Origin of the sequence: Colwellia marinimaniae (genome assembly GCF_002207865.1) — a bacterium.
In the GTDB taxonomy this organism is placed as follows: Bacteria; Pseudomonadota; Gammaproteobacteria; order Enterobacterales; family Alteromonadaceae; genus Colwellia; species Colwellia marinimaniae.
This window is the reverse complement of sequence record NZ_BDQM01000024.1, coordinates 1-55,900: the sequence shown is the minus strand read 5'-3', so window position 1 is coordinate 55,900 and position 55,900 is coordinate 1. Positions and strand designations below refer to the sequence as shown.

Below are 55,900 nucleotides of genomic sequence, written 5' to 3'. Positions count from 1 at the left end.
CTTGGCGGCATGATTGAACAAGGCAAACTCAAGGCTGAGGATTGGCCGATTCTTACTAAAGTTGATGAGTAATTAGTTGGTAGTCAGCTTGCTTCATTAGCGCAAGGCTAGCTTAGACTGAAGCGAAATGAGCGCATCGTGTTACTAAACTTTATTAAATACCGGTGGACTACAAGGTCTTGGCGGCATGATTGAACAAGGCAAACTCAAGGCTGAGGATTGGCCGATTCTTACTAAAGTTGATGAGTAATTAGTTGGTAGTCAGCTTGCTTCATTAGCGCAAGGCTAGCTTAGACTGAAGCGAAATGAGCGCATCGTGTTACTAAACTTTATTAAATACCGGTGGGCTACAAGGTCTTGGCGGCAGGATTGAACAAGGCAAACTCAAGGCCGAGGATTGCCCGACCTTGCCACAAATATGCGATGCAGAGCTAAAACCTTAACGGATAACGCCCTTGCTGATCAGGACGCCCGAGAAAAACTAACGCCGACTTTAACTGAGCAGGGAACTTAGCGCCAGGCTCTAAATATCCCTGACCAGATGCTTTTTTCTGGGCTAAAGATAAACGCGCAGTAAAGCTCAAACCTAGATTATTTTTAGCTGATATCTGTGCTATTAAATCACCTTGTTCACAATGCATATCCGCAGAAAGTTTACCTAACTTGATATTGTTATCTAAAGCGACCACCCCTGAACGTAACCAACTAACTTGCCCTTGTGCGTGCTGACAAGTTAAATTGCCCTCAATATTTAAGTTTAACTCAGCAAATTTTAGTTCGACATTGCCTTGTGCGATGACAGGGATTGGTAAAGGTAATTGTTTAGCAATCTCATTGGCCGATATAAAAAGCTCTACATCCTTGAATATCAATGTTTTGCTGGAAACTGTTAAGGTGAACTTACCCTCAGCCCCAGCAAGCATAGTATCACCAAAAACAACCTTTAATTTTGGTGATAAACTCAACAATGACCAAAAGCTAAGCTGAGTTTTAACCTGCTGAATTTGTGTATTACTGACCATAACCCCAGCAATTTCACCTTGCCAAATTGAGCCAGAGACAGTACCAATTTTAATATGTTTGGGTAGTTCGATAGTATTGATTATTAATGCTAGCGGCATGGTGGCCACTAGAAAGACTACGTAACTGCTCAAAAAAATTGCCGTAAAAGCAAACCACTTCTTCATCTGATTTCTCTATCTTCTATTATGCGGTTATTCGGTAACTGCTGACTATGAACTAAGTAACATTAACTAGGCTATTTTAATCATCAGTCATTATCACTTACTAATGACTTGCCCAAAAGCTAGTTATGTTAGTGTTGATCGGTTAGATCATATCCGAGTAAGATGTAATCGACGTACTTTCACTTCGCCGTCACTATCACCATGGGTTAAATCAATCGCTTTAACTTGCAAACCTTCATTATTTACTAAGTGCTCTAACCAAAACAGTAGTTGGGTAAAGGGGGTACTGTCTATCCATACTTGTAAGTCATCACCCTGAGGTTGCATACGGGTAATGGTTAATTTGTAGGTCTTGGCACTACGGTTTGCCACACTCGCTATGCTACCACTCAATTTTGCTGTGCCACCTGAGCGTTTAGCCTGTTGGTACAAAGCAGTATTTTCTTCTACCCAAGATAATAATTGTTGCTGTCTGACTAACTTACTACGCGCTTCAGTTAAGCTATTATTTAAAGGTTGCCAAATGGCGCTATAAAAAATAAAAACGATAAAAACAAGGGCCATTGCTGCGACAAGACTCTGCTCTCGACTGTTTAGTTGTTGCCACCATGCTTTCATTATGATGTTTCCTTATTGTTTTTATTACTACGCTTTTTGGCGGCAGATTTACGATTTCTTTTGCCTTTATTACTGCTTTTAGTCGATATACTAAAGGAGCCGGTAACTAGATCACCTTGGTTATTTTGTGAACCTTGCTTAACGGTTAAGTTAGCGGCAGCTAACGCAACACTGAACTGCTCGAAGGCTTGATAATCTTTAGCTGTTGCTTGAATACGTAACTCTTGGCGCTTACCATCAAACTTTAACGTCTCAGGTTTTAGCGCCGGTACTTTGGCAAAAGCGGGTTGTAACTTAGCCAACATAGCCAAAAACCCTTGCCTATCACTAACACCACCCAACAAGGCTAATTCTCGATTCAATTGCGATTTTATCGTGGCAACCCGTACTCTTTTGGTGTTCGGAAAAGCCTTTTTATAATGGGCAATAATACGTTGCTGAACATTATCGCGCTCAGCATTGAACTGCCACAACTGTGCACCCTTGTAGGATAAGTTCAACGAAAGCGCAAATAAGGCAACACCTGCGACCCATAACCACTGTCGTCCGGCATTACTGCGCGACTCTTTAACTTTGTACTGCCCTTGCAGTAAATTAAAACGACTTAATTTACTGTGATAATTTTTTGCCATCAGTGCCAGCGGTAATTCTTCAGGCATAGCGGTCAGCGCTAACTGCTCACTATTAGCCAAGGGCGAAAAAGCGTGAATGGCAATCCTTGCTTGCTGATCATCGCCCTCTTTATCTTCAGCTGCTTGCTCATTAGCAAACGCCTGACATTGCCATTGCCAAGCACTGGCATCTAAGACAAAACCCTGCCAAAGGCCTTGGCGCACAATCACTTGCTGCTGGCTACCATCGCCCAAGGTAATGGCGCTCCACCCGTCGGCCATCATAGGCATAGCCAAGACATCGGGTAAAATAAACTTGGTGCTAAGATCGGCATCAGTTAACCATGTCAGCCATTGCTGCATTTGACTATGGGCAACAATAGCGGTGAAACAATTATTCCCCTGGTCATCACTGGCTAAATCGGCATAAGCAAAAAATAGCTGTTCAACCTCTTCGGCTAAATTATCTTCTAACATATAGGGTACGGCTAAACGGATTGCACGGGCAGATTTTGCCGGTACTTTTACCGATTTCAACAGCACATCGCAGCCTGGTACCAACACCTTAACCAATCGATGTTCTGCTTTACTGGTTAGCTCACTTAGCTGCTGAGCACCCTTTAGTTCGCCACTGGCAATAATTTCCTGGTTATTACTGCTTGTTTCGGCAACAACTAACCAATGAATGGTATCGTGTGCTTGACTTCCCAGACGGATAAATAATGTTTCTGTCACTAGTTACGTCCTATAGTACGACTAATTACTTGAATTTGTTTAGATTCATTAACTTTCATTATTGAGCTCATGGCAAAATAGCTATTGTTAAAACGGGCACTGGCTTTTAATTTAAAATATTGACTATCAACGACAAACTGCGCTTTTTGCCACTTTGCCAGATTAATTTTACTTAACTCTGGCAGTTGATAGAAATCATCTAAATTATCATAACCTGAGCTGTCCCGTGCGTTGAGTATTTCTTGTGCATCATCTAGACTCGAATCAAGTAAAGCTTGTAATAACTCAGGTTTTTCTGCATCTAGGGTATTGATATTTATTAGATGTTGACTATTTTGTGGCAGCACACACACATAAGGTGTTAACGCTAAGATAATGGCTGGGCTAAAGTGCTCAATTAATCTTAATTCATTGACGCTGGCTAAATAACTATTGGCGGCAAGATAAGGAAACTCACGAGCAGCATAATCGTTATCCTCGGCACCACCTGCTCCTGTTATCAAATCATTGTCATCAAGCCAATCGGTTAAGGCATTAACCATGGCTTCAGCTTCAAAGTTGCCCACTCCGTCAATATTTAAGTTGACGAGAAGCCCTGCTAGTACTGTTGCTGCTGGTAACTGTTTGTCACTGGCTGATTTACTTGCTTGGCTACCCGCAGTTTTTGATGAGCCCGAAGAGTTGCCTGAAGCACTATTAGCAGACTCATCCTTTGTTTTTGCTTGCGGGTGTAATGCGTTAAGGTTTAAACAGCTTTGTAAATCGGTTATTTCACCACTAATTTCACCAAAATCAACCGGATAAGTAGTCGTCTCTGTTGCCCAAATTTGTTCCAGATGGGTGACCTTAGGCTCATCTTTAAAGGCTTTTATTAACACTCGTTTGGTAAATGCCTCAGCGCCTAAGGCATACCAATAGGCTTGCTGGTTAAAACTGATGTTCATACTACGCTGCATTTGTGTATGCAATCGGGTGGTCATTTGCGCGGCAATAATTGAGCATAAAGCCACAATTAGCATCACGGTAATAAGAGCCACACCTCGTTGACTTGCTCTCGCCAAACTGAATACTGACGGTTTATTAGCCATAAACTAGCTCTTACTCTTTTCTTCTGTAGCGAGGTCGCCGGCAACTAAAAACTGGCGACGGATGAAACCATAATCCTCAGTTTCAATTTCAATAGCAATCGCTTGTGGCAATTTTTGCCCAGACCATTTTTCCTGCCATTTACTGCCATCATAAAATTCAAACGCTAAACTTGTCACTAAGGTTATTAGCGGTCTAACTCTTGGCTCTTGGCCGACCACAGCGTCAACAAAGTTATAATGTAAACGCTGCAAGGTGCCATCCTCGAGTCGATAAGCAACACTTTGCATATCACTACGCGGTAATAATAACCCTGGATTAGTCCAACCATTACGGACAAAGGCGATAGCTTGATCATCCGCTAAAAAGCTATCGTCTGCTGTTTGTAAAAAATTATTCGTTGGCGCTTCACCATTAACTCGCATACTGCGCTTTGCTATTTGGGTAAAATCTCGTTCAATCAACAAAAAGGCACGCTGTAATTCATTTTGTCTTTCCGTGCGAATCTTTGAATTTTCATCACCACGTAACACGGTATCAAAAATGGTAAAACTGGCTAAACTGACCACGGAAAATATCGAAATGGCGATCAGTACTTCAAGCAGGGTAAAACCTTGCTGTTTATCGCTAAAAAAAACTTTATCCATAGTAGTACCTACTTTCATCAGGGTTTCTCCTGAGCGAGGTAGGTCATCAAGCTAGCCGTAACTAACTCATCATCTTCATTTAAACGTACTTCCATAACAATAGCGCGTAATTCTTTATTGGTGGTATTAATCACTTTTTGCTGCCAATGCCAGGTTCGACCCGCCATCTCGACTTTGCCTTTACGGTTATTTCTTGGCGGCCACGTTTTATCTAAACTCACTGCAACTAGCTGATTTGAAGCGACCCATTGAGCAAACATTTGCTCTTCTAAATGACTAATATGACGATAGTTATTATCGGCAACACCGAGCAGTGCTACACCAGAAATAGCAAAAACAGCCATGGCCAACATTACTTCAAGTAAGGTAAAACCGCCTTGTTTGACTTTTCTAATGAGAGTGATTTTATTGCTCATCGAGCACTGGCCCTTCAATGGTTAATGGCACACTATATATACCGGTAACACGATAAGCTAAATCTTCAGCGCCTACAATATAGGCTAACTCTTCATTTAAGCGAAAAGTAACGCTGAATGGGCTAATATCACCACCAGAGAGAATATACACTTGTGGAATTATTTTTTCCTCTTGTTCTTCTTTCGACAGTAAGGTGAAATCGTCTTCATCTTTTTCTCTAAAAGTATCGGCGTCAAACAGCAAGGGTTCGTCGATGGGCAGATCATCAAGCTCTAAGCTCAACTCTATACCTTCCGGCAAGGTGACATTGGCTAGCCAGTCTTGCTCAGGGATCTCAGTCCATCGAGTGCCGTCATAACCAAGAAACTGATAACTATCTTTTTTAACGACCAAACCTAATTCAATGTTATTGAGCATGCCGTAATCTGCCGCCACTGCAAAAATAGCGGCAAAACGCGCACTTTCATGTTTTAACTTATCTGCCGGATTATTGCCAGAAAAGTTAAATTGCACCAAGCTGGCCATAAGACCAATCAACACAATAACGACCATCACCTCAATTAAGGTAAAGCCACGGTGTTTCTCTGCTGAGTATGATGAATTTGAATGTTTAAATTTCATAATAAAATAGTAGGCTTGGCCGTGTCTTCCTTCATCGTGCTGTTAAAGTGAATTTCTGGCTAAAAGGCGCTTAATCAAGGCGCGAAATATGACGTTTAGTTTACTAAACGAGTATTTTTGCAACGATGAGTAAGCGTTTATTAGACGAAATTACTGAAAGTCGCCTAGGTTCCAGTTGCCGATGTCATCTTCTGTGCCGGCTTCACCGTCTGGCCCCACTGAAAACACATCCATTCGACCCTGTTCACCTGGATTCAATAACACATAGTCATTACCCCAAGGATCTTTTGGTAAACGTTTAATATAGCCACCTTCAGGAAAACGACGTGGCTCTGGCTCAATATCGGTTTGCTCAACCAAGGCTTCCAAACCTTGCTCTGTGGTTGGATAATCATAGTTATCCAACTTATATAAACTCAATGACGTTTCTAAAGCAGTAACATCTGATATGGCTTTTTGCAAATTAGCTTTATCTTGGCTACCCATTAAACTAGGTACCACCACACTGGCCATAATACCTATAATTACAATAACCACCATCACTTCTAATAAGCTAAAACCTTGTGCTTTTTTCATATTCATATTGCTTTCCTAACGTCTGATAAATTAATTACATTGCCCTTAATAGGCTCATAGGCCAATTAATGCCCTAGCCACCCACTAGGCTATTCAGTTGTAAAATTGGTTCTAAAATTGCCATAACAATAAAGAGCACCACCCCTGCCATACCCACCATAAGTGCCGGTTCAAATGCTTTTAAAGAGATGCTGACCAAAGCATCGAACTCTCTATCTTGGTTATCCGCAGCACGACCTAACATATGTTCTAACTTGCCACTTTTTTCGCCACTAGCGATCATATGCAGCATCATAGGGGGGAACAATTTAGTTTGCTCCAATGCCACACGCAAACTTGAACCTTCACGCACTTTATCGGTGGCGGCTGTCACTTGCTTTTTAATATATAAATTATCGAGCACTTGTCCAGAAATACGCATACTTTCCAGTAAAGGCACGGCACTGGCCGTTAAAATACTTAAAGTTCTGGCAAAACGAGCGGTATTTATACCTCTAACTACCTTGCCAACGGCTGGTACCCGTAATAAATTCCGGTGAAACGCCATTTCAAAATTTGGTTTTTTCAACAGCTGTGAAAACAGCAACATCAGGGCCGCAAACAAGATCAGCAATACTAAGCCATAGTCACGCAGAAAATCACTACTGGCAATTAAAAACTGGGTAGTACCGGGTAAACTCTCACCCATGTGTTCAAACTGACCGACAATTTTTGGCACCACGGCGGTTAATAAAATAGCGATAACACCGACAGCAACAACGGTCATAATAATAGGATAAACCAGTGCTTGGATTAGTTGCGAGCGCATCTGTTGGCGCTTTTCGGTATAATCAGCCAAACGGTTAAGTACTTTATCAAGATGGCCAGATTTTTCACCCGCGGCAACCATAGCCCGATACAGACGATTAAATACCTTGGGATATTCTGCCATACTTTCGGATAAACCATAACCTTCGGTCACTTTGGTACGAACACCCATGATCATACTTTTAATACGGTTCTTTTCACATTGCTCACCCACAGCCATTAAAGCTTCTTCTAACGGCAAACCAGACTCTACCAATGTCGCTAGTTGACGAGTAATAAGTGCTAACTCTGCCGCCGAGACTTTACCGCCGGTACTTTGACCGAAACTAGCCGCGAAACCTTTTTTCTCATTTCCCGCTTTGCTCTTGGCTAATGTCGCGGTGACGGCGATAGGCATTAGGCCTTGCTCACGTAACAAACCACGCACTTGTCTTGGCGTATCACCTTCGATAACGCCTTTTTTAGTTTTACCGCGACTATCTACCGCTTGGTATTCAAATGCTGCCATTACTTATAAAGCTTACTTATATTAGTTATATTGGTTATATGAATGCTATTCACGCTGTTAATTCACTATTGTGTATTTATTGATTACTTAGAGCACTGTTACGCTTTAATCTTCACGAGTGACACGTAAAACTTCTTCTAAGGTGGTTATCCCTAACATCACTTTATCAAAGCCATCTCGACGGATACTGGCATTGGCTTGACGCGCATATTTCTCAATGGCTTGCTCACCATGACCATTGTGAATGATTTCTCGTATTTTATCATCAACCGGTAATAGTTCATGAATACCCGTTCGGCCACGATAACCTTTAAAACTACACTCCTTACAGCCAACAGCGCGATATATTACCGCTGTATTATCGTCAGCTAAGGCTAATAAATGTCGCTCTTCTTCATCAGGTAAGTGACTTTCTTTACAATGTCGGCACAGCGTTCGCACTAGGCGTTGTGCCAAAACGCCCAATAAACTTGAAGACAGTAAAAATGGCTCTACACCCATATCTTCCATACGGGTGATAGCACCCGCCGCAGTATTAGTATGTAAGGTAGATAAAACTAAGTGACCAGTTAAACTGGCTTGCACGGCAATTTGTGCGGTTTCTAAGTCGCGAATTTCACCGACCATGACCACGTCAGGATCTTGACGTAATATAGCACGTAGTCCCCGAGCAAAGGTCATATCCACCTTAGTATTTACTTGCATTTGTCCAATGCCTTCAATGGAGTATTCAATCGGATCTTCGCAGGTTAAAATATTACGTTCTTTGGCATCAATCTGCATGAGACCTGCATAAAGTGTGGTACTTTTACCTGAGCCGGTAGGACCCGTAACTAATATGATGCCATGAGGTTTTTCAATAAGGGTTGAGAAAGTAGCTCGATTTTGGTCGGTCATACCCAAGTCTTTCAGATCCAGACGAGCAGCATTTTTATCGAGTAATCTTAACACCACTCGTTCGCCATGACCTGTTGGCATAGTTGATACCCGCACATCAACAGCCCGACCACCTATGCGCAGAGATATTCGACCATCTTGTGGAATTCGTTTTTCAGCAATATCGAGTTTGGCCATAACCTTAATACGTGAAACCAACAAGGAAGCTAGTTTGCGATTAGGTTTTAGCACTTCGCGTAAAATACCATCGACGCGAAAGCGAATTTGTAAGCTATTTTCAAAGGTTTCAATATGAATATCGGAAGCGCTTTCTTTGATGGCTTCACTGAGCATGGCATTGATTAGCTTAATAATTGGCGCATCATCTTCATTTTCAAGCAAATCTTCACTTTCAACAATCTCATCCGCCAGTGAATACAAGTCCACTTCATTGCCAATATCTTCCATCATTTGCTGCGCTTCGGAGGAATCTCTTTGGTAGGCTTCGGTTAGCAGCAATTCAAACGCTGGCAGCTGTAAATAGTCGAAATTGAATGGCGCTTTCAGTATGCGACGAACTTCGACAATAATATCAAAATTAACATCCGCTAAGCAGTGTAAAATATATCCGCCGGTGTCTGCATCGGTAGAAATTAACACACTATGGCGTTTAGCAAAGGCAAATGGCAACAACCAAGAACTATTAGCTGATGTTGGCTCCGCCTTATCACTGACGGTTTTTGCTACGTCACCAGCCATTAGTGCTTATCTTCTGTTACTGTCGGCGGCTTAGGTAATTCAATATTTTTTTCTTGAAGTTTTTCCTGATAGTCCTCAAATGATGGCGGTAACGTTAACTTATCCTGCCACTGCGGTAATATTGGCATATTGTCATTACTCATTAATGACAGACCCTCTTCGTGTTTACGAATTTGCTCGGCGCGAATAAAGTTATACTTTTGTTCACTGATTTCATTCATAAAACCCGCATCACGAATAATGGTCGCGCGTAAAAATACCATTAAATTACGTTTACGGGTGGTATTGGTGGTTGATTTAAATAAATGACCTATAAAGGGGATATCACCTAGAATTGGTACCTTTTGCACACTTTCTTGTACATCTTCATCAATCAAACCACCTAAAACAATAGTCGCGCCACTATCGGTCATAATCGTGGTTTTTATTTCTCTTTTGTTAATTGAGATATCGACCCCAGTAGAGCCACTAACCGAAGATACTTCTTGTTCAATAACCAGTTGTATGGCATTACCTTCATTAACCTGCGGTGTCACGCGCAGTTTGATACCCACTTCTAGACGCTCAACCGTTTGAAATGGATTCCCATTATTACTGCCCGTGGCAGAGCCGGTGATAATAGGTATTTCTTGACCAACAATAAAGTAAGCCTCCTCATTGTCTAAGGTGAGAATACTGGGTGTTGCCAATATATTTGAATTGGTATTACTGCTGATTGCTTGTATTATCGCGCCCCAATCATTTTTGGCAATACCAAACATCATACCGCTGACATTGCCAAGTACTTGCCCAAGTATGCTGTAATCACCATTAGTAGCAGGGTTAACAATGGTATCACCATTTTCTTTGATAATAGTAGACCCTGCCTCCCCTTCCGCGGCTTTTACGCCGGCGGCAATGGATGAAATACTGGCTGGACCATTGGTGAATTGGGTAAAACCACCCGCTTCGTTATACCACTGTACCCCTAAACTTACACCATCAGTTTCATAGACTTCAACAATAATAGCCTCAATTAAGACTTGCGCACGACGGATATCTAATTGGCGAATAACTGCCTCTAAGGAACGCAACATATCAGGCTGTGCGGTTATTACTAAACTATTAGTAGCTTCATGGGATTCAATACTAACAGTACGTTTAGTACTGCTACGCGATTTACTTGTGGTACTTTTGCTGTCTGAAGAAATTGAATCACTTACCCCTTTCAATACCTTAACTAAATCTTCGGCTTTAGAGTATTTCAGGTAATAAACCCGGGTATTACCATTATTTTCTAATTCGCTATCTAAGCGTTTAACCAAACGGATTACCCGCTCGCGTGCTTTTACTTCACCACTAACAATAACGCTATTTGATCTATCATCGGCAACAATCCTAGGAATGAGGAAACTTGGCTGACCTGATTTACCACCTTTAGGTTTATTCATGGCTTCGATGATACGCACCATTTCACCCGCTGAAGCGTATTTTAACTTGATAATTTCCACCGCTTGGTCGCCAGCTCTATCAACACGCTCAATAATCTTAACCAGTCGGTTAACCGTTGATGCCGTGCCTGTTAACATGATGACATTAGCCGGGTCGTAATTAACTACGTTACCACCACCAGCTTGGTCAGATAATTGTCGTAACAAGGGCACTAATTCACGGACGGTAACATTTTTAACTTCAACAACACGGGTGACCATTTCATCACCCAAGATATTACTGTCGCTGCCAATAACCGGGATAGCGGCAGTTTTAGCATCTTTATTACGGATGATTTTAACAATATTATTATCCTTAGCGACAGCTGCATAACCGTAGACTTCAAGGACATTTAAAAAGAACTGATAATATTGCTCTTCGGATAATAAATCATAACTACGGACATTAATTTTGCCACGTACGTTAGGATCGATAATCATGGTTTTCTTCAAATTCTTACCGACTATATTAACGAACTCGGTAATTTCAGTGCCTTTAAAATTAGGAGAGTATTGTGCGGCACTGGCTTGAGCAACGTAGCATAAAAAATTAAATGCCATCGCTGTCGTTAAAATTAATAAAAACTTTTTCATCATTATTAGTGTCTCTGCTTTCTTCACTTTAATAGAAAATCTTTATAGACAATCTTGCGAGAAGGTCTTTATAGATAATTTTATCGCTTTATTGTTACGTTAATTAATTCGTTGCAGCTATTTAATCTAAGCTAATCAATATTTCAGTCAAACTGCCTTGGCGATTCACCAGCAGTGAAATATCACGTGCTTGCCTCATTTCAGCCATGGCTTGCATGGCCTGTATTGGCGCAATTAAATCATAACCATTCATTTCAATGGCAACATCACCCGCTTTTAGACCGACAAGTTTGAAAAATTCAGGTTTTTTCCCGGGCCTAAGGGTATAGCCAATTATCTTACCGTTTTTACGCTTGGGTGAAATACGTAAATAGTCACCTATTTTTGCTGGGTCTTGAGAAAATTCAGCACGTAAGGTTTTCGCGGTCGCGGTTAATTTTTTATTGTTTCGTTGATCAATCACCTCTGAACGAGAAGATATAGGCGCTATTTTTCTTGGATTTCTTTTTGCGGCCGGCTTATTAGCTACTTTTTGTGCCGGTTGCCTATAATCAAAGCCATCAAGCATGAGGGTTTCTAGGCGGCCTGATAACTTAATTAGCACTCTGTCCCTTAATACTTGTTCAAGATTAGCACGGGTGCCCAAGATAATATCACCAATGCCGTAGGTTTCTTGCTTGCCTTGATATTCAATAATTGCTGCGGCTATTGATTTATCGTCACTAGCCACTGTACCCACTAAAATTAAATTTAATTTAGTTTCTGGCACGTTAGCCATTTCAATTTCGTCCTCGACCACGTCGTTGTCATTATATAAGCCGAAGAGATTTAGTGACTGTATTTTAGCAACATCAACGGCTTTATTGGCCTGACTGGCATTTAGGCTTTGAGTATTAGAGGTAAGTGACGTGTTTTGATTTGACTGTGCTTGCGGTACTATTGACCAAGTGATTTTTGCGCCCAGATAAGCAATGTAGGTCAATAGCAGCATCATAACTAATTGCGCAACACGTCGATGACCGAGTTGAGAGAATAGGGATGAAAGATCTGTCATGTTAGTGGGAAGTGCCATATCTACTTATTGTTATTGTTATTGTTATTGTTATTTATGAAAGAATCCTGCCACACATAGCAAAGACTAAATGTTATATTTTTGTTAGCTTTCTGTTAGATAAGCACGGATGATACTTGACCACAAGCTAAGCAACAAGCCATAGCCTGAGTTTTTAAGGGATTTTAGTAAATAAAATGGTAACAAAAAAGGCTATGACTAGAGAATCTACCGCTGGTATGTTAATTTTCAGACATATTTCCAGGTAAAAATTTCCACGGTGTAGGTTTATTATGTCAACAAGCAAAAACCCTCAAACTAGCTCAACTCGATTAGATAAATGGCTCTGGGCAGCAAGGTTCTATCGAACCCGAGCCATTGCCAAACAAATGATTGATGGTGGCAAAGTTTTTTACAACGGCCAACGCACTAAGTCAGGTAAAGCGGTATCAATCGGTGATATAATAAAAATCAGACAAGGATTTGAAGAAAAAATAATTACCGTAGTGGCCTTAGCTGAAAAACGAAGCAACGCGACTTTTGCTCAAACCTTATACCAAGAAAGTAAGCAAAGTATTGATAGCCGGGAAAAAAATGCCCTGGCGCGTCAACAAGGCATTTTATTAAGTCCCGCTAGCGATACTAAACCAGATAAAAAACAACGTAGAAAGCTACGTGAATTTAAAGAAAGGATCTAACCTCCATGAGCCAATTCAATGTATTAAATCGCTACTTATTTACCGATGCCCATGCCCGTGGTGAGCTTGTTCAGTTAAATAGCAGTTTTAAAAGTATTCTTAACAATCATGACTATCCTGCGGGTGTTGCTAAATTGTTGGGTGAACTACTCAGCGCTACCTGCCTATTAACTGCAACGTTGAAATTTGAAGGTGATATTACCGTACAATTGCAAGGTGATGGTCCTGTCGGCTATATGTCGGTTAGTGGTAACAATAAACAGCAGATGCGCGGCATTGTTAAACTAACGACAACAACCTCAGCAAATACTTTGCAAGAATTAATTGGTAAAGGCACCATGATTATTACCATACGCCCTGATGCAGGTAAAGCTTATCAAGGTGTCGTTGCCTTAGATAAAGACAATCTAGCCGATTGCTTAGCCCATTACTTTGACGTTTCAGAACAAATTCCTACTAAAATATGGCTATTTAGTGATAGTGAACAGCAATTAACTGCTGGTGCTTTGGTGCAATTATTACCCGATAGCGATAATAGTATTGAAAATAAAGAAAAACAGCTCATTGACTTTGAACACTTATGCCAGCTGACCAATACCATTAAAAGTGAAGAAATATATTCACTCGAAGCCGAAGCTTTGCTCTATCGTTTATACCACCAAGAGCAAGTTAATCTTTTCGAGCCACAAGCGGTTAGTTACTTATGTGGTTGCTCTGCTGATAAATGTTTGGCGGCAATAGCACAAATAGAGCCGAGTGAAATAAAAGCTATCTTAGCCGAGCAAGGTAAAATTTCCATGACTTGTGATTATTGCATCACCACTTATGATTTTGATGAACTAAGCTTAAAAAGTTTCATTTCGAAAGTTAACCCTTAAAAAAACGGCTTTTTTTCAATAAAATCTAACCATAATAGCCGGCCTTAATTATCATTTATTCCACATTGTGATAATTAAGTGCTAGCGTCAATATCGTCATACTCCTTTGTTTACCTAGCTTAAGAGCTATTTCGGTTAAATAATAACACCCTTCAAACTAACCATTCATATCATTTATAGTGAAAACGTTCACATTAAACTATTTTTTACTTTCGTTTTGATCGCTATTATCCTAAAATAGCCGGAATGAAGCCAGCGTGAAAACTTTCACGGTACACTTCATCACCTACTTACTTAAATATAAATTTGTCATACTTAGGAGTGAATTTGCTATGACCGCCCCGAAAAACTCAATTGACTTGTCACAATACGGCATCAACGATGTTAATGAAGTTGTCTATAACCCATCGTATGAGTTACTTTTTAGTGAAGAAACTAAAGCTGGCCTTGAAGGCTTTGATAAAGGCGTAGTGACTGAACTTGGTGCAGTTAATGTAGACACGGGTATATTTACCGGTCGTTCTCCTAAAGATAAATATATTGTTCGTGATGACGTAACACGCGATACAATATGGTGGTCTGATCAAGGTAAAAATGATAACAAACCTATGACTCCCGAAACTTGGGCTCACTTAAAAAATTTAGTGACCACACAATTAAGCGGCGAACGTTTATTTGTGGTTGATACCTATTGTGGTGCTGATGAAGCAACACGGTTAAAAGTACGTTTCATTACACAAGTAGCATGGCAAGCACATTTTGTTAAGAACATGTTCATTCGTCCTACTGACGCTGAATTAGAAAATTATGAACCTGACTTTGTCGTCATGAACGGTGCTAAAACCGTTAACGATAAATGGCAAGAACAAGGTTTGAACTCTGAAAACTTTGTTGCTTTTAACTTAACTGAAAAAGTTCAATTGATCGGTGGTACCTGGTACGGCGGCGAAATGAAAAAAGGTATGTTCTCAATGATGAACTACTACCTGCCGCTGCAAGGCGTTGCATCTATGCACTGTAGTGCCAACGTTGGTAAAGATGGCGACACCGCTATTTTCTTCGGTTTATCAGGTACGGGTAAAACTACTTTATCAACGGATCCTAAACGTCAACTTATCGGTGATGATGAACATGGTTGGGATGATAACGGTATATTTAACTTTGAAGGCGGATGTTATGCAAAAACCATCAACCTTAGTAAAGAAAATGAACCAGACATCTATAATGCCATCCGTCGTGATGCCTTATTAGAAAACGTTACGGTTGATGCCAATGGTAAAATTGATTTTGACGATAACTCAAAAACTGAGAATACTCGTGTTTCTTACCCAATTCACCACATCGACAATATCGTCAAACCCGTTTCTCGTGCCGGCCATGCTAAGAAAGTTATTTTCTTAACCGCTGATGCTTTTGGTGTTTTACCACCCGTGGCTAAATTAACGCCAGAGCAAACTGAATACTACTTCCTTTCAGGTTTTACCGCGAAATTAGCGGGTACTGAACGTGGTATCACCGAGCCAACACCTACTTTCTCCAGCTGTTTTGGTGCTGCTTTCTTAAGCCTACACCCAACTCAGTATGCTGAAGTATTACACAAGCGTATGTCAGCTGCAGGCGCTGAAGCTTACCTAGTGAATACCGGCTGGAATGGTACTGGCAAACGTATTTCTATCAAAGCGACTCGTGCCATCATTGATGCCATCTTAGATGGTTCTATCGATAATGCTGAAACAACGATTATTCCAATGTTTAATCTTGAAATCCCGATAAAACTGGCCGGTGTTGAAGGTGACATTCTTGATCCTCGTAATACTTATGAAGATGCAAGTATTTGGCATGATAAAGCAGCGGCCTTAGCACAACGTTTTGTCAATAACTTTGAGAAGTTCACTGATACTGACAACGGTAAAGCATTAGTTGCTGCTGGTCCGCAACTGCAAAATGAAGAGTTAAAAGCCGTTAGCTAAACAGCAAAAAATCACCAATAAAAAAAAAGCCACCAGTATTCACTTACTGGTGGCTTTTTTTTGCTCAATTGAGCCAGTGTCGCTCTCACCCGTCATTAGAATTTCAGCGGCAAAGACACTTTTGCTTGTAAGCCACCGGATGATTTGTTGGAGAGTTCAACTTTGCCACCATGGGTATCAACAATACGTTTAATAATAGCTAAGCCTAAACCGCTGCCTTCAGTACCACGAGCGGTATCACCCTGGGTAAAAGGTTGAAATAAGCGCTCAATATCGGCATCAGGAATACCGGCACCGTTATCACTGACAATAAAGAAGGCATAGTCATTCTCTACGCCAGTAAAGACATCAATTTCACCTGAGGTATAACGTAGGGCATTTTGTACTAAATTGGCAAGGGCGCGTCTAACAGCCACATGCCGTAAAGGAATTTTAGGACATTCACTGGGGTGAAAGGTTATCACCCTATCACTTGGCCTTTCAACATTGAGCACTTCATCAACCAAGACATTTAAATCGCCAAGCTCGGCCTTATCTTTAGAGTCGTGACGCAGGTAATCAATAAACTGATCGATAATATTATTCATATCCTCGATATCGATTTCTATGCCTTCTTTAAGAAAACCGTCTTGATCTTGCATCATTTCACTCGCCAGCCGAATACGTGTTAATGGCGTACGCAAATCATGGGAAATACCGGCCATTAATAAATTCCGATCATCTTCGAGCTGCTTAATGCCCTTAGACATATGATTAAAGGCTTGTGTTACCGCCATAATCTCAGAAGTACCTCGCTCCACCAACGGCTCAGGAAAATCTCCTCGACCAACATCTTCTGCGGCTATTTCTAACGATTTCAACGGTCGGTTAAGCTGTCTAACAAAAACCCAGCCGCCCATAACACTGAGTAAACCAATAACCACCATAAAGAAGATTAACGGATTAAAGTTACCTTTTTCCATACCGCTGAGGGGAATTTTCACCCAAAGATGAGGGGCTTGTGGGGCCCGAATCCAAAATAAATATTCATTACCATCAGAAATGCGCACTTCTGCCTCACCGCCAAGCAATAACGACATTTGCTCAGATCGATAAGGAAAATAGGCAGCACTGGCAAGACCATGCTTGATGGCATCTTCTTCTCGATAAACACCAATGCCTGTTTCGTTGTGAAATGCTTGGGCCATTTTAGGGCTTAACTTGGCATCATCAATATCAATGAAAACCACCCGCACCTGTTTAGCCAACAATTGATTGATTTGCTGCTGATGGGGGTCAAAAACATAAATAGCAAAGGAAATGTAAGAAACGATTTGATTGATAAAAAGTAAAAAACCTATCAATAAAACCGTTTGCCCAAATGCACTACGAGGCAATATTTTCATACGAATAAACTAAGTAGAGCTACCGTCAGGGACAAAAACATAACCTAAACCCCAAACTGTTTGCAGATATCTAGGTTTAGCGGGGTCAACTTCAAGCATACGGCGCAATCTTGATACTTGTACATCAATGCTGCGCTCTAGCGCCGAGTAGTCTCTACCACGGGCAAGATTCATTAGCTTATCACGTGACAATGGCTCTCTAGGATGGGTGACCAGTGCTTTTAATACCGCAAATTCACCACTGGTTAATGGCATACTAACATTATCTTTTTTCATTTCTCGGGTCGCCAAATTTAACTCGTAGCCACCAAAAGTAACAATATTCTCTTCTAATGAAGGAGCACCAGGTGCTTCTTGCTTGCGACGACGTAATACTGCTTTTATTCGAGCCAGTAACTCTCTTGGGTTAAAGGGTTTGGGCATGTAATCATCCGCACCTAGCTCTAAGCCAATAATTCTATCTACCTCGTCTCCTTTTGCGGTTAACATAACAATGGGAATATTATTTGAGTTTTGACGTAAACGGCGACAAATGGATAGACCATCTTCACCTGGTAACATCAAATCGAGCACTAATAAATGGAAATTCTCACGTTCGAGTAATCGATCCATTTGTTCAGAGTTGGCGGCACTACGTACAGTAAACCCTTGCTCAACTAAATAACGCTCTAACAATGAGCGTAAACGCATATCATCATCAACTACTAAAATTTTAGGTGTCTCTTGAGGCATATTTTTTTCACCTTACACGGCTTGTGGTTCATTATATTTATAGAGTTAACGCTACTATAAGTGATATTACTTGCAATAAGAAATTCGCAAAAGTAAAACTCCTTAAGTATTTGTTACAATTTATGTAATTCTTCAGGCCAAGGGGCTATTTCAGATAGTGAATACTTTGCTGGGTAACGCATTGAGTAAAGCTTTTTTGACGTTCCTCACGGGAAAGCGCAGACACAGATTTTTTTACTAAAAGCATTTTTTGCTCGCGCTCTACTTTTGGCAAATGGGCCAATTGCTGATGAAAACAACCAAACAGACCAAAATTTAAGGCCACATCCGATTTCATCGAGTCCTCAGCTAAGCAAGCAGCTAGTTTTTCTGCCAAAATATTTTTATCCATCTCGGTGATTAAATAATTAAGCTTATAATCGACCTTGTCACTTGCTCGCACTTGGTTACAACTAAAGAACATATCAGCAACGGCAACAATGGGCATCAATTGTTGATGTTGTTTACTAAAGCGCTTTGTTAGCCATTCATTATGTGCTTTATCACTCACATCAGCATTAGCGGAGGTGAGTGCCGCAGTAGTGTTGGTCGAAACAAGCCACCAAGCGTGGCTGGGCAAGGCGTAACAAGTACAAAAAATTATTAATAATTTCAACTCTATTTTCATATAATTAGACTCTATAAATATTATTCCATAAGATTTAATAACAATAAGCGGACTGTCTATTTCCGTTTAAACTCAGTATATACCGAAACCACTTTCAGGTGCAGGGTTGAGCTGGCATTAGCAACGCCTGTAGAGCGGTATTACTTGCACAGCATGGTTTTTTCACTGTCTATGCTCAAGATCAAAAACTGAGGGGAAATTGTCTCTGCATTATCTGTTAAGGTACTTGTATATCATCGGCATGCTTTACTAAGCTAGATCCAGCTTACGTCCTTGTCGAACTCAATAAGCTAGTATAAAGTACTACTATAATCACCCTAGTGGGCCTCTGAAAGACGCAGTTTTAAATAGCTTGGCTATAGAACTTATGTATAAATCATATAGGAAAGAGTATGCCCTATTCCCTGAAAACCTGTGCAAAAACAGTATTAATAAGCTTTTTACTAATACTTAGTGCTCTGCCTAGCAATGCTAATGCCAATGAACCAATGGAAGAATTTGAGCAGGCCATGGCAAAATACCAAGGCAAGATAGTCTATTTGGATTTTTGGGCTTCTTGGTGTGTGCCTTGTCGTAAGTCATTTCCCTGGATGAATGCCATGCAAAGCAAGTATCAAGAGCAAGGTTTTGTCGTGCTGAGTATTAACCTTGATGCACAAGCAGCACTAGCTGAGCAATTTTTACAACAAACGCCAGCAAATTTTGCCGTCATTTTTGATGCTAAGGGTATCTTAGCTAAAAAATTCCAACTAAAAGGCATGCCCAGCAGTTACTTATTTGACCGCCAAGGCAAACTCATTAGCGCACACAGCGGTTTTAATGGTAAAAAACAGCAAAAATATCAGCAAGAAATTGAAAAGGCTTTAACACAATAAGGTTACTTGGTTACTGTCATAGTACGGCCCACACGCTTTTTATCTAAGGTACGGGCGCGGACCTGTACTGGGCCCGTTACTTTTACTGGCTGTTGATAAGTTTGCCACAACTTGTTCTGCTCACGATATTCAATAGCTAAACCTTTAAGCGCGATATTGGCCGATAACACCCCAGCAGTAATTTTTGCACCCACAGTCGGCAGACGATAAAACACGCCAGCAAGATCTAATTTAGCTAATTCTTTGCCACCAATGGTTAGCGAGAAAGCTAACCATTGCTTATCGCGACTATGGCGAAGTTGCTCAGTAAAAATATTGCTGTCTTTACTGTATTGCCTACCTTCAGCATGATAAGGCACTTGCCAACTGGCTTGATGCCAAGCACGCTCCGCCAGCGCCAATAACCTAGGGTAGATCATGTATTCAGCCTGTTGATCGCTACGAACAATTTCGCTCCACAATTGTCCTTGAATACCACTGATGGTAAAGTTTTCTGGTAGCGGTCGATGACTTATTTCGCCCAAGTTATCCACTTGCGGTTTATCGTTAGCAATATAATTTTTAGCTAAGGTATCCAAGCGAAATTCAGCATGAATGGGTAAATTATCTGGCATAAAATTAAACAATGTGCGAGTGGTAACGCGCCTTGATGCCCAGTTATAACCGCGCTCTTTTGGGTCGATTTGATAAGGAAAGTCAAAATAAAGTACATCCGGTGTTGCTAACACAATATGCCAATTACGATGGGCTTGCTCACTGACTTGTTTATGTGCGCCCCAAGGTAGTGCATCCCAAATATAAGAATAAACATCAGCGGGCATCTTAGTGACATCGGTTTCTTTTAAGCCATCATTCCAACCACCCACAGCAATACCTTTACTAGCCACCATATGTGACACACGCTCGATGAAATACGCACCTAAATTTTTGCCATCAGCAAAGTCATTACTTTTATCGGCGATTAAAGCCTGACAAACTGGTGATTCCAGCCAAGCGCCAGCGGTTTCATCGGCGCCAATATGATAAAGCGCTAGTGGGTGTTCCGCTTGTTGATGCAAAGCTTTTAAGTCTTCTAACACCCTCTCAACAAAAGTGTACGTCGACTCCATGCAAATATTTAAGGTGTTATCGTTATAGTTTTGAATTGAGCTATATTGAGTTTTATCATCAAAGTCTGTTAGCAGATAACGTTTAGCGGCAACTTCATTGTCTTGACTCATATAATAATGATAACGTGCTTCCATTGCTTTGATAGCTGCTCTTGAGTGCCCAGGCATATCTAATGAAGGAATAACTTGGATATGATGCTTGCTCGCCATACGTAATATTTCTTGGTAATCGGCAACACTATAATAACCATCGCTGTCGCTGGCACCACCGCCTAATTGTGGCTGCAGACATTGCTGGTCTGCTAAGTCTAAGCAGCGCTTAGCACCAACTTGCGTTAGTTCAGGTAAACTGGGTAGCTCTAAGCGCCAGCCTTCATCTTCAGCCAAATGTAGATGGAGTTTATTCAGCTTATAGGCGGCCATTTGCTTTATAAGAGCAAAGATAAATTCTTTACTATGGAAATTTCTCGCCACATCAACATGTTGACCACGATAACTATAATGAGGCTGATCCTCTATCTTCATTAACGGCACTTGAGTCGACCCAAGAGTGACTAAGCTGGCTAAACTTTGTAAACCATAAAATGCCCCAGAGCTATCTTGCGCCTTAATGATGATAGCGCTGTCATTGATGATTAATTGATAATGGCCAGCACGCCAAGTAGAATTTTTCTGGTCATTTAATTCAATAAGGACAGCAACACCCGTTTTACTTTCGGCTATACCCAATAGTGCTAAGCGCTCAAAGGCGGCAACTAATGCTGAGTATTTAATGCCGCCACTCAGTTTAACCTGCAAACCTGAGCTAAGATTTAAGCGCGCTATTTTGTCGGTAATCTCGACAAATTGCGGTGTTGGGATTATGGCAAAGTCTAAGTGACTGTCGTCAATAGGTAACTGTGGTTCATTATTATAAAGCCATGCTGTCGATGCGTATTGGTTGCTGTCATCGGGTGCTGATTTTATTTGTTTAACTGTATCCGTAAAGGCTACCACCCAAGGTTGAATTTCTAAGCCCGTTTCTGCATCGATTTTTGTTGTCGTGCTAGCGATAATTGCGGGTGTTAAACCCGCCATAGCCAACCAATAGTTAGGCATTAACTCTGACTCGGTAATCAGGGTACTTTTAACCCATAACTTTACCTTGCGACTGAGGCCAGCTTTAAAGCCAGTAAAGCTCTTTTTCGGGGTGATTTGATGGATGTCACCATTGATATGCTGCAAATTAAAGTCTGCACTGCTGCTAGCGTATGCTGGATATACCTGAGAAAAGTTAACTTGCCAAGCTTGCGCATTACTAAAATAAACTTGCTCGGTGTGCACTAGGTTAAAATGAATTTCAGCGCTATAACAGTGCTTAACTTCTTCGCCGTTAAGCTCTGGGCAATCCGTTTCGACATTACTGAGAAATTGATACTTAACCACTAGCTTATTAGCGAGTTGCTCAAGTTGCTGTTGATCGCTTAATCGCGAGACTGAACTAACAGTTTGTTTTGCTGGCTGGTCAGTTTCACCACCACAGCCAGCTAATATTAAGCTAACAAAAAGCAGTGAAATTTTTAGAGCATAGTGAATCATATAGACTTTTCTCATAAATAAGGCATGGCATCAATATAAACCAGCCTGATGCAAGCAACAAATTCCGATGCTGTAATCACCCATAAGACGGTAATTACAGCCATAATAGCGGAGGCTAAGCCAACAGGATAATAGCCAATTGCTCTTTAAATGCTTAGCCAATAAAAAAGCCTATCTCAATAAACTGAGATAGGCTTTTTAGCGCACATTAGCATGATTGCAGAATTAGCTATTAAGTACTCGGCGTTTGATGGATATGCACATCACGTTGTGGAAATGGAATGCTGATACCCGCTTTATCAAACTCAAGCTTCACTTTTTCCATCATATCATAGTAAACACCCCAGTAATCTTCTACTTTTGTCCATGGGCGAACAAATAAATTTACTGAGCTTTCACCGTGTTCACCCACCCAAATATCAATGGCTGGATCTTTTAATACACGTTCATCTGCTTCTAACAAGGAACGTAATAACGCTTTCGCTTTGCCAATATCATCGTTATAACCAATGCCAAAAACCATATCAACACGGCGCGTACCATTAATATTAACATTCGTGACACAGCCATTAGATAGCAAACCATTAGGTATGATAATACGCTGATTATCAAAGGTTTTTAATATAGTATTGAAAATTTGAATTTCTTCTACCGTACCAACATAACCTTGCGCTTTAATGGTATCACCGTTTTTAAATGGACGAAATAATAAAATTAACACGCCACCTGCAAAGTTAGCCAAGCTACCTTGTAGCGCTAAACCGATAGCTAAACCTGCGGCACCTAACACGGCAATAAGCGAAGCGGTTTGAATACCAATCATGGAAGCAAAAATGATAATTTGAATGGCTTTTAATAAGGTATTTAAAATACTTAATAAAAAGCGATGTAAGGTGATTTCAACTTCGTTCTTCGATAAACCTAATTCAACGAGATTAAGCAACCTTTTGATAATGAAGTTACCTACTAGGTAAACAACAATCGCTAATAAAAACTGGACACCAAACTGTAAGCCCATATCTCCGAGCATTTGCACGTAATGTTCGATTTTTTCTATATTGATTTCCATGAAAATGATATCCTAAGCCATGTTAATTAACAGTTAATTACAATATTAACCTTTAATTCACAATAGTAAGCTTTCTACAAAATGGTGTAAATTATATTTCGCTTTATTTTCAGCCGGCAAGGGCAGAGTTAAACACACCTTAAATATTGATTATCAACAAGGAACGTCCTCAATTATGGCAAGCTTGCTATCTTTTTTTACTCACAAATTTTTCAAAATATTGTTAGCTTTATATCTAGGTTTGTTTTTGCTTATTTGGCTAATTTCTTCACCTTTAGCTAAATATTTAATCTCCCCCATTTTAGCAGAGCAGCAATTACACTTATCTGATGATGCTAGCATACGTTTTAATCCATTCTTAATGCGCCTAACACTAAGCGACATCAATTTAATCAGTAATAAAGATACTCAGCCAGAGACGGTTTTTTCACTAGCAAAACTCAAACTTCAAATTGAGCTATGGCAGTTAGCCTTTGATAAAATAGTGTTGAGTGAGTTTTCACTTACTAAAGGCTCATTAAAAGTTACTCAGCATGATGGCCATCTAGTTATTGCCGGCATAGAAATCCCCCATTCAACAGCAGCTGAACTTAATACTGAGCAGAGTACCGAACCAACGAACGACCAAGCAATAACAGAAGCAACAGCTGAGACAGCGACAGATTTTTCTTATCAACTAGTACTACCTCATTTTCTATTGAGCAAGTTTCAGATTGAAATAGAAATAAGCAACCAAGAACAAAAAAGCAAAAACCACCATATAGAAATTGAAGAACTATCATTAAGCCTAGTCAAAGCAACACAAACGCAGCAAGAAGGTAACTTAGCGTTAACGGCATTAATTGATAAAAGCTCTTTAGCTCTTTCAGCCAATGCCCAGTTAACATCAGGTAAAGGTGATATACATAGTCAGCTTAGTTTAACAAACTACCCGATTGAAAAATTAGCGCGTTATGTTGAGCAACTGACCGAACTTAAAGGCTCGTTATCTTTTAATAGTCAGCACACTATTACTCTGGCCGAACAAGGCACAAGTATTCGCGTGAAAAAGGCCAATTTAAATGTACAAAACCTAATAGTAGGCCTTGAGCAACAGCACTTAACCCTCAATAACTTAGTATTACATTTCAGCGAATTTGCTGTTGATTTACAAGACAACTTAATTACTCACTTAGCTGGAACAAGCAGCCTAATATTAACCGAGGCAGTCCTGAGCCAAAAGGAGAGTAAAGCGACCATTATCGCGTTTAAACAGCTTAGCCTAGCTGATATCAATTTTGTCTTAGATGACGAACCCAGTATTGATATTACCGATATAATACTGGATGAATTTTTATTCTCTAAAAAAGCCAACTTAACCGACGCCGTCGCTCGAAAAGCCATGGCTAAAATTAACCAGCGTTCCGCCGAAGATGGACTTGATATTGCGGCGGAAGAAATTGTTAAACTGCCGCCGGTAATGCAGTTAAAACAATTAACGCTAAATAACCTGCATATCCATGAAAAAAGTATAACCATCAATAGCATTATCTTTGACACCTTAACTGGCGATATTATTGTGAAAGAAAACAAAGAAATTGCCAATTTAATTGCTTTGGCTAATAAATCAGCCGAACAAAAAACTGCTGAGCCAGCGACTACAGAAAACGTCATAGTGTTAGCAGAACACACTGCCCCTAAAACAGAAAAAATAGCGCATGATGGCTTTACTTTTAGCTTCAAAGAGTTGCATTTTATCAATGAGAGTGCTTTGAACTTTACCGATTTCAGTGTTGAGCCCATCTACCAACGTACTTTATTTATCGACACCTTTGATATTGGCGCCTTGAGCAACGCTAAAGAAAAACAAGCAAAACCAACCCCCTATACCCTGGTTGGCCGAAGTAATAAATATGCCAATTTTAACTTATCAGGCTACTTGCAACCTTTTGCCACTGTGCCTAGCTACCATATAAAAGGCGATTTTAAAGAATTTTCATTACCGGCAATCTCTTCTTATCTGAAAGAGTCTACTGGTCTTGAAGTTAAAACTGGACGACTTAATACCGCCTTAGACATAACATTAATAGGTGATGAACTTGCTGGTAACGTAGTGGTTTTATTAGAGGGTTTAGAAACAGGTTTTGTGGACAGTGAAGAAGCTGGCAGCTTAATTGACCAAGGCGCATTGCCCTTAAATATGGCCATGGGTATGTTAAAAGATAGTGATGGTAATGTTGAGCTTGATGTACCGATAAGTGGCTCTACTGCAGACCCTAAATTTGGCTTAAGCAGTATTGTTACCTTAATCACCAAAAAAGCCATTATTTCTGCGACCCAAGATTACCTGCTGACCACTTTTGTTCCTTATGCCAATATAGTCTCTATCGCAATAACGGCCGGTGAATTTGCCTTAAAACTACGCTTTGATGACTTAGACTATCAAGTAAAACAAGTGGCACCAGGTAAACACCAAGCCGCCTACTTAAAAGACTTTATCGCTTTGATGCAAGATAAAACAGATACCCGAGTAACGATTTGCGCCATTAGTACACCTGCGGATATTGGTCTTAAGGCCGGGGTTAGCGTTAGCGACAAAGCCGCGATCAAACGTTTAATCAACCTAGGTGAACAGCGCGAACATGCCTTAAAAGACTACTTAATTGACCACGGTAACATCGAATCATCACGCATATTATTGTGTAAACCACAAATAGATAGCGATAAGGGGGCAATGCCACGTATTGCCATCTCGGTATAACCTACTAATGCTTAACGGATAATTGAGAAACACTTTTGAAAAAAATGACTCGCCAAGATAATTTTATTTATCTCACGTTTGCTTTAATATTATTATTACTGGGCACGTCATTAGCTCAACAGTTTTTTGACGATGCAGTGCCGCGTTTGGTGCAATCGACCATCATAGTGACTCTGTTAGTGGCTGTCTGGGGCGTAGACTCTAAAGATTTTGTCTTACGTAAAACCTTTATTTTCCCCTTGGCTATTTTGGTATTCTCGTTTTTTGGCGCCTGGCTCGATGATGCTGGCTTTGATCAATTGTATTTACTGTTACTACTGAGTTTCTTTGTTTCGAGCGCCTTGCGCACGGCAAAACAAGTGTTATTTACTGGTGATATTGATGGTAATAAGATTTTAGGTGCCATTTGTTTATATTTATTAATGGGCCTAATTTGGGCGGTACTATACACCCTAGTACAACTAAGCTTTCCCGGCTCTTTTACTAATATCAGCAGTGATAGTGCCTGGTTTACCTTGTTTCCTGATTTTATCTACTTCTCGTTTGTCACCATTACCACCTTAGGTTTTGGCGATATTGCGCCACTGTTACCTATTTCTCGATTTTTAGTCTATTTCGAAGCCATCGTTGGCCAGTTTTATTTGGCTATTTTAGTGGCAAGTCTAGTAGGCTCACATATGAGTAACTTTGGTAAGAACGATAACTCAGCTAAGCAGGCGAAACTCAGCAATACACCGACAAAAAAACACCCGCTAAATAATAATTAATTAAAGGCAGGGACAGGCAAGCATTAACTACTGCTCAGGCATTTAAACGCCGGGTTATTGACCTGCCATCTTGCTAGGTGCCATTGGTGCTATATTATTATTCTGCTGTTATCGGTTTATTTTTGGCGCAGTAGTTTTAGCAATAACCGCTAATTTTTCAAGGTCACGGGCAGCTTACCTTGCGCTTTTCCTTCGTTAAAAATCACCTGCAGACTAGCATTAAAACCAGGGCTTATCGCCTGTTGATGATTATCTTGATAGATCCTATCATCAAAATTCAACAAGACGACATCCGCTAAGTTACTATATTCATTTATCAAGAAAGGTGATCCCTTAGCAATAAGTATTACCGGAGTATTTAGCTTATTAGCCACCGTAAGTTGCTGCTTCAATAAGCTCCCATAGCTTAACTTTTGCTGTTGTTGCGCTGCGCTACCGTAACTAGGTGTTAAGTCATCCATCCCGCCTAAATCAACCAAACTTGCGGTTTTGATATCCACAGTAGCAATAACAATATCGGCATTATTTATTAAAAGCTCAGTCTCAACAGTAGCCTTGGTCGTGTCAGCAACAAAGTGACTTATTTTTATAGTGGCCAACTCTATTGAGCATAGTTTTGTCGCTAAGGCATTAGTTGCCGCATACGTTAGCGCGACTAATTCTTGCTGATTGGCCACGACAAAATGTAAGCGTTTAATGGCTGAGACATTAAGCGGTAGCAGCTGGTTATTTTTCAATAGGGTCACGGCGGCATCTGCCAGAGCTTGCTCGGTATTAATATGCTGTTCATTGGCAATAATAGCTTTAGCTGTTAGTACTTGCTGTGCTAGTGAGTCATTACTTATTGTTATATATTGTTTTTTATAATCATTAAGCCTAGCTATTGATTGCTCAAATTCAGCCAACTGATAATCACCCTGCTCAATACGCTGGTTTAATTCCTTGGCGACGGCTTTAATAAAGATATTAAAGGCAGCAACATCCTCTGGGGTTCGAACCTTAAACGGCATAACAGCAAGATCGGCGCCAGCGATAAAGGTTTCGACCACGGCTTCAACCTCGCTAAAAAAGTGGCTAATGCCGGCCATATCTAGAGCATCGGTAGCAATAATGCCCTCAAAAGCCATTTCACCCCTTAACAAGTGAGTTAAAATTTTACGGGACATGGTTGCTGGCCGAATGAGTTTTTCGCCACTTCTACTGACAAAAAAACTGTCATCCAGGGCCGGATATTGAATATGAGCCGTCATGATCATCGCTGGCTTAGCGTGTTTAATGGCCCAAACAAAAGGGGCCAGATCAATTTTATCTATGCTAGCTCTATCATGGTCAACGCGAGGTAAACCTAAGTGACTATCAACATGAGTATCGCCATGGCCGGGGAAGTGTTTTAACGTGGCCATCACACCTTGCGCTTGTATAGCGTTAACTGCGCTAGCGCCCAACTCAGCCACTTGCTGTGGCGACTCACCAAAAGAGCGAGTATTAATCACTGGGTTATCAACATTGGTATTTACATCAACCACGGGCGCATAGTTATTATTAATACCTAAGGCTTTTAGCTCTTTGGCGATAACACTATTTACTTGCGTAGCAAAGTGAACTCCGTGCTGGGGATAGCTAGCGCCAATGGCCATATTACCCGCAAAGCCGGTCATTTTAGCAAAACGGGCAACACGACCGCCCTCTTGATCCATAGAGATAATTAATGGCTGGCCTTGATCTGATTTTACTGCCGCTTGTTGGATGTCATAAGTTAACTTAACCACTTGTGCTATCTCTTGCACATTTTCAGAAAATAACACAATACCACCAACATTGGTGGTGCTAATCAATTGTGCCAGGGCTTGGGGAAGTTCGGTAACGGCTTGTCGACAATGTTTTGCTGTCGGCACACTAGGTTTGCCATTTATATCTGGGCAAAAGTAGCGTATATCTAGGGACATTTTTTCGGCTATTTGTCGCTCAAACTTGCTAAAAACTAATGTTTTAGATAACAAAGTGCTGCTGGACTTATTATTAGGAGTCATATTTTTTATTGTCGCCTGGCTTTGACCAGCGCTTAGCGCCATTAAAGCTATTATAAACGTACTTACCACAAAATAAGTGGCTGTTTTCTGCGGTAGCTTATTGGCGCGTTTAGCCATCAACATAATACCTATTCGCTAAAGGCAAGCACATATTTTACCAGTTTATTAATACCCACTGCCGCTTCACTAATCGAATCAGCTAACATATACGCGGGTGTCGTCACCACTTTATTCGCTTCGTCAACCACGACATTTTCAACAGCACATTCAATATGAGTTAAACCCTTAGCGCTAATTAACGCTGCCGTCGCATTATCTTTGCCAATAGTACCTTTTACGCCTTTAGGGTATACCAGGGGTAATAAAGCAGGCGCTATACACATATAACCGGCCGGTTTTGCTACCTTAGCAAAGGCTTTAGCCGCGATAAGCACTTGTTCATTAACACTATAATTATCATTATCTAAAGCAAAACTGCTTAAGTTTTTAGCGGCGCCAAAGCCGCCAACAAAAATGATAGCATCGAAATCTTGCTCACGTAATTCAATTAAATCATCAACATCGCCACGATTAATGCGCGCAGCTTCAACCAAGACATTACGGCTTTCATCTTTGCTCACTTCACCGTTAAGGTGATTAATAACATGATGCTGCGCTATATTTGGTGCAAAACAACTATAGCTTGCGCCCTGCTGTTCTATCGCCAATAAGGTTAATACTGCTTCATGAATTTCACTGCCGTCGTATACACCACAACCGCTTAAGATAACCGCTATATTTTTCATTATTTATCCTTTGTATTTAACTGTATTGACTAACGCTTTGTCTCTGTTGTAATTTGGTGTTGCTGAGTAAACAAGCGAGACGCATAAACCCATCCATGGGGCTTCACACAAGCATCCTTGCTTGTGAAACTCGCTTTTATCACTTCAGCAATACTTTCTTTTAAATCAGACGATTACCGTATAGAAGATAGTATTATAGAGCAGAGTTAATTTTTGTTGATTTACTTTTATTGTTAAACCATACAATTAACTGACAGCATAACACTACCAATACCGCGAATAACATTAACAAGGCAAACGGCTTAGCGCTGCCATCATAGAAAAACGCCAGAATAGGACCAGCTAAAGCGCCAATGCCCCAACGAAGGGTACCTATTACTGCGGTAACCGTACCCGAGTGTTCGGGAAATTTGGTAAGAATTAAAGCATCACTATTTACCGCGATCAAGGAGATACTGCCCATTAACGGAAAAATCGCCACCACGGTATACACTAAGGGTAATTGTAATACATTCACCAATGCTAAAGCTGTGGCAGCAAAGACTGCAAGGCTTAAACCACAACGCAACATAGTTCGAGAGCCTTTGTGCACGACAAAGCGGGTATTGGTAAAATGTGCAATCATTAAGGCGAAAATATTTAACGCGAATAACAAACTAAAGCTGTACTCAGAGACAGCAAAAACCTTTAAATACACATAAGGGATAGCGGTAATGTAAGCAAAGAAAGCCAGTGATATCATCATTGAAGTAATAATATCTAACCTTGCCTCAACATTGCCTAAAACAATTTTATAACGGTGAATAAAGCTCAATTGCACTTTTACTTTAATGGTTTTTTTTTCAGCTCCTACACTAGCAATACTGCCGGCATCAGGTAAATACTTCATCACTAACAACAAGACGATAAAGCTATAAGCCGCTAGTACATAAAAAATCAGCTGCCAGCTATGAGTTAGCAATAACACACTGCCAATACCGGGCGCTACCATAGGTGCTAACATCATGATCATACTGACATAAGAAAGCCCTTTAGCAGTGTCTTTACCGTAATATTCACGCACAGCACCCGGTACTACCACAGTTGCCGCGCTACTAATAAAGGCCTGCATAAACCTGACCGTTAAAAATTGCTCAATATTACTGACCATAGGCAGTAATAAACTGCAAATAACAAAACCGCCAATGCCGAGTATGACTAATTTTCGGCGCGAATATTTATCCGCCATAGGGCCAAATAAAATCAAGCCCAAGGCATAGCCAAGTAAATAAACACTCAAGCTATTTTGTATCATGCTCATTGGCGTATTTAAGTGCTCAGCCAAGGCTGGCATTGCCGGCAGGTACATATCAACAGCAAGCGGAGAAATCGCTAAAACAGCCGCCAATAGCGGCAATAATAACTTTAAAGAGACTTTAAGTTGTGTTGTCATAACCCTTACACCAACTTGGCTGTTTTGCTGTGCGGTTGTTTTTGCTGCGTTGCAAGTAATATTTTTTGCTGACTAGTGAATTCAAACACCAATGCACCTAATGTTTTAATCGCCGTTTCAACCTCCTCGCCCCATTGCACGCCAAAGCTGACTCGCATGTAGTTTTGATATTTTCCTGAGGGAGAAAATATTGCTCCTGGGGCAAAACTTACCCCTTGGTCTAAAGCCTGTTGAAAAAACTCACCGGTATTGACATGTGATTGACAACGCAGCCACAGCACACTGCCCCCTTGGGGTTTTGAAATACACACCTCTTTAGGAAAGTGTTCCGCAATTGACGCCCGCATGCGTTCACAGTTATACGCTAGGTTTTTTCTCAAGACACAAAGATGGCGATCATAATCGCCGCTGAGCAAGTATTCATTTAAGGTCAACTGCTGCAACATTGAGGTAGAACAGGATTGTGCCCGCTTAATGCGCTTAGCTTGTTCCTCAAACTTACCTGGCAACAACCAACCAATGCGATAACCTGGTGCGGCTGTTTTTGAAAATGACGAACAGGTCATCACTAGACCCTTTTCAGAGTAAAGCTGAGCCGGTTTCGGCTTTTTGTCGGTAAAATATATCTCGCTATAAACATCATCTTCAATCAAGGGGATATTATGCTGCTCTAATAGCATCACCATAGCTTGACGTTGCTCATCTGACTTCATTGAACCAAGCGGATTATTTATTGCCGTAGAAAATAAACAGGCGGCTATCTTATGTTGGCCAATGGCCTGTGATAACTCATCAAAACCAACACCGTCTTCGGTACAGGTATAGACTTCTAAGGCTTTCATGCCCAAGGTTTCAATCAATTCGATAATGCCAAAAAAACACGGCGATTCGATGGCAATAATATCACCGCGTTGGGCGACACATTGCAGCGCAATAGATAATGCTTCTTGGGCACCATTAGTGATAACAATATCATCTGGATGTATATCAACACCTTGATCTTGATACCTGAATGCCAGCTGCATACGTAACTTGGCATCACCGGTAACTGGGCCATAACTCACTGCTTTTTCTGATACTTTACTTAACACCGAGCGCATTAATCTGGCAAGGGTCTTGTCGGGTGGGTGTGCCTGAATAGGATTAGAGATGCCCAAGGCCACTGTATTAGGTAAATGCACAGCGGCATGAACTTGCTCGATCATGCTACGCCCTTTTACTTCTGCTGGCTTGCATTGTGACCATTTGGCTGGCCTGGGTTTTAATGTTCTTGCTTGTGCCGCTTGTAGATAATAACCCGACTGTGGCCTGGCACTTACCCGCCCTTGTCGCTCTAATTCAATATATGCTTGTTTCACTGTTGGAACACTGATTTCGAACTGGCGGCTTAATTTTCGTAGACTAGGCAATTTATCACCGGGTTGCAACGCACCAATTTTTTGCTGGTGCTTGATAAAATCAATCACTTGCTGATACAAATATGCCGAAGAACTTTTATCTAATAACTTCATCTATTTTCTCATAGTATACGCCTTGATTATAAGCATAAACTGTATAGGTTACATTTTCAGTTTTCTGTACATGTCATTAAATCAAATTATCATTACAATGTCACTTTTATCCAGTTATATCCCAGTTATAAGGTGTAAAAGTTAATGAGCAATAGTATTTTATATATAATTACGGTAATTATTTGGGGCTCAACTTGGATCGCTATTAATTATCAATTAGGTGAGGTAGCCGCTGAAGTATCTATTGTTTATCGCTTTGGTTTAGCCGCGTTAGTCATGTTTGCTTATTGTCGTTTTAAAAAATTACCACTGTCATTTTCGGCCAAACAGCATCTGCAACTATTAGCCTTTGGTTTGACCTTATTTGGTTGTAACTATTATTTGCTTTATAACGCGCAAACATATATTAATTCGGCCTTAACAAGTATTGCGTTTTCGACCCTGATGATAGTCAATATACTTAATGCTCGCCTTTGGTTTAAAACCCGTATTCCTAGCCAAGTTTATCTTGGGGCTGCCCTCGGTTTAGTCGGCATTATCACGCTATTTTGGCCACAAATAAGCAATGTCGAGTTTGCTGACAATACCTTATTGGGCCTAGGCTTGTGTTTCATTGGTGTTCTATTTGCTTCTACCGGCAACATGATTTCAATTAAAAATCAGCATAATAATATGCCGGTATTACCTGCCACTGCTTGGGGTATGTTATATGGCTGTTTATTTATGTTAGTGGTAGCACTTGTTCAAGGTCAAGAGTTTAACTTCTCTTATACCCTGCCCTATATTAGTTCATTATTATATTTATCAATATTTGGTTCAGTTATCGCTTTTGGTTGTTACTTAACGTTACTGGCGCGTATTGGCGCTCATAAAGCATCTTATACGACGATTATGTTTCCTGCCGTTGCCGTGGTTATTTCAAGCGTGGTCGAAGGTTTTACTTGGGATAATTATACTTTTATTGGCTTAGGCTTAATGTTAGCGGGTAATTTGGTGGTACTAGCCAACCCGGGAATATTAAAACGTTTCAGTTTTAGCCGTTTAAAAACCAGAGAAGTGTAGCAAAACACTTAAATTAATCCCGATAGGCATGTTAAAGCAAAGGACAAACTTGCTATAATATACCCGTCACCATTCAAAGTGCTCGATTTCAGTGGGAATTAAAATGGCTTTAGGCAAGGAAAATAATTGAAGCATAGTCATGCTATGGTTTCATTATTTAACGCGGTATAAAGTCAATTTAAACCCATCGAAGAAGCGTTTGAGCAACATCACTTCATCGTTGCTGTAACTCATAATGGAACAACCATTATTTCATCACAGCGCCTTGCATTGAAATTGCTCAAGCACTCTGAAACATGCATATTGAATGGTTACGGGTATAAATAGCCGCTACCAATCAAGATGCATGTTGCAAAGTGCTCTTTCAACGGTACCGGCATATAAGTCGCTTCAAATGATTAGATGAAACATGAGACGACTTTGTCTTAGATATTAGTCGGTAAAATTTGCCTTGTTCTCGGGTAAATTGATACCGCCAAACTAATTCAAACTTAGCCAATCAACTTTAAAAGTAATTTAGGTAACCTAATGCAACGACTAGCCCCAGCTTTACGTCAAGACAATGTACCTCTTGATTTAATTTCATTAATAAAAACTATTTTAGCTGCCACGAAAGAGATTTCGTTTCGTGTTAGCCAAGGCCACTTAGGTGATGTCATGGGCTCAACCTTGGATGAAAACATTCAAGGTGAAGTGCAGAAAAAATTAGATGTGATTGCTAATGATTTATTTAAAGATATCTTACTTGAATCTGGTTTTGTTAAAGCCATTTCATCAGAAGAAGAAGACCATTCAGTTGCTGGTGATGAAAACGGTAAATATATTGTTTCTTTTGATCCCCTTGATGGTAGCTCGAACATCGATATCAATTCATTAATTGGTACTATTTTCTCCATTCATGAAGCACCTACAGATATTGCTGCTGGTGATGATGATATGTTCAAACAAGCAGGTAATAGCCAAATTTGTGCTGGTTATGTGCTTTATGGCCCATCAACTATGTTAGTGATGACCACAGGTAGTGGTACACACTTTTATGTCTTAGATAGAACACATGGTGGTTACTTATTAGTAGAACGTAATGTGCAAGTACCTACCGATACGCAAGAGTTTGCCATTAACATGTCAAACCAACGTTTTTGGCAAGCACCAATGCAAAACTACATTAGTGATTTACTCGCTGGTGATACCGGTCCACGTGGTAAAAACTTTAATATGCGCTGGATTGCGGCCATGGTGGGTGATATTCATCGAGTATTATGTCGCGGTGGTATTTTCACTTACCCAGCTGATAGCAGAAAAGCAGAGCAACCATACAAGCTACGTTTAATGTATGAAGCCAATCCGATGGCATTTTTACTTGAACAAGCTGGCGGTTTAGCCATGACTAGTCAAGGCCGTATTATGGATATTGAACCCGATAGCATACATCAACGTGTTGAAGTTATTATGGGCTCTAAAAACGAAGTAGAAAAATGTTTAAGCTACTATAAATAACCTCAACTCGGCTTAAGGTAAGGAAGAGCCATGTAGCCGAGTTCGCGTTAATTAAAACTGCTCAGTAAAATACTGACTGAGAAAATAGAGCCAATAAAAAGGCTTATTGTTACCAACAATAAGCCTTTTTTATCTCTACACCTTTGTCTTGTACTGGCTCAATAACCCTTAGTAAGCTTGCTTTTTATAAAGGTTCACAGTCCTTAGTGACGCCACCATTAAACTAAACGTTGGCGTACCATTTCAAACAGACAAATACCTGTTGCCACTGATACATTCAAACTTGAAACACTCCCCGCCATAGGCAACTTAACTAATTGATCACAATTTTCACGAGTCAATCGGCGCATACCTTTACCTTCAGCGCCCATAACCAGTGCCATAGGACCAGAAAGTTTGACATCATATAAGCAGGTATCAGTTTCCCCTGCAGTGCCAACAATCCATACACCTTGCTGTTGCAGGTATTTCATCGTTCTTGATAAGTTAGTGACTTGCACTAAAGGCACACTCTCTACCGCTCCGACGGCAACTTTACGCACGGTTGGGGTTATTTGTGCGGCATTGTCTTTTGGTACTATGATGGCTTGTACGCCAGCAGCATCAGCATTACGTAAACAAGCACCTAGGTTATGCGGGTCGGTTACACCATCTAAGATAAGCAGAAATGGCGGAACACCTTTTTTCTTTGCGGCTTGTAAAATGTCATCTAGATCATTTTCGGTGTAGGTTTTGCCGGGTCTAACACGAGCAACTACGCCTTGGTGCTGTTCACCTTCACTTTTTTCATCCAGTACTTTACGACTGACCAATTGAGTACCAATTCCGTATTTACGAGTTAAATTTATGATGGGCATCATGCGATCATCTTCACGACCTTTTAATAGCCAAATTTCAATAAAACGCTCTGGTGCTACGTTTATTAAGGCATTAACTGCATGAATACCAAAAACTAACTCTTCACTTTTTGCCATGATCTTTCTCTGTCTTTAAATTAATAACCGAAGTTTAATAACCGAAGTAATAGGGTTTATTTCACTATGTTGTGGTATTGCTCTTGGTACTCTTGCGGGCATTTTTCCCTGGGCGTTTTTTACGGGCACTGCGCTTTTTTACTTTACTCTTCTCTTTCGGCTTATCTTTAGTCGAACCTTTAGACTTGCCTTTAGTTTTACTTTTTTTGGCTTTACTGGCGCGATCACCCGAGCTAGTTGCTGACTTGGCCTCAGTTGAGTTTGAAGTTGAGCGCCTAGCCCCCTTGTTTTTAGAGTTGCCTTTAGACTTACCTTTACCTTTAGACTTTCCTTGAGGTGATCCTTCACCCTCAACACCTTCAAGTCGTAAGTCTATCTTCTTTTCATCCAGATTAACTGCGGCAACTTGCACGCGAATTTCATCGCCAACACGGTATTTATTACCACTATTTTCACCCGTTAAACACATACGGACATCATCATAATGATAAAAATCACGACCAAGGGAGGTGATATGGACTAAACCTTCAATATGTAAATCTTGTAAGCGAACAAACATGCCGAAGTTAGTCACCGTGGAAATAACGCCGTTAAAAGTATCACCAACATGGTCTTGCATAAACTCACACTTGAGCCAATCAGCAACATCGCGAGTGGCTTCATCGGCGCGTCGCTCGGTCATAGAGCAATGTTCGCCCAGCTCAATCACTTCTGCTAAGGAGTATTGATAAAAGCCTTGATTGCCATCACTTTTGGCTGATTTTTCAAGAATGGCTTTAATGACTCGATGCACCACTAAATCAGGGTAGCGACGAATAGGTGAAGTGAAATGACTGTATGAAGGCAGCGCTAAACCAAAATGTCCTTCGTTATCACTTTGATAAACCGCTTGGCGCATTGAGCGTAATAACATGGTTTGAATAAGCTCTTGATCCGGACGACCTGCCACTTTCGCAAGGATATCACCGTAATCTCTTGGCTCCGGCTCTTCTTTGACCGGCATTGACAAGCCCAGCTCATTTAAGTAAGTAATAAAGTTACGGTACTTATCTTCATTGGGCTTTTCGTGAACGCGGAATAAACCAGGGATTTCATGTTTTTCAATAAATTTTGCTGTCGCTACGTTGGCCAAGATCATACATTCTTCAATGATTTTATGAGCATCATTGCGAATAAGTGCTTCAACACTTTGAATTTTTTTATCTTCATTAAAGATAAAAATAGACTCTTGCGTTTCAAAAGCGATGGCACCACGCTGAAGACGGGCATCGGTTAGCGCGTGATACATTTGCTCAAGGTTTTTCAAATCAGGTACTAAGCCTTGATATTCCTGACAAAGGTCTGCATCGCCGTCAAGAATAGCGGCGACTTGAGTGTAAGTAAAACGAGCATGAGAACGCATCACTGCCGGGTAAAACTTACTGCCTGAAAGCTTACCAGTCGCACTTACCGTCATCTCACAGACCATACATAAACGGTCGACATCCGGTTTTAGTGAACATAAGCCATTAGAGAGTTTCTCCGGTAACATAGGGATAACTTGGCTGGGGAAGTAAACCGAATTACCCCGGGATATTGCCTCCTCGTCTAGGTCTGTGCCATCTTTTACATAATAACTAACATCGGCAATAGCAACCCATAAGCGCCAACCACCGGATTTTTTCGGCTGACAATAGACCGCATCATCAAAATCACGGGCATCTTCACCATCGATAGTGACTAAGGGTAAGTCTCGTAAATCTTTGCGTGGCAGTTTAGCTGACTCTTCGACCTCATCTGCAATACCCGCAACTTCGGCTTGTACCGTATGAGAAAATTGGTGTGGTAGATCATGAGCACGTAAGGCGATTTCGATTTCCATGCCTGGTGCAAGGTGATCCCCTAACACTTCAATAACTTTACCAATAGCATGGGAACGTCTAGTTGGTCTTTGTACTAATTCCACCACCACCATTTGACCGTGACGAGCACCCATTTTTGCTTGTGGGTCAATTAACACTTCTTGTTTAATTTTACTGTCTTCAGGGACAACTGAACAGACATGATGGTCGATATATAAGCGTCCAACTATGGGCGCTTTTCTGGGTTCGATAACTTCAAGAATTTTAACTTCTTTACGGCCTTTTCTATCGGTACGGTCAACTAAAATAGCTTGGACAATATCACCATGAAAAACACGCTGCATTTCATAGGAGGAAATATAAAAGTCTTTGCCCTTTTTATCTGTGATTGATGAATCATCCGGAGAAAAGAAACCAAAACCGTCCCTATGGCCAATAACTTTGCCGGTTAACAGGCTATTTTTTTCCGGCAAGGCGTATTGTTTAAATTTATTAAAAATTAACTGACCACTATTTTCCATAGCGCGTAAACGACGTTTCAAACCAATAAGTTGGTATTCTTCATCATACTTTAGTGTTTTAAGCAGGCTATTGAAACTAGGTGGTGGCGAGCATTTTTCGATGATTGATAGCAATAATTCGCGTGAGGCAACTGGCTTATCGTATTTTTTAGCTTCGCGTTTAGCGTGTGGATCGTTATAGGTCACTATAAAGGGTCAGTATTTAAGGATAACTGCTTGCCAGTATACCATAAAGTTTAAATAAGCAGCTTAATACCAATCAGTATAAGAAAGTGAGCACTTCTTTATGCTGAATGGTATAGCACTAATGCTTAATTGGTATAGCTGGTTCTTTTCGCTTGTGCGACCACTTTATCCGGCATTTTACTGGCAAGTACAGCCAATAACTCACTGATTTTTTTATGGGTTGCTTTATCATCGGTTAAAGAATGATGTAATTGAGAATACAATGCCGGGTAGTCTAACGGGCTACCAAAGTCTTGTTGGTATAAACCCGCTAAACGCATTTGTGCGGCCAAGTTATTTAAACTTGCCGCAGTTTTTAAATAAACAATGGCACGTTCAATATCAACCTGCATAAATTTACCAATATGGTAATAGCGACCTAATTGTTCTAAGCCTTCCGCTAAGCCCTGATCAGCTGCGAGATGCATATAGTGTAAACCTAAGGGAATGTCTTTTTCGACACAGACACCATAGGCTAACATATCACCCCATAAAAATTGATATGAGGGCATTTTAGCTTTATTAGCGCGAGCTTCAATATCTTGCACTAACTGACATTCATCTAACACTACTTGACTTAAATGTTTGTTATCTTTTATTAAATCAAGCAATATATTATCCGTATAAATCTGCACTGCTTGCATATTTTTAGACACGGCCATAGCTGATGGCATAATGAATAGAGCATTGACTAAAAAGATAAACACCAAAAATAACAGACGCATAATAATCCTAACTAGGCTAAACCGGCTTACCACCCTATATCGGCCAGCAAGCGCTAAGTATGAAATTTATTGCACTAAGCTGGTATTGTAAAGCAACTTTAACGCCAAGTTCATCTTTTAAACGGCTAATAAATTGAATAAGTGCTCAAGTATGGCTAGTATTATTGAGCACAGAATAACAAAGACCCGCTAGCATCATAAATTTCCCCTATGACTTATGTTGAAATACTCCTTCTAAATAACGGCGCCTAAATATGCTAATTGAAAAAGAACTTGCTGAGTTAACTGTTGGCCATTATGTGGTAAAAATTATCCACCAAGCGAATAATTTCTCTTTAACTGCCGCCGGACATATAAAAAGCACAGCGGTCATTAACCACCTTAAAAGTAAAAAAGTTTATTGTGTGCTCATTGACGAGAGTAAAACAATAACACCGAGCGATACACAAGCTGAGTCTCTACTTGCCAAACCCTCGCAGAATAACGTAAAGGAGCTTAAACAGGCAAAAGAAATTTTTAACCAATCTAAAGCAATTCAACAAAAATTGTTCAATGACGCCCTCAGTGGTAGCAGCCTTGATTTATTACCGGTAATTGAAATTACCAATAAGTCTATCGATGCCATATTTAATAGCCCTGACTCCCTTGCTTGTATGTTAAATATTCGAGAAAAAAATGAATACCTCTTGGAGCATTCTGTCGCTGTTGCCGTTTATATCACCTTGTTTTCGCGTTATTTAGGCTTAGATAGAGATATTATTGAGCAATTATCTATCGGCGCATTTCTTCATGATATTGGCAAAATAAAAATACCCGATGAGATCTTAAATAAACCGGGTAAATTAACCGATGATGAATTTACCATCATGAAAACCCATGCCAATCACTCCATCGATATCATTACAGCAACGGCGGGGGTAAGTGCATTGAGTCTTGAAGTAGCCGCCCTGCATCATGAGAAAATAAATGGTAGCGGTTACCCCTTTCAAGTTTCGGGTGATGGCATTAGCCAATATGGCCGTATGATTGCCATTTGTGATATTTTTGATGCTTTAACGGCTACCCGTGTTTATAAAGAAGGTTTTACCCATGGTAAATCCTTTGCCATTTTACGAGAATTAGCCAAAAAAAATCAGTTAGATACGAATTTGGTTGATCAATTTATCAAGTGCATTGGCGTATTTCCAATCGGCTCTTTAGTGCAATTGAAATCAAATAAATTAGCCTTAGTGAAAGTTCGTAATGATAAAGATCCGACCAACCCACAGGTGCACTCTTTTTACAGCGTCAAACACCATCATTTTCTCAATAAGCAAGAAATTGACCTATCAATGAACGATGATTTCATTGTTAGGGGAGTCCGAGCGGAAGAGTTCGATCTGGATATGAAGCAAATCATCGAAATGTTACTGATGGAAGGCTAGGCCTTTCATTAAGTTGGTGAGCTTGTTGTGCTTATAAAAAACAATTCAGGACAAGAATCTCAATTGGCCAATAACTGACTATTGGCATTGAGAGCAATATCGTCTTGGGGGATCTTAACCCGCACAAGTGAGTAAGCAATGAGTGAAATTTATATAGATTAACATAGCAAAAGGTAATAAATGCTGGAGTGAATGTTTTTCTAGTGAAAAAAAACGGCCTTTGCCATTCGCTTAGGTGAGCAGAAATGATCATACCGACACTATCTAGGCATGGTGTCGGTATTAAACAGCTACAAAGTTTAGTTAGTCACTAAACTAGATAGAAAATGATGAACCACAACCACAAGTAGTCGTTGCATTGGGATTGTTTACCACAAAGCGACTGCCCTCTAAACTTTCAAGATAGTCAACTTCGCCATCAACAAGGTATTGTAAACTCATAGGGTCTACCACCATAACAACACCTTGTTTTTCAATAGTCATATCACCTTCATTCACTTTTTCATCAAAGGTGAAACCATATTGAAAACCTGAACAACCACCACCGGTAACATATACACGTAGTTTAAGAGCAGGATTATCTTCTTCTGTGATTAACGAAAGGACTTTAGTTGCCGCTGCATCGGTAAATTTAATGGGTAATTCAGGGTTTGACATGGTGCTCTACTTAGTACAATAAAGTACGAAAAAAATACGCTATAAAGCGATGGATTGAAACAAAGTTAATTATCTTAAACCTGACTAATTTAATCAAGTATTATTCGCGAATAACCGTCAAAGGTTATTTAAGCTGAACTCTGAATAATGGCTGATTTATATTTAAGTAAAATCAACAAGTTATATCCCCTGAAAAAATCGACCAGTAACTAAAATAACTATATAGCCAATCAATGGCTCAAATTATCCCATTATCAAGGCAAAACATTTATCAATAGCGGGCTATTTATCGACGTTTTAGCGCAGAGAATCGAATAAAGAGGATTGAGCAAGTGGCGCTTATGCAGAGTTTAGGTTATTTACTTACCAACCAGGGCAAAGATTTATCTTTTTTAGCATATTTTTGCCAACGAGATTTGCTTAATATTGCCGAGACCAAGACGTTTTCCGGAATAAAATTAACCGGTAAGGTAAATTTGCCACTAATAATCTGAAAATATTGAAAGCTGAATTTTACATCTTGTTTATTCAGCTGAGAAACTTCAGCCAGCTTAAGTTTTATTGCTTTTTCACCGTCGTAGCCTTCAAAAACCAAGTCAATATAGCCTTTACTATAGCGCCGCTTTAATTGCTGTTGCACTAAGGTCACCTGAAAGTGGTATTGATTGGGGATTTTACTGGCGGTTATTTTTACCTCCTCGACTAACAGACCTGCCGCCTGCTTTTCGGGTGCCATTATTTTTTCGTAAAAGGCCAACTGTTTTTTTACTTCAAACTGTTGCTTAGAGGCGATTTTAAGTGAATTTTGTACTTGTTCATTGGCAAGTTGCTCAACAGCTAACTCAACTTCTAAGGAGTGAATTCGCGCTATACTCTGTTCTTGCTGGTGATAAAGCTGTTCTAATCTAAGCTTTTGCTGTTCAAGGCTGGTCACTTGAAAATAATGGTAATAATTTCCCAAACGGTAGCCGATAAAAAGGCAAAGAATGATCACTGTGCCTAAAAACAAAGCCGATTTAAAGCTGCCTAAACGCTCAACGACGACGCTAAGATTTATTTTTGCTAACCATTTCATTTGTAAAGTATTATAATCCTGTAATGATAATATCAATCGCAGCAATACGAAAACATCTAGCTTTGCCAGAAATCTCTTGGCAAATTTGTTTGCTGGCCATAATTGGTGGCTGCGCTTCCGCTTTTTTAGTGGTGTTATTTACCCTCACTATCGAAGAGATCCAGCAGCTTTATCTAATAAAACGCGATAACTATAGCAGTTTAGATGAATTAAGTCGTTTTGATTTACCCATAATAGGCGCCATTATTATCCTGTTTTTTGGTTGGCTTACCGGTTATAAATATTTACGCACTGGCATCCCCTTTGTTCTGCATCGTTTAAAAGTGGCTCATGGTGTCATTCCCTTTAAAAACACCCTTAACCAATTTTGGGGTAGTGCGGTAGCATTAGCTTCTGGTTTTTCTGTTGGCCGTGAAGGACCCGCCGTACACCTTGGTGCGGCATGTAGTAGCTATATGGCTAATGCGTTAAAATTACCTTATAACAGTGTTCGTACCTTATGCGCTTGCGGTATAGCCGCGGGTATAGCGGCTACATTTAATACCCCGATAGCTGCAGTGATTTTTGTGATGGAAGTGATCATGCGTGAATACAAGGTCCATATTTTTGTGCCTGTCATGCTTGCTGCTATTGTCGGCTCCTTGATTACCCGCAGTGTCTTTGGCACCAGTCATGATTTTGAATACTTTCATCCTATAGCGCTTGACCAATACCATTATTTTTCTTTAGTACTGCTAGCCATAGTCTTAGGCATATTGGCGGCAGCATTTAATAAGTACCTTGTTTTAATCATCAAAAAAAGTGTTAAATACCACATAGTGCCACGCTTATTGCTTGCCGCTTTTATTACCGGTATTTTAGGCTATTTAGTCCCTGGCGCTATGGGCACAGGTACCAGTGCCATTGATATTTCCTTAACGAGCAACTTGTCACTAGGTTTGTTGTTTAGCTTACTTATCGCTAAATTATTAATGACCATGTTTGCCCTTGGCTTAGGTATACCTGGTGGTATTATTGGACCAACACTCGGCATAGGAGCTATAGCTGGTGCCTGCGCTGGTGCGTTAGTAATACAAGTTTTACCCGGCGAGTACCTTGGCAGTGATTTCATCCTTATGGGCATGGCAGGTTTTATGGCTGCCAGCTTAAATGCGCCACTTGCCGCCTTACTTACTGTGGTTGAGCTATCCAGTCAACTTGAGTTGGTTGTTCCCGCCATGATTGTTATTACTATCGCGAGTATAGTATCTAGACAACTTTGTAAAAATGAGTCTATTTTTACCATGCAATTAGATGCACAAAACTTATCCTATCGCAAACCGCCCATTGAAGAATCATTGCAAAATATTGGTGTCTTGGCGGTAATGAAAGATAATTTATTGATTTTAGAGCAGGCAAGTACTCGCACTATTATCGGAGAGCTACTCAGTAGTCATCAATCTCAACTCATTATTAACCAAGAATCGACGCAAGCCACAGAGATAAATAGCTATTATTGGGCGCAATTCGATGCAGAAATCGCTGATGATGACGGTGAGGACATTGAACATAATCTTGCTAAAAAGTTGATATTGCATAAGCTTATCCCATTAAATCATCAAGTAACCTTGGCCGAAGCTTATTTAGCTTTAGTAGAGCAACGCTCAGGGGCGGTATATATTTATGGGAAAGATATTAACGACTGTATTGGCTTGGTCACCTTTGAACAACTTAGAATTTATTTGGTAGAAGGAAAACTCCATTAATGGACACGTTTTTAATCAATAATATCCTCTGGCTTAAAGCCTTCCACGTTTTTTTTATGGTCGCTTGGTTTGCCGGTATCTTTTATTTACCACGCTTATTTGTCAATCATGCAGAAACTAAGTCAACTGACGTTGCTCAGCAACTAAAAGGCATGGAAAAACGCTTATTGTATTTTATTACCCCTTTTGCCATTTTTACCCTAGTGATGGGCTTAGCAATAATCTACGCTTACGGACATGACTGGTTTTTTGCCGCTAAATGGCTACATATCAAATTAAGCTTAGTAATATTACTCTTTGTTTATCATGGCTATTGTTTTAAATTAGTGAAAACCTTTGCCCAAGATAAAAATACCCGAACAGCACGCTTCTATCGAATTTTTAATGAGCTGCCCGTGCTTATATTATTGGCAGTAATTATTTTAGCTTATGTTAAACCTGGCTGATTTTCCCAGTCGAACCGTTCAATAAGCTAAGACTCATAAATCAGTAGGAAACTAGGAGCACAGTGCAATATTTTTCAGGTATTGCAGTTATAATCAAGATAGGATAGCCTACCCACATGTAAACAGGATGTTACTAGCACTTTAACTTTCTTAGCTTAGGGAACATTTAATGAAATATTTTTTATGCGCTTGTTTAGCGTTCACTGCATTGCTAGTAACAGCAAATGCCAGCAATCAATCGACCGTACCAATAGCCAAGCCCAAGATTGTTGGTGGTGAGCTTGCTAACCAAGGTGACTGGCCTTGGATGGCAGCCTTAGTCTCGACCTATAGTGAGGTAAGCACCTCTTTACAGGTTGCTGGTACTGGCTACGATAGTTCGCCTTTTTCCAATAGCCCTGCTGATCAAGCGAGTGCCACTATGGTTGATTGTGGTATTGGCGACAGTCAATGTAGTGCGGCGAGCAATAAAATATGTTTAATTGCCCGTGGTGACGTCGACTTTTCAGTAAAAGTGGATAATTGCCAAGCGGGCGGAGGCATAGGGGCAATTATCTTTAACAATACGGCCGGCGCTATTAATGGCACCTTAGGCGATAATTTTTCCGGTAGTATTCCTGTTATAGCTATTAGCCAAGACGATGGTGCTACGCTACTGAACCTACTTGGTAGTATTGCCAGCCTTAATGTTACTGCGCAACAGAAAATAGTACAAAGCTCTAGCTGTGGCGCTAGTTTTATTGGTGAGAAATGGCTACTTACCGCGGCGCACTGTGTTGAAGATGCCAATATTAACCTGCTAAAAGTCAATGTCGGTGAATACGACTTAAGCAATGGTGCTGAAAATGCCAAAGCTATTAAGCGTATATATATCCATCCAGAATATAATAAAGGTAGCGCTTTTAATAATGATATTGCTCTAATAGAGCTTATTGAAGCTATTGATAATCCAGCGGTAACGCTAGTTGATTTAGATTCCAGTAGGCAGCTAGCCTTAGACAACGCCGCAGTAACGGTTATCGGTTGGGGGAACCAAACGGCTTATGGGCCAAACGATGAACTACCCGCTAATGACCAGCCTGATAAATTACGTCAAGTTGAACTCAACTTGCTCAGTAATGAGCAATGTAAAGATAAACTAGCGCAAGCTTATACTGACTTGGAAGGTATTAACTATTTACCTGATCAAGTAGGTATTACCGACAGCATGATATGCGCAAATCATGTCGGTGGCGGTAAAGGCTCATGCCAGGGTGATAGTGGCGGGCCATTATTAGTTAACACCAATCAAGGCTGGCAACAAATTGGTATCGTTAGCTACGGTATCGGCTGTGCCAATGCCGAATTTCCAGGTGTTTACGCCCGTGTTGGTCAATTTACTGACTGGATTAACAATATCAGCAAAGGCATCGCCATTGAACCAACTTATGACTTTGCCATTACTCCACAACACACAGCACAAACAACCCAGCTAACCGTCAGCAATAATAGTGAGTTAACCGCTAATTTAACTTTCACCCTAGTAATTGACAAAATTGGCAGTACTGGCTTTAGTCTAACGCCTAATAGCTGTAATACTTTAGTAGCAAAACAAAAGTGCACCATTACCCTTGCCTTTGATGCTAAAACCCTTGGTCAGCATAAAATGCGGATTATCATTAATAGTAATGATGACAATATTCCCACCAGTCAAAGCTTTATCAGTGCTCAGGCAATTGCCGCTAATAATGTTATTAATACTCAGTTATCTAGTGGTTCAACTGAACTACTGTGGTTTAGTGGCGGCGATAAACCTTGGTTACTTGATAATAGCGAAGCAGCAATTAGCAGTGGTGAGATTAGCGATAATCAACAAAGCTCAGTAATGCTAACTTTTACTGGCGCTGGCAGTTTGTCATTTTATTGGTCGGTATCATCGGAAGAAAATACCGAGGATCCTTCATCACCTTATGATGCCTTGTACTTAATTATTGATGGTGAAAAAGTTGACTTTATTTCTGGAGAAGTCCCTTATGCCAAGGTAACTATCCCTAATTTAGCTGAGGGAAAACATCAAATAACCTGGCTCTATTTGAAAGATGGCGCGACGAGTAATGGTGAAGATAAAGCATATTTAAAAGAGGTCGTTTTTACCCCAGAGACAGCGCCAGCTGATACATCGGCAACTTCTCCTCCGCCAGTACAAACAGCAAGTAAATCAAGTGGTGGTAGCGTAACTTATCTCTTGCTGCTACTTACCTTGTTACCCTTTAAGCGTCGACGAAGTTAATCTTTAACTGTCGAGTATAAAAAGGCAGATTTATCTGCCTTTTTTAATGCCATCTTGCCCTAACAGAGCGTTAAAAATCTTGTTTATCATTCGCAAATTGGTGGTTTTATGCTATATTCTTGGCAAATTTTTTCCCTTTAAATGTAAGTAATCAAGATGATGAAATTTCAAGGTAAGCATATTCTATCGGTATCACAATTTGACCGTGAAGCTATCGCAAAAATTTTGCAAATTTCTGCGCAAATGACACCTTATGCGTCACGAAAAAAACGTTGTCATGTACTCGAAGGTGCCATATTAAGTAACTTGTTTTTTGAACCCAGCACTCGTACTCGGGTAAGTTTTGGTACCGCGTTTAATTTACTGGGCGGTTCTGTCCGTGAAACTGTTGGTCAAGAGAATACTTCATTAAGTAAAGGTGAATCATTATTTGATACCGCGCAAGTGATCAGCGGCTACTCAGATGTCATAGCCATGCGTCATCCACAAATGCACTCAGTAGATCAATTTGCGCTAGGTAGTACTGTCCCAGTTATTAATGGTGGTGATGGTGCCAATGAACACCCAACTCAGGCTTTACTGGATCTATTTACTATTCAGTCTGAAATGATGCACTTTAATAAAGGCTTAGATGATTTAAATATTGTCTTGATGGGTGACTTGAAACATGGCCGCACAGTACATTCGTTATCTAAATTACTCAGCCTCTATGACAATGTCAAAATTACTATGGTAGCACCCAAGGCCTTACAAATGCCTGATAGTATCATCTCAACGTTAAGTGATGCGGGTCATGAAGTGGTGTTAACCGAAACCATGGAAGGTAATTTATATTGTGACGTAATTTATCAAACCAGAATCCAGCAAGAACGCTTTGCCAGTAAAGATGAAGCTGAGTTATATCGTGGCCATTTCAGTTTGAATAAAAGTGTCTACCAGAAATATTGTCAAGAAAATACCGTTATCATGCATCCATTACCACGGGATTCACGTCCAGAAGCCAATGAACTTGATACCGACCTAAATGATTTAGATAACCTAGCCATTTTTAGGCAAGCGCAAAATGGTGTGTTAGTGCGTATGGCCTTATTTGCCTTAACCTTAGGTGTTGAAGATCAAATTACGAATTATGAAAAACCGGTAAACTGGTATACCAATAAAAATACTTAATAACCATGCTGGATTTAGCCTGCGCATGGGCTATTTCCGAGTATTAACCTTAGGTATTGAAGACCAAGTAAGCAATGATGAAAAACCGGTCAACTGGTATACCAATAAAAACACTTAATTACCATGCTGGATTTAGCCTGCGCATGGGCTATTTCCAGATATTAACCTTAGGTATTGAAGACCAAGTAAGCAATGATGAAAAACTGGTAAACTGGTATACCAATAAAAACCTTTAAGTGCCACGCACATCGATTAAACTTTTAGAAGAAGCAATTATGAATAAATCAGAACAGTTATTTGAACAAGCGCAAAAGGTAATCCCCGGTGGTGTTAACTCGCCAGTACGTGCCTTTAATGGTGTTGGCGGTAGCCCTTGCTTTATAAAACGTGCTCAAGGCGCTTATATTTATGATGCCGATGATAAAGCTTATATCGACTATGTTGGTTCTTGGGGGCCAATGATCTTAGGTCATAACCATCCAGCCATTCTTGAGGCCGTTATTACTACCGCAAAAAATGGCTTAAGTTTTGGCGCACCCACCGAACTTGAAATTACCATGGCGGAAAAGGTCCGTGAGTTAGTACCATCAATGGAATCTTTGCGTATGGTTAGCTCTGGCACTGAAGCCACCATGAGCGCTATCCGTTTAGCCCGTGGTTATACCGGTCGCGATAAAATCCTAAAATTTGAAGGCTGTTACCATGGTCACGCTGACTCATTGTTAGTAAAAGCAGGCTCAGGTGCTTTGACCATGGGTGTACCTAATTCACCAGGGATTCCGAAAGATTTTGCTAAACATACCCTAACGGTTAGCTATAACAATATCGAGCAAGTAAAAGAAATTTTCGCTAAATACGCTAATGAAATTGCTTGTATTATTGTCGAGCCTGTTGCCGGCAACATGAATTGTATTCCGCCAGTGGCTGGATTTCTTCAAGGTTTACGTGAGGTTTGTGATCAATACGCTAGCGTGTTAATTTTTGATGAAGTAATGACTGGCTTTCGTGTCGCACTAGGTGGTGCTCAAGCGCTTTATAATATCAAACCCGATCTAACCACTTTAGGTAAAATTATCGGTGGCGGTATGCCAGTCGGCGCTTTTGGTGGCAAGCGAGAAATTATGGATTATATCGCGCCAGTTGGTCCGGTATATCAAGCGGGTACTTTATCAGGTAACCCAATTGCTATGGCTGCTGGTTTAGCGGCACTAACTGAATTAGCTCAAGGTGATAAACATCAGCAATTAAGTGCTGCTACGGAAAAGCTAGCCATGGGCTTTAAAGCCGCGGCTGAGCGTAACGGCATTAACTTAAGTGTCAATTATGTTGGCGCTATGTTTGGCTTCTTCTTTACCGACGACAAAAACCCTATCACTAGCTTCGAACAAGCCACTCAATGTGATGGTGAGATGTTCAAACGTTTCTTCCACTTGATGCTAGCTGAAGGGGTGTACTTAGCGCCATCGGCTTTTGAAACCGGCTTCTTATCAACGGCGCACAGTGATGACATTATTGAAAAAACACTCGTTGCTGTGGATAAATGTTTCGCTCAACTATAAGTTCACAGTCTTTGCTGTGATATAAAAAAGCGGCTTAAATGAATTTAAGCCGCTTTTTTTTATTTAATTTTTAAACTTTTCTTAGTTAACCTGGTCTCTGGATAATGAGTGCTTGATGGTTAAGTAAAAACAACGACTTACGGTTGTTAAGAACAAAATATACAAGATTAAGTAGCAATATACACTATCAATGTTTCAATTTATTCGATTATCAAGGTAAAACGTTTATGAATAACGGGTTATTTATCGACGTGTTAACGCTGAGAATCGGATAAAGGGGAATATTGAGCAAGTGCTGCTTATCCAGAGTTCAGGTTAGTTAGCAAGCCTGAAATTTAGCACTGTCTCTTGACAGCGTTGTCATCAAATGACCAATAAATCAAGTTCAGTTTGCAGCCAATCATAGCCTTGCTGCCAGCCAAGCTCTAATGCTGAAAACGTCTTTAGGTTCCAATCGTCTATCGCTCTCAGCGCCATCACATCGTTTATTATTTTTTTGTCTGCCTCTTTATATACAATCACAGCAATAGCGATTAAATTTTCATGTGAGGCCATGGTCATCTTTGCTTCAAAAGTATAATTATAACTATGTACTTTATTGATCAGCAAGGCAAAGTGATCACTCAGGTGCTGGCTAAGAAAAGCGTCGAATTCGTCAAGCATCTCCATTGAGACTTCGATACCCTCAGTTATAATGATCTCAGCAATACCATCACTTAATACATTGACTGTTGCAAAGCTTAGTTGATGCTTCATGGTTACCTGCTCCACCTACTCTGTTTATTTTTTGTACTCATAGCAAAGCTAGCACCTTTGCCAACAATTGCTTTATTTACTGTACAGCGTGCTAAATAGTCACTATAAAAACTGATCAAATAATTGCACTTGTACCATTTCACCCGCTTGTACCTTACCTTGTGCACTTGGCAAAATAATATAGCAGTTAGCCTTAGCTAAGCTAGATAAGATACCAGAGCCTTGGGCGCCAGTTGAACTGACCACATTTTCACCTTGTGAGTTCACAGATAAAATACCGCGTTGAAAATCCATGCGCCCAGGAGATTTACGTAAGTCACTGCTGCACTTCACCCTTAAATGGGTACGTTTTAACGGTTGGGCATTTTGCATCTTAGTTAAAGCCGGCAAAGCTAATTGATGAAAGGTCACTAAAGCGGACACTGGATTGCCCGGCAGACCAAAAAAGATACTATTAGCTAATTTACCAAAAGCAAAGGGTTTACCTGGTTTCATCGCTATTTTCCAAAAGCCAATCTCACCAAGTTCATCTAAAACTGTTTTAGTGTAATCGGCTTCGCCAACCGAAACACCGCCAGTAGAAATGACCGCATCGGCCTGTTTATCTGCACTGATAAAGGCGGATTTTATTGCCTGAAAGTCATCTTCAATGATACCAAAATCAATAACATCAACATCCAGTTTTTGTAACATGGCGGCTAAAACAAAACTGTTAGACTCATAAATATCACCAACTTGCAGTGCTTGTCCTGGTCGTTTCAATTCATCACCCGTGGCAATTAACGCCACCTTTAATTTGCGATAAACCTTAACTTCAGCTACTCCCAATGACGCAAGGACTCCAATATCAACCGCGGTCAATTTATGACCAGACTGCAATACTTGTTGACCGAGTTTAATATCTTCACCGGCCTGACGGACATGAGAGCCAAAAATTTTATCTACTAAAAAAGTAATTATTTCTCCATCAGCGCTAACGTTTTCTTGCATTTCTACCGAATCACAACACGTTGGCATTTTAGCCCCGGTCATAATACGAATACATTCGCCGGGCTGGCAAATACCTTGAAAAGGTGCGCCTGCCATAGAGCGACCAACAAGTCTTAGGGTTTTATTAGCCGCTAAACTATTTATCGCAAAAGCATAACCATCCATAGCGGAGTTATCATGAGGCGGCACATTTAATGGGCTAGTAATTTCTTGCGCTAAAACATAGTTCAGCGCTTGCTCAATGGACAAGGTTAGTGTTTCGGTGACAGGTGACACTTGCGCTAGCATATTAGCTAAGGCTTGTTCAAAAGGTAAAAGCCCTGGAGCGGAACAACAATCAGACATAAAAACTCACTTAGATACATTACAATTACTTGGTACCATAAATTTCACTCTAAACTAGGCCAATTTGCAAGCCCCCTTCAGAAAATACCACTCAATAAATTAATCCATTTGCTATTTGTTTAGTATCGCTTAACTAGCCTCATAAATAATAGAGCTATAAGCGCAATTTTATTGATTAAGATCAATAAATAGATCAACAAAAAAAATTACCATATCGCCACCAGAGTAATATATCCGCGTTCCCCTGAACTTGCATCTTGAAGTAAAGCGGGTATATACTAAATTTGAACAGAAATTTATTTATAACACCGAGCTATCACAGCTAACATTATTGTATTTTCTGGCTAAATTAAGTCAGCTTATTGAAGGTATTCATGTTGTGATAAGCCGTAACTAAGACCATGTATTTAATGGGTTTTAGTTACCAGGGTTAACAAGGAAACGCGTTAGCCTCCCTACATTTGGAAAGGTGACATGTTAACAGACAACTTTGGCCGTAGGTTCTATTATCTACGCCTATCAATTACTGACGTGTGCAATTTTAGCTGCACTTACTGCTTGCCTGACGGTTATCAGTGTGATCAACCACGTGATTTTTTATCACTAGATGAAATCAAACGTCTAACTAAAGCTTTCGCTGAGCTCGGCACAGAGAAAATCCGCATTACCGGCGGTGAGCCGGCACTGCGTAAAGACTTACCTAAAATCATTCAAATTTGTAAAGAAACACCAGGCATCAAGAGAGTGGCCATTACCAGTAATGGTTTTAAACTGCCTGAACACTTACCTCAATGGTTAGATGCTGGCATTGATGCCATCAATATCAGTATAGATAGCTTAGATCCTCGTCAATTTCATGCCATAACTGGCCACGATAAACTCAAGACCATTCTCAAGGGTATTGATCTGGGTTTAGCTGATGGCAGAGCATCAATTAAGGTTAATACGGTATTAATGCGTGAGTACAGCGGCAAAGATATTCAAAGCTATCTTGACTGGATAAAAGATACCCCTATTACCTTACGTTTTATTGAGTTAATGCAAACCGGTGATAATAAAGAATTTTTTGATGCCCAACATGTGCAAGGTTCACGTATCAAGCAAAATTTAATTCTCGATGGCTGGCTACCGGTTATTCAAAACAAATCAGCAGGCCCTGCACAAGAGTTTTATCATCCGGATTATCAAGGTAAAGTCGGTTTGATCATGCCCTACGCCAAAGATTTCTGTAATAGCTGTAACCGTTTACGAATTAGCTCAAGCGGTAAATTGCATTTGTGTCTATTTGGTGATGAAGGTTTGTCACTACGTGAACAATTACAAAGTGATGATATCGCCCCATTACAAGCAAAAATAGTTTCACTACTCGGTGATAAAAAAGCCACCCATTTTTTACATGAAAAGCTAACAGGTGCAACTAAGCACCTCGCCATGCTTGGGGGTTAGTGATGAATTTTCAAACTATCGACTGTTTGGGTGTAGTACTTGCTGGCGGTTTATCTTCTCGCATGGGGCAAGATAAAGCCCAACTAACTCGCCAGTTCAGTCAAGCTAATAGCTCAAATAAGCAGGCAGATAAGTCCGCGATGAAATCGCTAAGTACTATGCTCGATTTTTCCAAGCAGTTACTTAGCGATGCAGGTATAAAAAATATTGTCGTCAGTGGCGATAACCATCAAATTCCTGATCGAGTATCACAGGCTGGCCCTGTTGGCGGAATTTATAGTGTCTTAGCTCATTACCCAGAACATTTACAACCCAAGGCATTATTAATATTGCCGGTTGATTTACCCTTTATGACCGCAGCGGCTTTGGCTACCTTGCGTCTAAAAGGCGAGCTTAGTAATAAAGCAACCTTCTTCACTGATAGCCAACAACAAATACACCACATTCCGTTATATTTACCCAATAATGCTTTTTTGAATATGTTCTTAATGCAAGCATTCCAACGGGAAAAGATACTGGCTAACGGCAACAAAAGCGACAAGAAAAACACTAAAAATGGTCCTTCAGTGCGAGCCATGTTGGCACAAGTACCTCATCAAGCCATTAGTAGCCCAAATAGCAAAGTACTATTTAATAGCAACACGCCGGAACAGTGGCAACAAGCACAAAAACAATTTTAAAGTGAACGTATTGATTAGCAATACCCAACACGGTCCATAAAACAACATGCCTATGTACATGGTTCAGGATCGTCATCCCCGTGGTGGCTTAATCGGGGATCCAGCGTCTAAAAGCAATGGATCTTCGATCAGAGACTTCGAAGATGACGTTTACAACGACGTCCTGAGCTAACTACATAGCCATGTAAAACAATAGCAACAAGCGCAGCAACAATTTTAATCTACAGATTTAGTCAAGGATAAACCTATGTCAGCACATGGCGGCAATACTTTCATTCCCTTAAACATCGCCGTTTTAACGGTATCAGATACACGCACTGAAGATAACGATACGTCTGGACAAGCGCTGGTTGAGCGTTTAACACAAGCGGGCCACAAGCTAGCCGATAAAGCCATCGTCATTGATGATATTTATCAACTGCGTGCACAAGTTTCGAAATGGATTGCCGATGACAGCATTCACGCCATTATATCTACCGGCGGTACCGGCTTTACCGACCGTGATAATACTCCTGAAGCATTAACGCCATTATTTGACAAAGCGATAGAAGGCTTTGGTGAGATTTTTCGCCATGTATCATTAATGGAAATTGGTACCTCAACCATTCAATCCCGTGCTTTTGGTGGCATCGCCAACAAAACGGTAATCTTGTGTGTACCTGGCTCAACTAACGCTTGTAAAACGGCTTGGGATAAAGTGATTAAAGAGCAATTAGATGCCAGTCATCGCCCGTGTAATTTTGTCCCTCACCTCAATATCACGACAGAGCAATGCGAGAGTCGCGGCTAATGACAACTAATACAACGAATACGCCAGCACAAAAACCAGAGCTGAGTCACCTGAACCAGCAGGGTGAAGCGAACATGGTCGATGTCACGGAAAAAGCCATGACCTCTCGCACCGCAACCGCGCAAGGTTTTATTAAAATGAACCGAGCGACCTTTGAATTAATCACCACAGGAAAACATAAAAAGGGTGATGTGTTTGCTGTTGCTCGTATTGCTGGTATTCAAGCCGCAAAAAAGTGCAGCGATTTAATTCCTTTATGTCACCCGTTAATGTTAACTAAGGTGCAAGTAGACTTCACCCTTGATAGTGAAAACAGTCAAATACAAGTGAATAGTTTATGTCGTTTAACCGGACAAACTGGCGTTGAAATGGAAGCGTTAACCGCTGTCTCTATTGCTTGTTTAACCTTATTTGATATGTGCAAAGCCGCCGATCCGGCCATGGAAATTCATGGCATAAAAGTCTTAACAAAAGAAGGCGGCAAGTCGGGTCATTGGCAAACACCAAAGTAAGTGTCCGTGTTTCCATTGGAAATTCACTGCACTGTACACTAACAAGTCTTAACAAAAGAAGGTGGCAAGTCGGGTCATTGGCAAACACCAAAGTAAGTGTCCGTGTTTCCATTGGAAATTCACTGCACTGTACACTAACAAGTCTTAACAAAAGAAGGTGGCAAGTCGGGTCATTGGCAAACACCAAAGTAAGTGTCCGTGTTTCCATTGGAAATTCACTGCACTGTACACTAACAAGTCTTAACAAAAGAAGGCGGCAAGTCGGATCATTGGCAAAGCCCTTCAGCTTAACCTAGCCGAACTAAATTTGAGGCTCTGTTCCATCATACTGTTGTCCACATGGCAACTATATGACTTAATAGGAAGTGTTGCTGAAGTGATAAAAGCGAGCTTCACAAACAAG

47 protein-coding genes and 1 riboswitch are annotated in these 55,900 nt (G+C 40.5%); of the genes, 19 read left to right on the top strand and 28 right to left on the bottom strand.

What is annotated here, in order from left to right; genetic code table 11:
- Positions 1-431: 431 nt before the first annotated feature.
- The 12 genes from MTCD1_RS13350 to gspC form a co-directional block, all read right to left on the bottom strand.
- A complete protein-coding gene (locus MTCD1_RS13350; RefSeq protein ID WP_057182723.1) occupies positions 432-1,187 on the bottom strand; it encodes a type II secretion system protein N in 756 nt (251 codons plus the stop codon).
- A 147-nt stretch (positions 1,188-1,334) separates the two neighbouring features.
- A complete protein-coding gene (locus MTCD1_RS13345) occupies positions 1,335-1,805 on the bottom strand; it encodes a type II secretion system protein M (RefSeq protein WP_057182725.1) in 471 nt (156 codons plus the stop codon).
- Positions 1,805-3,151: a type II secretion system protein GspL gene (gene gspL, locus MTCD1_RS13340; protein ID WP_057182727.1), complete on the bottom strand. Its 1,347-nt coding sequence runs from the start codon at positions 3,149-3,151 to the stop codon at positions 1,805-1,807. The genes MTCD1_RS13345 and gspL overlap by 1 nt, the downstream gene beginning before the upstream one ends.
- On the bottom strand, positions 3,151-4,239 hold the full coding sequence (gene gspK / locus MTCD1_RS13335; RefSeq protein WP_057182728.1) for a type II secretion system minor pseudopilin GspK: 1,089 nt from the start codon (positions 4,237-4,239) through the stop codon (positions 3,151-3,153). The genes gspL and gspK overlap by 1 nt, the downstream gene beginning before the upstream one ends.
- Before the next feature lie 3 nt (positions 4,240-4,242).
- Positions 4,243-4,902, bottom strand: a complete 660-nt coding sequence (gspJ, locus tag MTCD1_RS13330; RefSeq protein WP_057182730.1) for a type II secretion system minor pseudopilin GspJ — start codon at positions 4,900-4,902, stop codon at positions 4,243-4,245.
- The gene (gene gspI / locus MTCD1_RS13325) at positions 4,902-5,300 is read right to left on the bottom strand and encodes a type II secretion system minor pseudopilin GspI (protein WP_057182732.1); all 399 of its coding nucleotides are present in this window, start codon (positions 5,298-5,300) and stop codon (positions 4,902-4,904) included. Before gspI ends, gspJ begins: the two co-directional genes overlap by 1 nt.
- Positions 5,290-5,922: a type II secretion system minor pseudopilin GspH gene (gspH, locus tag MTCD1_RS13320; RefSeq protein ID WP_057182734.1), complete on the bottom strand. Its 633-nt coding sequence runs from the start codon at positions 5,920-5,922 to the stop codon at positions 5,290-5,292. The genes gspI and gspH overlap by 11 nt, the downstream gene beginning before the upstream one ends.
- A 150-nt stretch (positions 5,923-6,072) precedes the next feature.
- Positions 6,073-6,504: a type II secretion system major pseudopilin GspG gene (gene gspG / locus MTCD1_RS13315; protein WP_057182736.1), complete on the bottom strand. Its 432-nt coding sequence runs from the start codon at positions 6,502-6,504 to the stop codon at positions 6,073-6,075.
- Between the two features lie 67 nt (positions 6,505-6,571).
- A complete protein-coding gene (gspF, locus tag MTCD1_RS13310; protein WP_057182738.1) occupies positions 6,572-7,813 on the bottom strand; it encodes a type II secretion system inner membrane protein GspF in 1,242 nt (413 codons plus the stop codon).
- A 105-nt stretch (positions 7,814-7,918) separates the two neighbouring features.
- Positions 7,919-9,448 (bottom strand): type II secretion system ATPase GspE, encoded by a 1,530-nt coding sequence (gene gspE, locus MTCD1_RS13305; RefSeq protein ID WP_057182740.1) that lies wholly within the window; start codon positions 9,446-9,448, stop codon positions 7,919-7,921.
- Positions 9,448-11,514 carry a type II secretion system secretin GspD gene (gene gspD / locus MTCD1_RS13300; protein WP_057182742.1) on the bottom strand — a complete coding sequence of 689 codons (2,067 nt, stop codon included), beginning with the start codon at positions 11,512-11,514 and terminating at the stop codon, positions 9,448-9,450. Before gspD ends, gspE begins: the two co-directional genes overlap by 1 nt.
- Positions 11,515-11,632: 118 nt before the next feature.
- Positions 11,633-12,565 carry a type II secretion system protein GspC gene (gene gspC / locus MTCD1_RS13295; RefSeq protein WP_082606599.1) on the bottom strand — a complete coding sequence of 311 codons (933 nt, stop codon included), beginning with the start codon at positions 12,563-12,565 and terminating at the stop codon, positions 11,633-11,635.
- A 290-nt stretch (positions 12,566-12,855) separates the two neighbouring features.
- Between gspC and MTCD1_RS13290 the strand changes: the two genes are divergently transcribed.
- The 3 genes from MTCD1_RS13290 to pckA all read left to right on the top strand — a co-directional run bounded on the left by MTCD1_RS13290 (position 12,856) and on the right by pckA (position 16,108).
- Positions 12,856-13,260 carry an RNA-binding S4 domain-containing protein gene (locus MTCD1_RS13290; RefSeq protein ID WP_057182746.1) on the top strand — a complete coding sequence of 135 codons (405 nt, stop codon included), beginning with the start codon at positions 12,856-12,858 and terminating at the stop codon, positions 13,258-13,260.
- Positions 13,261-13,265: 5 nt separating this feature from the next.
- A complete protein-coding gene (hslO, locus tag MTCD1_RS13285) occupies positions 13,266-14,138 on the top strand; it encodes an Hsp33 family molecular chaperone HslO (protein WP_057182748.1) in 873 nt (290 codons plus the stop codon).
- 332 nt (positions 14,139-14,470) lie between these two features.
- Positions 14,471-16,108, top strand: coding sequence for a phosphoenolpyruvate carboxykinase (ATP) (gene pckA, locus MTCD1_RS13280; RefSeq protein WP_057182750.1), 1,638 nt, complete (start codon positions 14,471-14,473; stop codon positions 16,106-16,108).
- Between the two features lie 95 nt (positions 16,109-16,203).
- Here pckA and envZ read toward each other — a convergent pair whose 3' ends face one another.
- From envZ to MTCD1_RS13265, 3 genes are all read right to left on the bottom strand, one after another.
- Positions 16,204-17,493, bottom strand: coding sequence for a two-component system sensor histidine kinase EnvZ (gene envZ, locus MTCD1_RS13275; RefSeq protein ID WP_057182751.1), 1,290 nt, complete (start codon positions 17,491-17,493; stop codon positions 16,204-16,206).
- Between the two features lie 9 nt (positions 17,494-17,502).
- A complete protein-coding gene (ompR, locus tag MTCD1_RS13270; RefSeq protein ID WP_057182753.1) occupies positions 17,503-18,225 on the bottom strand; it encodes an osmolarity response regulator transcription factor OmpR in 723 nt (240 codons plus the stop codon).
- A gap of 145 nt (positions 18,226-18,370) precedes the next feature.
- Positions 18,371-18,892, bottom strand: coding sequence for a hypothetical protein (locus tag MTCD1_RS13265; RefSeq protein WP_057182755.1), 522 nt, complete (start codon positions 18,890-18,892; stop codon positions 18,371-18,373).
- Positions 18,893-19,284: 392 nt separating this feature from the next.
- Here MTCD1_RS13265 and MTCD1_RS13260 point away from each other — a divergent pair, with 392 nt between their 5' ends.
- Positions 19,285-19,767, top strand: a complete 483-nt coding sequence (locus MTCD1_RS13260; RefSeq protein WP_057182757.1) for a TlpA disulfide reductase family protein — start codon at positions 19,285-19,287, stop codon at positions 19,765-19,767.
- A gap of 2 nt (positions 19,768-19,769) precedes the next feature.
- Here the strand turns inward: MTCD1_RS13260 and MTCD1_RS13255 are convergent, their stop codons facing one another.
- Together MTCD1_RS13255 and MTCD1_RS13250 are read right to left on the bottom strand one after the other, a co-directional pair.
- A complete protein-coding gene (locus tag MTCD1_RS13255; RefSeq protein WP_057182758.1) occupies positions 19,770-22,454 on the bottom strand; it encodes a beta-N-acetylhexosaminidase in 2,685 nt (894 codons plus the stop codon).
- A gap of 232 nt (positions 22,455-22,686) precedes the next feature.
- Positions 22,687-23,523 carry a mechanosensitive ion channel family protein gene (locus tag MTCD1_RS13250; RefSeq protein WP_057182760.1) on the bottom strand — a complete coding sequence of 279 codons (837 nt, stop codon included), beginning with the start codon at positions 23,521-23,523 and terminating at the stop codon, positions 22,687-22,689.
- A gap of 175 nt (positions 23,524-23,698) precedes the next feature.
- Between MTCD1_RS13250 and MTCD1_RS13245 the strand changes: the two genes are divergently transcribed.
- A complete protein-coding gene (locus MTCD1_RS13245; RefSeq protein ID WP_057182762.1) occupies positions 23,699-26,263 on the top strand; it encodes a DUF748 domain-containing protein in 2,565 nt (854 codons plus the stop codon).
- 44 nt (positions 26,264-26,307) lie between these two features.
- Positions 26,308-27,030 (top strand): potassium channel family protein, encoded by a 723-nt coding sequence (locus tag MTCD1_RS13240; protein ID WP_057182764.1) that lies wholly within the window; start codon positions 26,308-26,310, stop codon positions 27,028-27,030.
- A 149-nt stretch (positions 27,031-27,179) separates the two neighbouring features.
- On the opposite strand, the gene MTCD1_RS13235 is transcribed toward MTCD1_RS13240, so the two are convergent.
- From MTCD1_RS13235 to MTCD1_RS13220, 4 genes are all read right to left on the bottom strand, one after another.
- Positions 27,180-29,177, bottom strand: a complete 1,998-nt coding sequence (locus MTCD1_RS13235) for a glycoside hydrolase family 3 protein (RefSeq protein ID WP_235013369.1) — start codon at positions 29,175-29,177, stop codon at positions 27,180-27,182.
- Between the two features lie 11 nt (positions 29,178-29,188).
- The gene (gene elbB / locus MTCD1_RS13230; RefSeq protein WP_057182766.1) at positions 29,189-29,845 is read right to left on the bottom strand and encodes an isoprenoid biosynthesis glyoxalase ElbB; all 657 of its coding nucleotides are present in this window, start codon (positions 29,843-29,845) and stop codon (positions 29,189-29,191) included.
- 193 nt (positions 29,846-30,038) lie between these two features.
- Positions 30,039-31,277 (bottom strand): multidrug effflux MFS transporter, encoded by a 1,239-nt coding sequence (locus MTCD1_RS13225; RefSeq protein WP_057182768.1) that lies wholly within the window; start codon positions 31,275-31,277, stop codon positions 30,039-30,041.
- 5 nt (positions 31,278-31,282) lie between these two features.
- Complete coding sequence (locus MTCD1_RS13220; protein WP_057182770.1) at positions 31,283-32,788, bottom strand: aminotransferase-like domain-containing protein; 1,506 nt, start codon at positions 32,786-32,788, stop codon at positions 31,283-31,285.
- 144 nt (positions 32,789-32,932) lie between these two features.
- Between MTCD1_RS13220 and MTCD1_RS13215 the strand changes: the two genes are divergently transcribed.
- Entirely contained in the window at positions 32,933-33,850 is a 918-nt protein-coding gene (locus tag MTCD1_RS13215) for a DMT family transporter (protein ID WP_057182772.1), read from the top strand.
- A gap of 528 nt (positions 33,851-34,378) precedes the next feature.
- On the top strand, positions 34,379-35,347 hold the full coding sequence (locus tag MTCD1_RS13210) for a class 1 fructose-bisphosphatase (RefSeq protein WP_057182774.1): 969 nt from the start codon (positions 34,379-34,381) through the stop codon (positions 35,345-35,347).
- Positions 35,348-35,565: 218 nt separating this feature from the next.
- Here MTCD1_RS13210 and rlmB read toward each other — a convergent pair whose 3' ends face one another.
- The 3 genes from rlmB to MTCD1_RS13195 all read right to left on the bottom strand — a co-directional run bounded on the left by rlmB (position 35,566) and on the right by MTCD1_RS13195 (position 39,633).
- Positions 35,566-36,321 (bottom strand): 23S rRNA (guanosine(2251)-2'-O)-methyltransferase RlmB, encoded by a 756-nt coding sequence (gene rlmB, locus MTCD1_RS13205; RefSeq protein ID WP_057182776.1) that lies wholly within the window; start codon positions 36,319-36,321, stop codon positions 35,566-35,568.
- A gap of 64 nt (positions 36,322-36,385) precedes the next feature.
- On the bottom strand, positions 36,386-38,869 hold the full coding sequence (gene rnr / locus MTCD1_RS13200) for a ribonuclease R (protein WP_057182778.1): 2,484 nt from the start codon (positions 38,867-38,869) through the stop codon (positions 36,386-36,388).
- Between the two features lie 125 nt (positions 38,870-38,994).
- Positions 38,995-39,633 carry a tetratricopeptide repeat protein gene (locus MTCD1_RS13195; protein ID WP_057182779.1) on the bottom strand — a complete coding sequence of 213 codons (639 nt, stop codon included), beginning with the start codon at positions 39,631-39,633 and terminating at the stop codon, positions 38,995-38,997.
- A 254-nt stretch (positions 39,634-39,887) separates the two neighbouring features.
- Here MTCD1_RS13195 and MTCD1_RS13190 point away from each other — a divergent pair, with 254 nt between their 5' ends.
- Complete coding sequence (locus MTCD1_RS13190; RefSeq protein ID WP_057182781.1) at positions 39,888-41,057, top strand: cyclic di-GMP phosphodiesterase; 1,170 nt, start codon at positions 39,888-39,890, stop codon at positions 41,055-41,057.
- A gap of 315 nt (positions 41,058-41,372) precedes the next feature.
- Here the strand turns inward: MTCD1_RS13190 and erpA are convergent, their stop codons facing one another.
- Positions 41,373-41,714, bottom strand: coding sequence for an iron-sulfur cluster insertion protein ErpA (erpA, locus tag MTCD1_RS13185; protein ID WP_057182783.1), 342 nt, complete (start codon positions 41,712-41,714; stop codon positions 41,373-41,375).
- 355 nt (positions 41,715-42,069) lie between these two features.
- On the bottom strand, positions 42,070-42,789 hold the full coding sequence (locus tag MTCD1_RS13180; protein WP_231733096.1) for a DUF6776 family protein: 720 nt from the start codon (positions 42,787-42,789) through the stop codon (positions 42,070-42,072).
- Between the two features lie 23 nt (positions 42,790-42,812).
- Between MTCD1_RS13180 and MTCD1_RS13175 the strand changes: the two genes are divergently transcribed.
- The 6 genes from MTCD1_RS13175 (at position 42,813) to hemL (ending at position 49,978) form a co-directional block, all read left to right on the top strand.
- On the top strand, positions 42,813-44,534 hold the full coding sequence (locus MTCD1_RS13175; RefSeq protein ID WP_057182785.1) for a chloride channel protein: 1,722 nt from the start codon (positions 42,813-42,815) through the stop codon (positions 44,532-44,534).
- Entirely contained in the window at positions 44,534-44,980 is a 447-nt protein-coding gene (gene hemJ, locus MTCD1_RS13170) for a protoporphyrinogen oxidase HemJ (protein WP_057182787.1), read from the top strand. The genes MTCD1_RS13175 and hemJ overlap by 1 nt, the downstream gene beginning before the upstream one ends.
- Positions 44,981-45,149: 169 nt before the next feature.
- Complete coding sequence (locus tag MTCD1_RS13165) at positions 45,150-47,249, top strand: trypsin-like serine protease (RefSeq protein WP_057182789.1); 2,100 nt, start codon at positions 45,150-45,152, stop codon at positions 47,247-47,249.
- A 156-nt stretch (positions 47,250-47,405) separates the two neighbouring features.
- The gene (locus MTCD1_RS13160) at positions 47,406-48,419 is read left to right on the top strand and encodes an aspartate carbamoyltransferase (RefSeq protein WP_197410301.1); all 1,014 of its coding nucleotides are present in this window, start codon (positions 47,406-47,408) and stop codon (positions 48,417-48,419) included.
- 74 nt (positions 48,420-48,493) lie between these two features.
- Entirely contained in the window at positions 48,494-48,655 is a 162-nt protein-coding gene (locus MTCD1_RS21245) for a hypothetical protein (protein WP_157447817.1), read from the top strand.
- A 39-nt stretch (positions 48,656-48,694) separates the two neighbouring features.
- Complete coding sequence (hemL, locus tag MTCD1_RS13155) at positions 48,695-49,978, top strand: glutamate-1-semialdehyde 2,1-aminomutase (RefSeq protein WP_057182791.1); 1,284 nt, start codon at positions 48,695-48,697, stop codon at positions 49,976-49,978.
- Between the two features lie 363 nt (positions 49,979-50,341).
- On the opposite strand, the gene MTCD1_RS13150 is transcribed toward hemL, so the two are convergent.
- Positions 50,342-50,734, bottom strand: a complete 393-nt coding sequence (locus MTCD1_RS13150) for a hypothetical protein (RefSeq protein WP_057182792.1) — start codon at positions 50,732-50,734, stop codon at positions 50,342-50,344.
- Positions 50,735-50,836: 102 nt separating this feature from the next.
- Positions 50,837-52,069, bottom strand: a complete 1,233-nt coding sequence (gene moeA / locus MTCD1_RS13145; RefSeq protein ID WP_057182794.1) for a molybdopterin molybdotransferase MoeA — start codon at positions 52,067-52,069, stop codon at positions 50,837-50,839.
- 294 nt (positions 52,070-52,363) lie between these two features.
- Positions 52,364-52,557: riboswitch (molybdenum cofactor riboswitch) on the top strand.
- Between moeA and moaA the strand changes: the two genes are divergently transcribed.
- From moaA to moaC, 4 genes are all read left to right on the top strand, one after another.
- On the top strand, positions 52,544-53,515 hold the full coding sequence (gene moaA, locus MTCD1_RS13140) for a GTP 3',8-cyclase MoaA (RefSeq protein ID WP_057182795.1): 972 nt from the start codon (positions 52,544-52,546) through the stop codon (positions 53,513-53,515). (Overlaps the previous riboswitch by 14 nt.)
- A 2-nt stretch (positions 53,516-53,517) precedes the next feature.
- Entirely contained in the window at positions 53,518-54,195 is a 678-nt protein-coding gene (gene mobA, locus MTCD1_RS13135) for a molybdenum cofactor guanylyltransferase (protein ID WP_057182797.1), read from the top strand.
- 247 nt (positions 54,196-54,442) lie between these two features.
- Positions 54,443-54,985: a molybdenum cofactor biosynthesis protein B gene (gene moaB / locus MTCD1_RS13130; protein WP_057182799.1), complete on the top strand. Its 543-nt coding sequence runs from the start codon at positions 54,443-54,445 to the stop codon at positions 54,983-54,985.
- Positions 54,985-55,497: a cyclic pyranopterin monophosphate synthase MoaC gene (gene moaC / locus MTCD1_RS13125; RefSeq protein ID WP_057182800.1), complete on the top strand. Its 513-nt coding sequence runs from the start codon at positions 54,985-54,987 to the stop codon at positions 55,495-55,497. The genes moaB and moaC overlap by 1 nt, the downstream gene beginning before the upstream one ends.
- Positions 55,498-55,900 lie beyond the last annotated feature (403 nt).

Bases quoted from the DNA above. Each gene is read 5' to 3' on its own strand.
- MTCD1_RS13350 (WP_057182723.1), bottom strand. From the start codon at position 1,187: ATGAAGAAGTGGTTTGCTTTTACGGCAATTTTTTTGAGCAGTTACGTA.
- MTCD1_RS13345 (WP_057182725.1), bottom strand. From the start codon at position 1,805: ATGAAAGCATGGTGGCAACAACTAAACAGTCGAGAGCAGAGTCTTGTC.
- gspK (WP_057182728.1), bottom strand. From the start codon at position 4,239: ATGGCTAATAAACCGTCAGTATTCAGTTTGGCGAGAGCAAGTCAACGA.
- gspJ (WP_057182730.1), bottom strand. From the start codon at position 4,902: ATGAAAGTAGGTACTACTATGGATAAAGTTTTTTTTAGCGATAAACAG.
- gspI (WP_057182732.1), bottom strand. From the start codon at position 5,300: ATGAGCAATAAAATCACTCTCATTAGAAAAGTCAAACAAGGCGGTTTT.
- gspH (WP_057182734.1), bottom strand. From the start codon at position 5,922: ATGAAATTTAAACATTCAAATTCATCATACTCAGCAGAGAAACACCGT.
- gspG (WP_057182736.1), bottom strand. From the start codon at position 6,504: ATGAATATGAAAAAAGCACAAGGTTTTAGCTTATTAGAAGTGATGGTG.
- gspF (WP_057182738.1), bottom strand. From the start codon at position 7,813: ATGGCAGCATTTGAATACCAAGCGGTAGATAGTCGCGGTAAAACTAAA.
- gspE (WP_057182740.1), bottom strand. From the start codon at position 9,448: ATGGCTGGTGACGTAGCAAAAACCGTCAGTGATAAGGCGGAGCCAACA.
- gspD (WP_057182742.1), bottom strand. From the start codon at position 11,514: ATGATGAAAAAGTTTTTATTAATTTTAACGACAGCGATGGCATTTAAT.
- gspC (WP_082606599.1), bottom strand. From the start codon at position 12,565: ATGACAGATCTTTCATCCCTATTCTCTCAACTCGGTCATCGACGTGTT.
- MTCD1_RS13290 (WP_057182746.1), top strand. From the start codon at position 12,856: ATGTCAACAAGCAAAAACCCTCAAACTAGCTCAACTCGATTAGATAAA.
- hslO (WP_057182748.1), top strand. From the start codon at position 13,266: ATGAGCCAATTCAATGTATTAAATCGCTACTTATTTACCGATGCCCAT.
- pckA (WP_057182750.1), top strand. From the start codon at position 14,471: ATGACCGCCCCGAAAAACTCAATTGACTTGTCACAATACGGCATCAAC.
- envZ (WP_057182751.1), bottom strand. From the start codon at position 17,493: ATGAAAATATTGCCTCGTAGTGCATTTGGGCAAACGGTTTTATTGATA.
- ompR (WP_057182753.1), bottom strand. From the start codon at position 18,225: ATGCCTCAAGAGACACCTAAAATTTTAGTAGTTGATGATGATATGCGT.
- MTCD1_RS13265 (WP_057182755.1), bottom strand. From the start codon at position 18,892: ATGAAAATAGAGTTGAAATTATTAATAATTTTTTGTACTTGTTACGCC.
- MTCD1_RS13260 (WP_057182757.1), top strand. From the start codon at position 19,285: ATGCCCTATTCCCTGAAAACCTGTGCAAAAACAGTATTAATAAGCTTT.
- MTCD1_RS13255 (WP_057182758.1), bottom strand. From the start codon at position 22,454: ATGATTCACTATGCTCTAAAAATTTCACTGCTTTTTGTTAGCTTAATA.
- MTCD1_RS13250 (WP_057182760.1), bottom strand. From the start codon at position 23,523: ATGGAAATCAATATAGAAAAAATCGAACATTACGTGCAAATGCTCGGA.
- MTCD1_RS13245 (WP_057182762.1), top strand. From the start codon at position 23,699: ATGGCAAGCTTGCTATCTTTTTTTACTCACAAATTTTTCAAAATATTG.
- MTCD1_RS13240 (WP_057182764.1), top strand. From the start codon at position 26,308: ATGACTCGCCAAGATAATTTTATTTATCTCACGTTTGCTTTAATATTA.
- MTCD1_RS13235 (WP_235013369.1), bottom strand. From the start codon at position 29,177: ATGGCTAAACGCGCCAATAAGCTACCGCAGAAAACAGCCACTTATTTT.
- elbB (WP_057182766.1), bottom strand. From the start codon at position 29,845: ATGAAAAATATAGCGGTTATCTTAAGCGGTTGTGGTGTATACGACGGC.
- MTCD1_RS13225 (WP_057182768.1), bottom strand. From the start codon at position 31,277: ATGACAACACAACTTAAAGTCTCTTTAAAGTTATTATTGCCGCTATTG.
- MTCD1_RS13220 (WP_057182770.1), bottom strand. From the start codon at position 32,788: ATGAAGTTATTAGATAAAAGTTCTTCGGCATATTTGTATCAGCAAGTG.
- MTCD1_RS13215 (WP_057182772.1), top strand. From the start codon at position 32,933: ATGAGCAATAGTATTTTATATATAATTACGGTAATTATTTGGGGCTCA.
- MTCD1_RS13210 (WP_057182774.1), top strand. From the start codon at position 34,379: ATGCAACGACTAGCCCCAGCTTTACGTCAAGACAATGTACCTCTTGAT.
- rlmB (WP_057182776.1), bottom strand. From the start codon at position 36,321: ATGGCAAAAAGTGAAGAGTTAGTTTTTGGTATTCATGCAGTTAATGCC.
- MTCD1_RS13195 (WP_057182779.1), bottom strand. From the start codon at position 39,633: ATGCGTCTGTTATTTTTGGTGTTTATCTTTTTAGTCAATGCTCTATTC.
- MTCD1_RS13190 (WP_057182781.1), top strand. From the start codon at position 39,888: ATGCTAATTGAAAAAGAACTTGCTGAGTTAACTGTTGGCCATTATGTG.
- erpA (WP_057182783.1), bottom strand. From the start codon at position 41,714: ATGTCAAACCCTGAATTACCCATTAAATTTACCGATGCAGCGGCAACT.
- MTCD1_RS13180 (WP_231733096.1), bottom strand. From the start codon at position 42,789: ATGAAATGGTTAGCAAAAATAAATCTTAGCGTCGTCGTTGAGCGTTTA.
- MTCD1_RS13175 (WP_057182785.1), top strand. From the start codon at position 42,813: ATGATAATATCAATCGCAGCAATACGAAAACATCTAGCTTTGCCAGAA.
- hemJ (WP_057182787.1), top strand. From the start codon at position 44,534: ATGGACACGTTTTTAATCAATAATATCCTCTGGCTTAAAGCCTTCCAC.
- MTCD1_RS13165 (WP_057182789.1), top strand. From the start codon at position 45,150: ATGAAATATTTTTTATGCGCTTGTTTAGCGTTCACTGCATTGCTAGTA.
- MTCD1_RS13160 (WP_197410301.1), top strand. From the start codon at position 47,406: ATGATGAAATTTCAAGGTAAGCATATTCTATCGGTATCACAATTTGAC.
- MTCD1_RS21245 (WP_157447817.1), top strand. From the start codon at position 48,494: ATGATGAAAAACCGGTCAACTGGTATACCAATAAAAACACTTAATTAC.
- hemL (WP_057182791.1), top strand. From the start codon at position 48,695: ATGAATAAATCAGAACAGTTATTTGAACAAGCGCAAAAGGTAATCCCC.
- MTCD1_RS13150 (WP_057182792.1), bottom strand. From the start codon at position 50,734: ATGAAGCATCAACTAAGCTTTGCAACAGTCAATGTATTAAGTGATGGT.
- moeA (WP_057182794.1), bottom strand. From the start codon at position 52,069: ATGTCTGATTGTTGTTCCGCTCCAGGGCTTTTACCTTTTGAACAAGCC.
- moaA (WP_057182795.1), top strand. From the start codon at position 52,544: ATGTTAACAGACAACTTTGGCCGTAGGTTCTATTATCTACGCCTATCA.
- mobA (WP_057182797.1), top strand. From the start codon at position 53,518: ATGAATTTTCAAACTATCGACTGTTTGGGTGTAGTACTTGCTGGCGGT.
- moaB (WP_057182799.1), top strand. From the start codon at position 54,443: ATGTCAGCACATGGCGGCAATACTTTCATTCCCTTAAACATCGCCGTT.
- moaC (WP_057182800.1), top strand. From the start codon at position 54,985: ATGACAACTAATACAACGAATACGCCAGCACAAAAACCAGAGCTGAGT.